The sequence below is a fragment of the Sphingomonas sp. genome (genome assembly GCF_036402235.1).
Taxonomy (GTDB): domain Bacteria; phylum Pseudomonadota; class Alphaproteobacteria; order Sphingomonadales; family Sphingomonadaceae; genus Sphingomonas.
The window spans coordinates 1-56,334 of the sequence record NZ_DASWTG010000019.1 but is presented as its reverse complement, the minus strand read 5'-3'; the positions used below and the strand labels follow the sequence as shown (position 1 = coordinate 56,334).

Annotated in this window: 51 protein-coding genes and 4 tRNA genes (1 of these 55 only partly in view); 19 read left to right on the top strand and 36 right to left on the bottom strand. The window is 67.4% G+C overall.

From position 1 onward, the window contains the following. The 5 genes in view from VGD28_RS03350 to VGD28_RS03330 are tightly spaced (at most 28 nt apart) and all read right to left on the bottom strand, a layout consistent with a single transcriptional unit that may run on beyond the window. Nucleotides 1-711: the 5' portion of an AAA family ATPase gene (locus VGD28_RS03350; protein WP_331026910.1), read on the bottom strand. 273 nt of this gene lie to the left of the window's left edge; the window shows 711 of its 984 coding nt (coding positions 1-711); the start codon lies at nt 709-711; its stop codon lies beyond the left edge, outside the window. After that, the gene (gene tmk, locus VGD28_RS03345; protein ID WP_331026909.1) at nt 708-1,331 is read right to left on the bottom strand and encodes a dTMP kinase; all 624 of its coding nucleotides are present in this window, start codon (nt 1,329-1,331) and stop codon (nt 708-710) included. The genes VGD28_RS03350 and tmk overlap by 4 nt, the downstream gene beginning before the upstream one ends. After that, nucleotides 1,328-2,515 (bottom strand): D-alanyl-D-alanine carboxypeptidase family protein, encoded by a 1,188-nt coding sequence (locus VGD28_RS03340; RefSeq protein ID WP_331026908.1) that lies wholly within the window; start codon nt 2,513-2,515, stop codon nt 1,328-1,330. The genes tmk and VGD28_RS03340 overlap by 4 nt, the downstream gene beginning before the upstream one ends. 28 nt (nt 2,516-2,543) lie before the next feature. Continuing rightward, entirely contained in the window at nt 2,544-3,395 is an 852-nt protein-coding gene (locus VGD28_RS03335) for an SPOR domain-containing protein (protein WP_331026907.1), read from the bottom strand. Continuing rightward, nucleotides 3,379-4,431, bottom strand: coding sequence for a lytic murein transglycosylase (locus tag VGD28_RS03330; protein WP_414714457.1), 1,053 nt, complete (start codon nt 4,429-4,431; stop codon nt 3,379-3,381). The genes VGD28_RS03335 and VGD28_RS03330 overlap by 17 nt, the downstream gene beginning before the upstream one ends. A 106-nt stretch (nt 4,432-4,537) precedes the next feature. Here VGD28_RS03330 and VGD28_RS03325 point away from each other — a divergent pair. Continuing rightward, a tRNA-Ser gene (locus VGD28_RS03325) sits at nt 4,538-4,627 on the top strand. A gap of 23 nt (nt 4,628-4,650) precedes the next feature. Here VGD28_RS03325 and VGD28_RS03320 read toward each other — a convergent pair. The 5 genes from VGD28_RS03320 to VGD28_RS03300 form a co-directional block, all read right to left on the bottom strand. Next, nucleotides 4,651-4,944, bottom strand: coding sequence for a dihydrofolate reductase family protein (locus VGD28_RS03320; protein ID WP_331026906.1), 294 nt, complete (start codon nt 4,942-4,944; stop codon nt 4,651-4,653). A 57-nt stretch (nt 4,945-5,001) separates the two neighbouring features. Further along, nucleotides 5,002-5,205 carry a hypothetical protein gene (locus VGD28_RS03315; protein WP_331026905.1) on the bottom strand — a complete coding sequence of 68 codons (204 nt, stop codon included), beginning with the start codon at nt 5,203-5,205 and terminating at the stop codon, nt 5,002-5,004. A gap of 50 nt (nt 5,206-5,255) precedes the next feature. Continuing rightward, the gene (locus VGD28_RS03310) at nt 5,256-6,308 is read right to left on the bottom strand and encodes a Leu/Phe/Val dehydrogenase (RefSeq protein WP_331026904.1); all 1,053 of its coding nucleotides are present in this window, start codon (nt 6,306-6,308) and stop codon (nt 5,256-5,258) included. A gap of 104 nt (nt 6,309-6,412) precedes the next feature. Next, nucleotides 6,413-6,489, bottom strand: a tRNA-His gene (locus VGD28_RS03305). A 38-nt stretch (nt 6,490-6,527) separates the two neighbouring features. Beyond that, nucleotides 6,528-7,574 (bottom strand): hypothetical protein, encoded by a 1,047-nt coding sequence (locus VGD28_RS03300; RefSeq protein WP_331026903.1) that lies wholly within the window; start codon nt 7,572-7,574, stop codon nt 6,528-6,530. 107 nt (nt 7,575-7,681) lie between these two features. Between VGD28_RS03300 and VGD28_RS03295 the strand changes: the two genes are divergently transcribed. Further along, the gene (locus VGD28_RS03295) at nt 7,682-8,326 is read left to right on the top strand and encodes a 2OG-Fe(II) oxygenase (RefSeq protein ID WP_331026902.1); all 645 of its coding nucleotides are present in this window, start codon (nt 7,682-7,684) and stop codon (nt 8,324-8,326) included. A gap of 76 nt (nt 8,327-8,402) precedes the next feature. On the opposite strand, the gene VGD28_RS03290 is transcribed toward VGD28_RS03295, so the two are convergent. The 5 genes from VGD28_RS03290 to lon all read right to left on the bottom strand — a co-directional run bounded on the left by VGD28_RS03290 (nt 8,403) and on the right by lon (nt 16,105). Continuing rightward, nucleotides 8,403-11,099: a TonB-dependent receptor domain-containing protein gene (locus tag VGD28_RS03290; protein WP_331026901.1), complete on the bottom strand. Its 2,697-nt coding sequence runs from the start codon at nt 11,097-11,099 to the stop codon at nt 8,403-8,405. A gap of 103 nt (nt 11,100-11,202) precedes the next feature. Further along, nucleotides 11,203-12,819: a hypothetical protein gene (locus VGD28_RS03285; protein ID WP_331026900.1), complete on the bottom strand. Its 1,617-nt coding sequence runs from the start codon at nt 12,817-12,819 to the stop codon at nt 11,203-11,205. A gap of 267 nt (nt 12,820-13,086) precedes the next feature. Continuing rightward, nucleotides 13,087-13,161, bottom strand: a tRNA-Val gene (locus tag VGD28_RS03280). A gap of 119 nt (nt 13,162-13,280) precedes the next feature. Next, complete coding sequence (locus tag VGD28_RS03275; RefSeq protein ID WP_066580003.1) at nt 13,281-13,553, bottom strand: HU family DNA-binding protein; 273 nt, start codon at nt 13,551-13,553, stop codon at nt 13,281-13,283. 158 nt (nt 13,554-13,711) lie between these two features. Further along, nucleotides 13,712-16,105, bottom strand: a complete 2,394-nt coding sequence (lon, locus tag VGD28_RS03270; protein WP_331026899.1) for an endopeptidase La — start codon at nt 16,103-16,105, stop codon at nt 13,712-13,714. A 151-nt stretch (nt 16,106-16,256) separates the two neighbouring features. Between lon and VGD28_RS03265 the strand changes: the two genes are divergently transcribed. Continuing rightward, complete coding sequence (locus tag VGD28_RS03265) at nt 16,257-17,849, top strand: M1 family metallopeptidase (RefSeq protein ID WP_331026898.1); 1,593 nt, start codon at nt 16,257-16,259, stop codon at nt 17,847-17,849. 247 nt (nt 17,850-18,096) lie between these two features. Here VGD28_RS03265 and VGD28_RS03260 read toward each other — a convergent pair whose 3' ends face one another. The 8 genes from VGD28_RS03260 to VGD28_RS03225 form a co-directional block, all read right to left on the bottom strand. Further along, the gene (locus VGD28_RS03260; RefSeq protein ID WP_331026897.1) at nt 18,097-18,675 is read right to left on the bottom strand and encodes a GNAT family N-acetyltransferase; all 579 of its coding nucleotides are present in this window, start codon (nt 18,673-18,675) and stop codon (nt 18,097-18,099) included. After that, nucleotides 18,665-19,594 (bottom strand): DUF808 domain-containing protein, encoded by a 930-nt coding sequence (locus VGD28_RS03255; RefSeq protein WP_331026896.1) that lies wholly within the window; start codon nt 19,592-19,594, stop codon nt 18,665-18,667. The genes VGD28_RS03260 and VGD28_RS03255 overlap by 11 nt, the downstream gene beginning before the upstream one ends. A 206-nt stretch (nt 19,595-19,800) precedes the next feature. Continuing rightward, the gene (locus VGD28_RS03250) at nt 19,801-22,191 is read right to left on the bottom strand and encodes an EAL domain-containing protein (RefSeq protein ID WP_331026895.1); all 2,391 of its coding nucleotides are present in this window, start codon (nt 22,189-22,191) and stop codon (nt 19,801-19,803) included. 222 nt (nt 22,192-22,413) lie between these two features. Next, a complete protein-coding gene (clpX, locus tag VGD28_RS03245) occupies nt 22,414-23,685 on the bottom strand; it encodes an ATP-dependent Clp protease ATP-binding subunit ClpX (RefSeq protein ID WP_331026894.1) in 1,272 nt (423 codons plus the stop codon). A gap of 93 nt (nt 23,686-23,778) precedes the next feature. Continuing rightward, nucleotides 23,779-23,973 (bottom strand): hypothetical protein, encoded by a 195-nt coding sequence (locus tag VGD28_RS03240; protein ID WP_331026893.1) that lies wholly within the window; start codon nt 23,971-23,973, stop codon nt 23,779-23,781. Between the two features lie 152 nt (nt 23,974-24,125). Next, nucleotides 24,126-24,800, bottom strand: coding sequence for an ATP-dependent Clp protease proteolytic subunit (locus VGD28_RS03235; protein ID WP_331026892.1), 675 nt, complete (start codon nt 24,798-24,800; stop codon nt 24,126-24,128). Between the two features lie 94 nt (nt 24,801-24,894). After that, nucleotides 24,895-26,358 carry a HAMP domain-containing sensor histidine kinase gene (locus VGD28_RS03230; protein ID WP_331026891.1) on the bottom strand — a complete coding sequence of 488 codons (1,464 nt, stop codon included), beginning with the start codon at nt 26,356-26,358 and terminating at the stop codon, nt 24,895-24,897. Next, complete coding sequence (locus VGD28_RS03225; RefSeq protein ID WP_331026890.1) at nt 26,355-27,089, bottom strand: response regulator; 735 nt, start codon at nt 27,087-27,089, stop codon at nt 26,355-26,357. Before VGD28_RS03225 ends, VGD28_RS03230 begins: the two co-directional genes overlap by 4 nt. A gap of 147 nt (nt 27,090-27,236) precedes the next feature. On the opposite strand from VGD28_RS03225, the gene VGD28_RS03220 reads away from it, so the two are divergent. Further along, nucleotides 27,237-28,067, top strand: a complete 831-nt coding sequence (locus VGD28_RS03220; protein ID WP_331026889.1) for a MipA/OmpV family protein — start codon at nt 27,237-27,239, stop codon at nt 28,065-28,067. Between the two features lie 306 nt (nt 28,068-28,373). On the opposite strand, the gene VGD28_RS03215 is transcribed toward VGD28_RS03220, so the two are convergent. The 3 genes from VGD28_RS03215 to VGD28_RS03205 form a co-directional block, all read right to left on the bottom strand. After that, complete coding sequence (locus VGD28_RS03215) at nt 28,374-29,306, bottom strand: glycosyltransferase family 2 protein (RefSeq protein WP_331026888.1); 933 nt, start codon at nt 29,304-29,306, stop codon at nt 28,374-28,376. Between the two features lie 164 nt (nt 29,307-29,470). Next, nucleotides 29,471-31,090: a trigger factor gene (gene tig, locus VGD28_RS03210; RefSeq protein ID WP_331026887.1), complete on the bottom strand. Its 1,620-nt coding sequence runs from the start codon at nt 31,088-31,090 to the stop codon at nt 29,471-29,473. Between the two features lie 70 nt (nt 31,091-31,160). Further along, nucleotides 31,161-31,245: transfer RNA gene (locus VGD28_RS03205), tRNA-Leu, on the bottom strand. Nucleotides 31,246-31,356: 111 nt separating this feature from the next. Between VGD28_RS03205 and VGD28_RS03200 the strand changes: the two genes are divergently transcribed. Then, nucleotides 31,357-31,557 carry a hypothetical protein gene (locus VGD28_RS03200; RefSeq protein ID WP_331026886.1) on the top strand — a complete coding sequence of 67 codons (201 nt, stop codon included), beginning with the start codon at nt 31,357-31,359 and terminating at the stop codon, nt 31,555-31,557. Nucleotides 31,558-31,560: 3 nt separating this feature from the next. Here the strand turns inward: VGD28_RS03200 and VGD28_RS03195 are convergent, their stop codons facing one another. Together VGD28_RS03195 and VGD28_RS03190 are read right to left on the bottom strand one after the other, a co-directional pair. Further along, nucleotides 31,561-32,442 carry a hypothetical protein gene (locus tag VGD28_RS03195; protein ID WP_331026885.1) on the bottom strand — a complete coding sequence of 294 codons (882 nt, stop codon included), beginning with the start codon at nt 32,440-32,442 and terminating at the stop codon, nt 31,561-31,563. After that, entirely contained in the window at nt 32,439-33,074 is a 636-nt protein-coding gene (locus VGD28_RS03190; protein ID WP_331026884.1) for a hypothetical protein, read from the bottom strand. Before VGD28_RS03190 ends, VGD28_RS03195 begins: the two co-directional genes overlap by 4 nt. Nucleotides 33,075-33,223: 149 nt before the next feature. Here VGD28_RS03190 and VGD28_RS03185 point away from each other — a divergent pair, with 149 nt between their 5' ends. Together VGD28_RS03185 and VGD28_RS03180 are read left to right on the top strand one after the other, a co-directional pair. Continuing rightward, nucleotides 33,224-33,445, top strand: a complete 222-nt coding sequence (locus VGD28_RS03185; RefSeq protein WP_331026883.1) for a hypothetical protein — start codon at nt 33,224-33,226, stop codon at nt 33,443-33,445. Nucleotides 33,446-33,462: 17 nt separating this feature from the next. Beyond that, the gene (locus VGD28_RS03180; protein ID WP_331026882.1) at nt 33,463-33,636 is read left to right on the top strand and encodes a hypothetical protein; all 174 of its coding nucleotides are present in this window, start codon (nt 33,463-33,465) and stop codon (nt 33,634-33,636) included. 147 nt (nt 33,637-33,783) lie between these two features. Here VGD28_RS03180 and gatB read toward each other — a convergent pair whose 3' ends face one another. The 4 genes from gatB to VGD28_RS03160 form a co-directional block, all read right to left on the bottom strand. Beyond that, entirely contained in the window at nt 33,784-35,244 is a 1,461-nt protein-coding gene (gene gatB / locus VGD28_RS03175) for an Asp-tRNA(Asn)/Glu-tRNA(Gln) amidotransferase subunit GatB (protein ID WP_331026881.1), read from the bottom strand. Nucleotides 35,245-35,341: 97 nt separating this feature from the next. Beyond that, nucleotides 35,342-36,826: an Asp-tRNA(Asn)/Glu-tRNA(Gln) amidotransferase subunit GatA gene (gene gatA / locus VGD28_RS03170; protein ID WP_331026880.1), complete on the bottom strand. Its 1,485-nt coding sequence runs from the start codon at nt 36,824-36,826 to the stop codon at nt 35,342-35,344. A 103-nt stretch (nt 36,827-36,929) separates the two neighbouring features. Beyond that, nucleotides 36,930-37,217, bottom strand: coding sequence for an Asp-tRNA(Asn)/Glu-tRNA(Gln) amidotransferase subunit GatC (gatC, locus tag VGD28_RS03165; RefSeq protein ID WP_075151954.1), 288 nt, complete (start codon nt 37,215-37,217; stop codon nt 36,930-36,932). Nucleotides 37,218-37,260: 43 nt separating this feature from the next. Continuing rightward, a complete protein-coding gene (locus tag VGD28_RS03160) occupies nt 37,261-39,021 on the bottom strand; it encodes a DUF4153 domain-containing protein (RefSeq protein ID WP_331026879.1) in 1,761 nt (586 codons plus the stop codon). 112 nt (nt 39,022-39,133) lie between these two features. Between VGD28_RS03160 and VGD28_RS03155 the strand changes: the two genes are divergently transcribed. The 5 genes from VGD28_RS03155 (at nt 39,134) to VGD28_RS03135 (ending at nt 44,706) form a co-directional block, all read left to right on the top strand. Then, nucleotides 39,134-40,252 (top strand): DUF3089 domain-containing protein, encoded by a 1,119-nt coding sequence (locus tag VGD28_RS03155; RefSeq protein WP_331026878.1) that lies wholly within the window; start codon nt 39,134-39,136, stop codon nt 40,250-40,252. Nucleotides 40,253-40,336: 84 nt separating this feature from the next. Continuing rightward, entirely contained in the window at nt 40,337-40,798 is a 462-nt protein-coding gene (ruvX, locus tag VGD28_RS03150) for a Holliday junction resolvase RuvX (protein ID WP_331026877.1), read from the top strand. Between the two features lie 78 nt (nt 40,799-40,876). Then, nucleotides 40,877-42,454, top strand: coding sequence for a S10 family peptidase (locus tag VGD28_RS03145; RefSeq protein WP_331026876.1), 1,578 nt, complete (start codon nt 40,877-40,879; stop codon nt 42,452-42,454). Nucleotides 42,455-42,508: 54 nt separating this feature from the next. Beyond that, nucleotides 42,509-43,501, top strand: coding sequence for an aspartate carbamoyltransferase catalytic subunit (locus tag VGD28_RS03140; RefSeq protein ID WP_331026875.1), 993 nt, complete (start codon nt 42,509-42,511; stop codon nt 43,499-43,501). After that, nucleotides 43,498-44,706: a dihydroorotase gene (locus VGD28_RS03135; protein WP_331026874.1), complete on the top strand. Its 1,209-nt coding sequence runs from the start codon at nt 43,498-43,500 to the stop codon at nt 44,704-44,706. The genes VGD28_RS03140 and VGD28_RS03135 overlap by 4 nt, the downstream gene beginning before the upstream one ends. 54 nt (nt 44,707-44,760) lie before the next feature. On the opposite strand, the gene VGD28_RS03130 is transcribed toward VGD28_RS03135, so the two are convergent. The 3 genes from VGD28_RS03130 to VGD28_RS03120 are packed head-to-tail and all read right to left on the bottom strand — an operon-like array spanning nt 44,761 to nt 47,409. Further along, nucleotides 44,761-46,125, bottom strand: coding sequence for an SPOR domain-containing protein (locus tag VGD28_RS03130; protein ID WP_331026873.1), 1,365 nt, complete (start codon nt 46,123-46,125; stop codon nt 44,761-44,763). Between the two features lie 16 nt (nt 46,126-46,141). Further along, the gene (locus VGD28_RS03125; protein WP_331026872.1) at nt 46,142-46,696 is read right to left on the bottom strand and encodes a hypothetical protein; all 555 of its coding nucleotides are present in this window, start codon (nt 46,694-46,696) and stop codon (nt 46,142-46,144) included. Further along, entirely contained in the window at nt 46,696-47,409 is a 714-nt protein-coding gene (locus VGD28_RS03120) for a ParA family protein (protein ID WP_331026871.1), read from the bottom strand. The genes VGD28_RS03125 and VGD28_RS03120 overlap by 1 nt, the downstream gene beginning before the upstream one ends. A gap of 215 nt (nt 47,410-47,624) precedes the next feature. On the opposite strand from VGD28_RS03120, the gene VGD28_RS03115 reads away from it, so the two are divergent. Further along, nucleotides 47,625-48,563, top strand: a complete 939-nt coding sequence (locus VGD28_RS03115; RefSeq protein WP_331026870.1) for an SPOR domain-containing protein — start codon at nt 47,625-47,627, stop codon at nt 48,561-48,563. Nucleotides 48,564-48,567: 4 nt separating this feature from the next. Here VGD28_RS03115 and serB read toward each other — a convergent pair whose 3' ends face one another. Next, nucleotides 48,568-49,449 (bottom strand): phosphoserine phosphatase SerB, encoded by an 882-nt coding sequence (serB, locus tag VGD28_RS03110; RefSeq protein WP_331026869.1) that lies wholly within the window; start codon nt 49,447-49,449, stop codon nt 48,568-48,570. Between the two features lie 141 nt (nt 49,450-49,590). On the opposite strand from serB, the gene miaA reads away from it, so the two are divergent. The 6 genes from miaA (at nt 49,591) to VGD28_RS03080 (ending at nt 56,196) form a co-directional block, all read left to right on the top strand. Then, nucleotides 49,591-50,502 carry a tRNA (adenosine(37)-N6)-dimethylallyltransferase MiaA gene (gene miaA / locus VGD28_RS03105; protein WP_331027048.1) on the top strand — a complete coding sequence of 304 codons (912 nt, stop codon included), beginning with the start codon at nt 49,591-49,593 and terminating at the stop codon, nt 50,500-50,502. An 89-nt stretch (nt 50,503-50,591) separates the two neighbouring features. Continuing rightward, nucleotides 50,592-52,337, top strand: coding sequence for an acetolactate synthase 3 large subunit (locus VGD28_RS03100; protein WP_331026868.1), 1,746 nt, complete (start codon nt 50,592-50,594; stop codon nt 52,335-52,337). A 100-nt stretch (nt 52,338-52,437) separates the two neighbouring features. Then, nucleotides 52,438-52,953 carry an acetolactate synthase small subunit gene (gene ilvN / locus VGD28_RS03095; protein WP_331027047.1) on the top strand — a complete coding sequence of 172 codons (516 nt, stop codon included), beginning with the start codon at nt 52,438-52,440 and terminating at the stop codon, nt 52,951-52,953. Between the two features lie 115 nt (nt 52,954-53,068). Next, nucleotides 53,069-54,088: a ketol-acid reductoisomerase gene (gene ilvC, locus VGD28_RS03090; protein ID WP_331027046.1), complete on the top strand. Its 1,020-nt coding sequence runs from the start codon at nt 53,069-53,071 to the stop codon at nt 54,086-54,088. 216 nt (nt 54,089-54,304) lie between these two features. Continuing rightward, a complete protein-coding gene (locus VGD28_RS03085; RefSeq protein WP_331026867.1) occupies nt 54,305-55,765 on the top strand; it encodes an ABC transporter substrate-binding protein in 1,461 nt (486 codons plus the stop codon). Nucleotides 55,766-55,776: 11 nt separating this feature from the next. Then, nucleotides 55,777-56,196 (top strand): DUF4112 domain-containing protein, encoded by a 420-nt coding sequence (locus VGD28_RS03080; protein WP_331026866.1) that lies wholly within the window; start codon nt 55,777-55,779, stop codon nt 56,194-56,196. The last annotated feature ends 138 nt before the right edge of the window (nt 56,197-56,334 follow it).

The following is a 56,334-nucleotide window of genomic DNA, read 5'->3' as shown; positions in this document are numbered from 1 at the left end:
TGCGATCGCCGACATCTCGGTATCGAGCGTGGCGAGGTCAAGCCCGGCAAAGCCGAGCGCCTTGCCGGGCGATCCGCCGCCGGCACGGACCAGCGCATCGATCTCGGTCGCGCTGGCTTCGGGCAGTTCGGCCCGGAGGACCGAGGCGACCTCGGCATCGCTCAGCGGATCGAAGCGAAGCAAGCGGCAGCGCGAGCGGATCGTCGGGAGCAACCGACCCGGCGAGTGGCTGACGAGCAGGAAGATCGTTCCCTCGGGCGGCTCCTCGAGATTCTTGAGCAGCGCGTTGGCGGCGCCGGGGCGCTCGACATCATCGATCGCGTCGATCACCACCACACGGCGCGGCGACATGCTCGGCTTGGTCGCGAACATCGGGTTGAGGCCGCGCACCTGCGCGATCGGGATCGATCGGGCGAGGTTCTCGCCGGGCTTGTCGGGATCCTTGGGCAACCGCTCCATCACGCGATAGTCGGGATGCGCCCCCGCCTCGATCATCCGGCGGGTGGGATGATCCTCGGGCACGTCGAAGTCGCCGCCAAACTCGCCCTTCCCGGATGCTTCGGCCAGCATCCGCATCGCCGCCTGTCGCGCGAAACTCGCCTTGCCGACGCCTTCCGGGCCAGCGAACAGCCAGGCATGGTGAAGCTGAGCGCCGGAGAGGGCTGCCCGGAACGCGGCCTTTGCCGCGGCATTCCCGGCAAGTGACGTCATGGCAGCAGGTCGGCGAGCGCATCGAGAAGTGACGCCGTGACGTTACTTTTCTCGCGCGAGGCATCGATCACGCGCACGCGCTCCGGCTCCGCCGCGGCGATGCGGCGGAACTGCGCGGCGACCGCGGCGTGGAAGTCCGGCCCGCGCGCGCCGAACCGGTCGTGCACCCCGCCGTCGCGAGCATGCGCACGCTCGGCCGCTGCCCCTTCGGGCAGGTCGAGGAAGAAGGTGCGATCGGGCAGCAACCCCTTCGACCCGAAGCCGTGCAGCGCGAGGATCGCGGCATCGTCGATGTCCTGCACGCCTTGATAGGCACGGGTCGAGTCGATGTAGCGGTCGCAGATCACCCAGCTGCCGGATTCGACCGCGGGACGGATCAGCTTCTCGACATGGTCGGCGCGCGCGGCGGCGAACAGCAACGCCTCGGCATGCGCGCTCCAGCGGTTGACCGCGCCCTGCATCAGCAGATCGCGGATCGCCTCCGCCCCCTCCGTGCCCCCCGGCTCGCGCGTCAGTACCACATGGATGCCGCGCACCTCCAGCGCCTCCGCCAGCAGGCGCGCCTGGGTCGATTTGCCGGCGCCCTCCCCGCCCTCGAGGCTGAGGAAGCGGCCGCTCACGCGAAGAACGACATGAGGCCAGCCCAGACACGGCCGAAGAAGCCCGCCTCGCCGATATCGCTCTCCGCGACCAGCGGCATGCGCTGCTCGGGCAGGCCCGGCGCGGTGATGACGAGATCGGCGACATGCGCACCGGCCTTGATCGGCGCCTTGATCGGCCCCTGATAGACCACGGTGGCCTTGAACTGCGGGCTGGTGCCGGCGGGGATCGCCACCGAGAGGTCGCGCGGGGCGACCAGGCCGACCTCGGACGCATCGCCGAGCTGGACCTGCGCGGCATCGACCTTGCGGCCCTTGCTCACCACCTTCTGCGACGACCAGGCACGGAAGCCCCAGTCCATGAACTTGACCGATTCCTCGATGCGCTGGTTGAAGCTGGTGAGGCCAGCGACGACCATGACGATGCGGCGGCCATTCTGCTGCGCCGAGCCGGTGAAGCCATAGCCGGCCTCCTCGGTATGCCCGGTCTTGAGGCCATCAGCGCCCTTGACGCGGCCGAGCAGCGGATCGCGGTTGGCCTGGGTGATCGGTGCGCCGCCCATGGTGGTGCCGAAAGTGAAGCTCTCACGCGAGTAGAAGCGCTTGTAGAGATCGGGATGGTTGGAGATCGTCGCCTTGGCGAGATGAGCGAGGTCGCGCGCTGTCACATAGGTGCGGCCCTCGTCCGGCCAGCCGTTCGAGGTGCCGAACCGGCTGTTCTTGAGGCCAAGCTCCGCCGCCTTCTGGTTCATCAGGTTGACGAACGCTTCCTCGGTCCCCGCCACCGCCTCGGCGAGCACGACGCAGGCGTCGTTGCCTGATACGACGACGATGCCGTTGAGCAGATTCTCGACGCTGACCTTCTGACCAGGCGACAGGAACATGGTCGAACCCGCTGCAGGGCCGTGCCATTTCCGCCATGTCTCCGGCCGGACATCGACCATCTGGTCGAGCTTGAGCTTGCCCTGCTTGATCAGATCGAACGCGACATAGGCGGTCATCATCTTCGCCATCGAAGCGGGCGGCATGCGCCGGTCGGCGTCCTTGGCGTAGAGCACCGCGCCCGACGACAGATCCTCCATGAACGCCACCGGCGCCACGGTCTCGAACGTCGGGGTCTGTACGGTCGGCGCACCCGCATTCTGTGCCGAAGTGGGCGCGATGACGATTGCGAGGGCAGCGGCGGAAAGCAGGAACGTCTTCATGGGCTCTTTTGGGTCCGGAGGTTCGAGGTCAGGGATTGGAAAGGATGCGCGCATCGCCATAGCCGCGTTTGGCGGCATCCGCACGCGCGCGTTCGGCGGCGGCCCGGTCGGCAAATGGGCCGAGCTGGACGCGGTGGATGTTGCCGGCGCTGCGCACCGTACCGCCAAGCTGGCTGGCGAGCGAGCGCGCGCGCTGGGCATTGGAGAGCGCGGCGACCTGAACCATCAGGCCGCGGGCAGCGCCGGTGGGCTTGGCGGGAGCGGGTTGACCTCTTGCGGGCAGGGGTTGGGCCTTGGCCGGCTCGGGCCTGGCAGGCTGCGGCTTGGCAGGCGGAGCCTTGACCACGCGCGGCGGCGCGGGCCTTGCCGGTGCCGGAACGGGTGCCTGCTCCGCGAGCATACGCCGGAGGCCGACGAGCAAAGCCTGCGGCGCGTCTGCGCGCGTCGGGGCTGCCTGTCCCCCGGAAAGCAATGCGGAATCCTGGGGAGTGACGGTGACGCGCCGGACGCGCACAGGTGCACTCCCGGCGACCCCGAGCTGGGCCGCAGCGCTGCCCGAAAGCGCGATCAGCCCGTCCCCCTGCCCGCGCACCTGGACCAGGATCGTCTTGCCGCTGTCGAGCGCCGTCACCTCGGCGAAGCTGCCCGCCGCCAGTTCGCCGCTGAGCGCAAAGACGCCCTCCCCTTCGGTCAGCGTCGCGCGGCCGACCCGGTCGAAGCGCGCCTCGCCGGGACGCAACTGCGACGAGCCCTGAGGCGCGGTGCTAGGCGACGGAGCGCCCTGCTCAAGCGTGGCGGGCGGCAGTTCCTCCAGACGCTGCGCCGCACCCGCGCCGGTGGCGGCGAGCAGCAGCAGGACAAGGCTAGTTTGCGACTTCATCGGCGAGCAACCCCACGGACAGCGCATAGAAATTCGAGCAGTTATAGTCGAGGATCACGCGGTAATTGCCGGTGAGCAGATAGGCGGTGCGACCGGGACCGTCGGGCTCGAGCAGAGTCGCCTGGACATGATCGGCCGGCCAGCTTCCCGATTGCGGGACGATGCCCAGCGCGCGCCATTCGGCCATCGTCTTCCAGCCCGAGTGCCGCTCGAACACGCGGCCGCAGCGCGGCGAGCGGGTGCGGTTGGCGATCGCGGCGCGGTTGAAGCCCGAGGGCACGTTGACCGCGACGCCCCAGGGCTGGCCCGGCCGCCAACCGGCATTGACGAAATAGTTGGCGATCGAGGCAAGCGTGTCGGCCTCGTTCGACCAGATGTTCGCCACGCCATCGCCGTCGCCATCGCGCGCGAGGCGCAGATAGACCGAGGGCAGGAACTGCGGATAACCGAACGCGCCGGCCCAGCTGCCCCTGAGCCGATCGCGCGGCACGCCGCGATCGACCATCTTCATCGTCGCGATGAACTCGCCCGCGAACAGCGCGCGGCGGCGTCCTTCATAAGCGAGCGTGGCGAGGCTGCGCGGCAGATCGAAATCGCCGGTGTAGCTGCCGTAGTTGGTCTCATGCCCGAAGATCGCGACCATGATCGATTCGGGAACGCCGGTCTCGCGCTCGACCCGCGCGAGCTGCGGACGCAGGCGGCGATAGGTGGCGCGGCCGCGGTTGATGCGCGCGGCATCGACATGGCGCGCCTTGTAGGGCGCGAAGTTGGGGATCGGGGCATTGGGGTTGGTGCCGCCGGGCTGATCGCGGTCGAGCTCGACCACGCGGGCATTGTAGCTGAGCGAGGGCAGCACCGCGTCGAGCGTGCGGGCGCTGACGCCCTCGCGCAGCGCCTGCTGGCGGAGCGGGCCATGGATATAGGCCTGGAACCCCGCTTCGTCCTGAGCCACCGCCGGGGCGTTCGCGAGCGTACACGCCGCAACCACCGTCCCCAGCACAAAGATACGCCGTACAAGGCCCTGAAAATCCCGCATCCGGCATCTGTGCCACAGCGTTTCGCGGGCATGAACCCCCCAGCGCAACGAAATCGCAGGCCTCTTGCAGAAAACACGCCGAACGCCCAAAGGCGCTGACCAGCGCGGAAGGGTGGCCGAGTGGTTTAAGGCAGCGGTCTTGAAAACCGCCGTGGGTGCAAGCTCACCGTGGGTTCGAATCCCACCCCTTCCGCCAGTTGCGCCTGATCTCCGCGCAAATCAGGCAGGGACGTAAGTCAGCCTGACGGTGTCCTCGTCAACGAGGTCGGTGGAAACGAAGCGGAGGCGCGGCCGAGAGCCGGCGAAGAACGGCTTGCCGTGACCAAGCACGATCGGGCGGAAATAGAGCCGGTACTCGTCGATCAGGCCAAGGTTGGTCAGGGTTGCCGCAAGCTCCGGTCCGGAAACCGCGATCTCCCCGCCGAGCCGGTCCTTCAGATCACGCGCCGTCGCCTCCATGCCGCTCGCAAGCAACGTAGCGTTGGGGCCGACCGACTTCAGCGAGCGGGACACGACCCATTTCGGCTGTCTTCGCCGCGCTGGGCGAACGCGCGGTGCTCCGCGCTCCGCTCAGGATCGTCTTCGTCCCAACAGCATGATCTCGTACATGCGGCGACCGTACACGCTGCCAGTCAAGCCGCGCATATGATCGATCCAGTGGCGGAAGAGCAGAGGATCGGGCGTGAATGCCTCATGGTCATGGTCGACATAGCCGTCGAGGGACAGGTTCATTCCGAAGACGAGCTTCGCCGTGCCGTCAGACCTCGGCACCAAGGCTACCTCGATAGTCGGAAGCTTGGGGCGCGGAAAGTGGAAGGCGCCGGTCAGCCTCGCCCGATCAGCCGCTTCGCGATCGTGTCCGCGACCTCGCTCGCCGGCGCACCCGTGCGCTCGCTCTCGTCCCACACCTCGTTGAGGCGTTCCGGGATCTTCGCGATGCGGGCTTCGACCTCGGCGCGGTTGCCCTGGCCGAGATACTCCAGGCCGACATTGATGATGCCGCCGGCGTTGATCACGTAATCGGGCGCGTAGAGGATGCCGCGGGCGTGGACGCGGTCACCGTCGGCGCGCGTGGCGAGCTGGTTGTTGGCGCCGCCCGCGACGACCTTGCAGTCAAGCGCGGCGATCGATTCCTCGGTCAGGATCGCGCCGAGCGCGTTGGGGCTGACGATGTCGGCCGACACGCGCAGGATCGCGTCGGCCGCGACGGTATCGGCACCCAACTCCTTCGCCAGCGCCGCGGCCCTGTCGGCATTGACGTCTGCCAGCGTCAGCTTGGCGCCATCGGCGGCGAGGCGACGCGCCAGGCCCCCGCCGACGCTGCCGACGCCCTGCACCGCGACATGCACGCCCGCCATCGAATCGGTCCCGAGCGCGCGCCTGGCCGCGGCCTTGACGCCCAGATAGATGCCGAGCGCGGTGAACGGGCCGGGATCGCCGCCCGCCTCGCCGCCCTCGACCGGCAGGCCGGAGACGTGGCGGGTGCGGGTCGCGATGACCTTCATCCGGTCCTCGGACATGCCGACATCCTCGGCGGTGACGTAACGGCCGCCGAGCGATTCGACGGCATCGCCGAACGCAAGCAGTTGCGCCTCGCTGATCGTCGCGCCACGCTCGGGAGCAAGGACGACGCCCTTGCCCCCGCCGAGCGGAAGCCCGGCCATCGCGTTCTTGAACGACATGCCGCGCGACAGGCGGAGGGCGTCGGTGACCGCCGCACCGCTCTCTGCATAGTGCCAGAAGCGAACGCCGCCTGCCGCCGGGCCGAGCTTGGTCGAGTGGATCGCGATCACCGCCTTGAGCCCGCTCTGCGGATCGCAGATCAGGTGCACGCCCTCGTGCTCGTCAAAATCGGGAAGATCCCAGACCGCGCTCATTACGCCTCTCCATCGACGCTAACAAAATTTCCGAAGCGCGTAATATTGTTCCGTGCGCCGGAGCGCCAGCCCTAATGTGAAGCTGCGGTATAACCTTGGAGAAATGGGGCGATCGACGGGACTTGAACCCGCAACCCCCGGCATCACAAGCCGGTGCTCTAACCAATTGAACTACGATCGCCGTGGAGCGGCGCGCTTAGCGGCACGATGGGCCGAACGTCAAGCCAAACTCGGTCTGACTGTCGCGGAAGCCAAGATATGAGGATGGCCGGCGCCCGCGGCAACGCCGATGGCGCTGGCCCGCGCGATGCGAATCGCCTCATCCGCGGTGATGACGCCTTCCCGCGCGAGCGTACGAGCGGAGGCGGCGAGCGTCGGCGCGGCGAGGAAGGCGTGTCGCGCGAGCAGCGCGGCGTCGGCGCCCTTGGCGAGCAACCCGTGGAGCGGGCCGTCCACCGCGACCGCCTCGAATATCTGCGCAACGCCGGCATAGCCCGTGCCGTCGCACGCGCCGCAACCGGCCGGGCGATAGATCACGGTGCCCGGATCAATCCCGAGCAGCGCCGATTCGGACGTGCGGGCCTGCACCGGAAGCCGGCAATCGGGGCACAGTCGCGGCGCGGGGTGCATCGCGACGGCAGCGCGCAGCGCGGCACCGAGCAGGTGCCGCTCGACCTTAAGCGCGCGGAGCTGCTCGATCACGGCCACCGCGCTGATCGCGGCGGCGGTGATGATAATGCGTTGGCCGGAGCGTGCGAGGTCGAGGGCAGACGCTGCGGCTGCGCGGTCCGCCAGATCCTCGATCAGAATCGCATCGCAATCCATCGGCGCCGCCGCCTCAATCGCATGCCGCTCCCCGGTAATCCACGGCGCATAGCCTGCAGGCACGGCGAGTGCTTCGGCGAGGCTGCGGCGATGCGCAGGCGAAGGCGCGACCGCGAGCACCGCTCCGCCCGGCTGGCCGAGTGCGGCACGCAGCTGTTGGCGCATCCCCCCGGGCATGCCGAGCTCTGCGAGCGCATCGCGGGTCACGCCGTGCGCATCGATACGGATGACGATCCGGTCGTCCATCCGCGCCGCGCCCGGATGCGCGTGGGCCCCGTCAAGCCAGGGCGGCGTCACCTCGAACCGGCCGAGCGGCGCGAGCCCCCGCCCCTGCCGCGTCAGGACGGCGACCCGGCTGCCGTCGAGATGAAGGTGCAGCGCCGTCGCGCCGTCGCGCGCCGCGGTGCCGATCAGCTCTTCGAGTGCGGGAACCGTTGTCATGTGTCGCTGCTATGGCGTGCAAATGACAAATGAGCTGCGTTTTGATGACAGTTCGGCGACAACTTCCGCAGCTGGCGGCGTGCTCGTCCTTCTGGCATCTAGCCCGCATGATCGCATCATCAGGCTACCCCATTGAACCGGTCATCGAGCGGCTGTCGGCCCAGCCCGGCATCCAGAAAGTGCCCAGCCCCAAGCTCACGCTGTTCGTGCGCAAGAGCTTCCTGGAGCCGGAGCTGTGCACCGAGCTGATGGCGCTGATCGACGAGAACCGGCGCCCCTCGCTGATTTCCGACTATAATGGCGACCCCGTCTTCCGGACCAGCGAGACCTGCGACCTGTCGAGCGACCTTGCCGCGACGCAGGAAGTGGACCGGCGGATCGCCGCGTTCACCGGGCTCGACCCCGCGCATGGCGAGCCGCTGCAGGGGCAGCGCTACGAGGTCGGGCAGGAGTTCAAGGCGCATACCGACTATTTCGAGCCGACCGGTATCGACTTCGAGAAATTCTGCTCGGTCGCGGGGCAGCGCACCTGGACGGTGATGATCTATCTCAACGAGGTCGAGGCCGGCGGCGCGACGCGCTTCAAGGCGATCGACAAGATCGTCCAGCCCGAGACCGGCAAGCTGCTCGCATGGAGCAATTTGCGGCCCGACGGCACGCCCAACCCCACCACGCTGCACCATGCGATGAAGGTGCGCGCGGGGCTGAAATACGTCATCACCAAATGGTTTCGCGAGCGCCCCTGGGGATGAAAAAGCCCCGGCCGCATCGGTGAGCGACCGGGACTTCCCCCTTTTGTCCTGACCGGAGACCGGCCAGAATCTCGCGTCAGAACTTCGCGCTGGCGCCGATGCTGAACACCCGGCCCAGCCGGTAGCGGTTGATATGGACCAGCCCGTTGTCGCCGAAGTCCTGATACTCGTTGTAGCGCGTGCCGGTGAGGTTGCGGCCCTCGAACTTGAGCTCGAACTCGCCGCCCAGCACCTTGACGCCCTGACGCGCGACGACATCGAGCCGGAAGCCGGGTTTCTCGATGATGTCGGGCAGCAGGTTGGGGCCGCGGTTGGTCACGCGCTCGCTCGCATAGTTGAGCAGAACGGTCAGCTGCGAGAGCGATTCGGTGTCCTCGATGCCGAACTGGAAGTTGACGAGGTGATCCGACTGGCCCGTCAGCGGCGCGCCGTCCCGGAAGATCAGGTTGGCGGGGAGCAGAACCGGGGTGCCGCTGCCGTTCTGGATCGGGCTCGGCACCAGCGTGTCGTCGGCCTGAATCTCCGACTGGGTGTAGGTGTAGTTGAGCGACAGCATCAGGCGGCGGGTCGCAAAGAACCCGTCGCCCAGCGTGTCGAGCGGGATGTACTTCACCGCCTCGAACTCGGCGCCGTAGAGCTTCGCCGAGGGCGCGTAGGAGAAGCCGGTCTGCAGCGGCGATTCGTTGGTCGGGAAGAACGCGACCTGCTCGGTCGGGTTCTTGATGTCCTTGTAGAAGCCCGCGAGCGTGATGCGCTGCCCCTTGGGCATGAACCATTCGTAGCGCGCTTCGAAATTCTTGAGCTCCGAGTCGCGCAGCTGCGGGTTGCCGAAGAACAGGCGGTCCGATTCGAAGTCGCGATAGACCTGCGGCGCCAGCTCGCGGAACTGCGGGCGGGCGATGGTCTTCGATCCGTGCAGACGCAGCTGCATGTCGGGCGCGAAGTTCCACGTCACCGTGGCGGCGGGCAGCCAGTAATCGTTGGCGATGGTGGTGCCGACGAACTGTGCCGAGCTGGTGGTCACCGTCTGCCGGGCGTCTTCGTAGCGGACGCCGACCGTGGCGCGCAGACCGTCGGCAAGCTCGCCCTCGGCCTGCAGATAGCCGGCATGGATGCGCAGCTTGGCGTCATAGGCCGCGGCGCCGTCCGCGCCCGAGACGTTGAACAGCCGGATGCAGCCGTCACCCGCCGGGTTGGCGCAGGCATTCATGATGCCGTCGTAGGAGAGCAGCAGGTCGGGGCGCAGATAGCTCCACGGCGCCGAGATGCTCCCGCCGAGATACGAGCGATAGCGGAAGTCGTAGCGGAACGATTCGCGCTGCGTGTCGCTGTAGAAATAGCCGGCCGAGATGGTGATCGGGCGTGCGGTGGGGAGCTTGTAGGCGACGTCCGCCTGGCCGCTCCACAGCTCCTCGTTGAGCTCGCTGAACGCGATCGTCGCCGCTTCGCCAAGGCCGTTGAGGCTGTTGACCCAGGCGCCCTGCCCGCCCGCGGCGGTCTGGTCGAAGCGATAGCTGAAATAGCGCTCGTACGGGGCGTTGCGCTCCGTCTTGGCGTAGCTGCCGCGCAGGTCGACCGACAGGTCGTCGAACTTGAACTCACCCGCGAGCTGCGTGTTGAGCAGCTGCCGCTCGAACCAGCTGGTGTTCTGCTGGAGCACCTGGTCGCCGTTGCTGTTGGGATAGACCGTCGCCGCGCCCATCCGGGCCTGCTTCAGCGTGTCGTGGATATAGACGTTGGTCCAGCGAACCTTGTGCTCGCCGAACTCGGCGCCGAAGCCGAGCAGGCCGTTCACCACCGCGCGGTTATCGGTCAGCACGGTGCGAAAATCGCTGCGCAGCGCGCCGTTGGTGTCGGTCGTGTCCTGCTGGGTCGCGTCGCGGGTGCGGAAGCTGTTGCTGACGCTGGCCGACGCGATCACGCCGAGACGCACCGAGCCGACATCGACCGTGTGGCCGAGGTTGAGGTCGCCGCTCCAGTTGGGCGGAAGATGGTAATTCGCCTCGACCAGCGTGGTCTGCGCGTTGGTGAGCGTCGCGATCTGCGCCGAGGTGAAGCTCGGCTGAGTGAGGCCGCCGTCGCGGATGAAGCCGGGAACGTCGCGCTCGCCGGTATCGTAGCCCAGCGTATCGAGCCGGCCGCCGTCATAGACATAGCCGAGCTCGCTGGTGCTGACGGTGTCGAACGCCACCGATCCGCCGAACTGGATGAAGCTTTCTTCCGGCACCGCGCGAGTCGTGAGGTTGATCACGCCGCCGCCGAATTCGCCGGGATAGTTCACCGAATAGGTCTTCTGGACCAGCGCCGAGCCGACGATGGTGGTCGGGAAGATGTCGAGCGGAACGGTGCGCTTGAGCGGCTCAGGCGAAGGCAGCGGCGAGCCGTTGAGCATCGAGGAGGAGTAGCGGTCGCCCAGGCCGCGCACGAAGACGAAGCCGTTGCCGACGACGCTGAGGCCGGTGACGCGGGTGAGCGCGCCGGCGATGTCGCCTTCACCCGTGCGGGCGATGTCCTCGGCCGACAGGACCGAGATCACCTGCGGCGTCGCGCGGATCACGTTGGGGATGTTGCGGCCGGTGACGACGATCTCCTGGCCGGCATCGGCATCGAAGCCGGGGGCCGAGACATCGACGGTTTCTTCCGGCTGCGGCTCGGCCTGCGGCTGCTGGGCCGGAGCGGCGGGTGGCGTGGAGGCATCCTGCGCCAGCGCGGCCGGCGAAACCAGCTGGGTCGAGACGAGGAGCAAGGTTCCAAAAGCGAGGCGCTTGGTCATGGTCGCGGGATCCGGAATTTGTGTCTGTTCTTGTTGGATTTGTGCCGGGGCCGCGGATTGAACCGCCGCCCCGGCACGTGTCCGTCGAGTGCTAGGGCGCGGATCAGGCGCCGTTGCAGGCGAAGTAGACCGAGTTGAACTTCGGCGGGCCTTCCTCCTGGATCGCGGCGTTGGCCGCGCGGATGGTCGACTTGCCGCCGTTGGCATCGGTGCCCGCGACGATGTTGAGGCATGGGACCGACGACTTCACGATGCCGTTGACGAAGGTGTAGTCCGCACCGCCGCGCAGGCGGATCGCGGCCGGGGCGGCTGCCGTCTGGATGAAGGTGAAGTTGGCGAGGCGGCCGAACTGGCGCGGCAGGAAGTCCTCGTTGCCGTTCGAGTCGATCTCGGCCGAGAAGGAGTCGCTGGTCGCGCCGATCGTCTTCTGGATCACGATCGCGAACTGGATGAAGCCGCGCCAGCCCACATCGGTATCCAGGCCGTCGTCATCCGCGCCGGTGATCGCGAGATACTTGAGGTTGCTGGTGCCGCCGAAGATCTCGATGCCGTCATCCGAGCTGTTGTGGACCTGGACGTGATCGATCACGGTGCCCGAGCCGACGCCGCCGAGCGTCAGGCCCTGAAGCTCGTTGCCGAGGCTGATCTCGGTGCCCGAATAGCGGATCTGGACGTATTGGACGGTGCCGCTGCTGTCATTCTGGACAGCGCCGCCGTACAGCGCATTGCCGGTGCCCTCGACCACGTTCTCGCAGGTCGTGCTGGTGCCGCCCGCGTCGTTCGAGCCGCTCGAGCAGTTCGAGATCGGCGCGCGGCCGGCGAGGATGATGCCGCCCCACTGGCCCTGGCTCGAATCCGAGGTGCCGGTCGAGGACAGGTTCTGGGTCGAGGTGAAGATGATCGGCGCGCTGGCGGTGCCGATCGCGTTCAGCTTCGAGCCGCGGTTGACGACGAGGAAGTCGTTCGCCGCATCACCATTGTTCGCGACGAAGATCGCGCCGGCGCCGACATTGAACGTCGCCGCCGCACCACCCGCGCCGGTCGCGCCGACATCGGTGCCGACATCGACACGGCCGTTGATCTGATAGGCGACGCCATCGACGCGATCGAGCGTGACCGTGCCCGAGATCAGCGCCGGAAGGCGGCACAGGCGATAGTTGCTGCTGGTGCCCGCGTCGGTGGTGCCTGCCGGGCAGGCGCTGGCCGCCGGTGCCGCGGCGCTGCGCGCGAGCGAGGTGACGCAGTTGTTGGCCGCGGGGATCGTTGCGGTGCCGGTGAAGTTCGCCGTGCTCGAACTGCAGGTCCAGTTCTGGAACGCCGTGTCGCCCGCACCGCCGATCGCGCCGATGAAGCTGGTGTTCACGAAGAAGGGGTTGAGCGTCGAGGCGTTGAACGGCGTCACCGAAGCGGCGGCGCCCTGCGGGATCAGGCCGTTGAGCGGGCTCGAGCCCGCGACGGTGTTGTTGGTGCCCGCGTTGAAGACGGTAAGCTGCTCGTCGAGCGTGACCGTGATCCCGCTCTGCGCGGTCTGGGCGAAGGATGCGGTGGGCGTCGGCGTCGGCGAGGGAGCCGGGGTCGGCGAAGGCGTCGGGGTGGGCGACGGGATCACGATCGTGCCCGGCCCGGGCGAAGCGACGCTCGACGCGCCGTCACAAGCGGCCAATGTGGCGCCGGCGACGCTCGTCATCAGGATGAGGCTGAAACGCTTGAAGTCGGCCATGAAATTCTCCGTTCCGGTGGTCCCGGGCTGTCAGGATTCGGGCATGCGCCCCGGATCGACTCGGACATCCCCCTGCCGACCACGCCGGTCGCGCTAGGGGCGGCGGATGACGCGCGGATGGGATTTCGGAGAAAGTTCGGTGACTCTGATATTACGGATTCGTGACGGTTGTTTCACCGGTGTGAAATCGGGTTGCAGTTGCCGTGGAAGGCGGCGTCGCGCGGGCAAAGAAAAACCCGCCAGGCGAGGCCCGGCGGGTCTTTGGGGTGGTGGGCGCGGCAAGGATTGAACTTGCGACCCCTGCGGTGTGAACACAGTGCTCTACCACTGAGCTACGCGCCCGATACCCGTCGAGACAGGCCGCTCCGGCGAACCGGAACACCCCGGAGTGGCCCGGGGAGCGGTGCCTCTAGAAGGACAGCGCGGGCTTGTCCAGCCCTGCACTGCCTGAAACAGTCAGATCAGTTGACCGCGTCCTTCAGGCCCTTGCCGGCCTTGAACTTGGGCTGCGACGAGGCCTTGATCGGCATCGGCTCGCCCGTACGCGGGTTGCGGCCGGTCGATGCCTTGCGCTTCGAGACCGAGAAGGTGCCGAAACCGACGAGCCGAACCTCGTCCCCCTTCTTGAGCGCCGTAGTGACCGCGTCGAAAACCGCTTCCACGGCCTTGCTCGCATCGCCCTTGCTGAGGCCAGCGGTGTCAGCGACCGTCGCGATCAGTTCCTGCTTGTTCATGCCCTGAGAACCCCTGCTTTTCTGTGGCTATGTGATGAGAAGACTCGCGGCGCCGTAACGCCGGTGGGGCAGCAAACAGGCTCCCGCCCCCGCTGTAAAGGGGAAAGCGTGCCAACGCGCCGAAACGACGCGAGATTCTGCCCTTACGCTGCGTCAACCTAGTGACGCACGGCATCTCCACCGCCGGCCGCTACCGGCGGCTGCGCCGCCAGCTCGTCCGCCTCAGTCCAGTCGATCGCCACGAGCGGCTCGGTCAGCGCAAGCTTGAGCACCGCGTCGACATGCGCGACCGGGACGATCGTCAGCCCTTCGCGGATATTGGCCGGGATCTCGGCGAGATCCTTCTCATTCTCCTGCGGGATCAACACCGTGGTGATGCCGCCACGCAGCGCCGCGAGCAGCTTCTCCTTGAGCCCGCCGATCGGCAGCACGCGGCCGCGCAGCGTGACCTCACCGGTCATCGCCACGTCCTTGCGCACCGGCACGCCGGTGAGGGTCGAGACGATCGCGGTGACGATGCCGATGCCGGCCGAGGGGCCGTCCTTGGGAACCGCGCCTTCGGGCAAGTGGATATGGACATCCTTGCGCGCGAACAAGCTGGGCTTGATGCCGTAGCTGGGGCTGCGCGCCTTGATGAAGCTGAACGCGGCGTCGACCGACTCCTTCATCACGTCGCCGAGCTTGCCGGTGGTCTTGACCGCGCCCTTGCCGGGCACGGTCACGCTCTCGATCGTCAGCAGCTCGCCGCCCACCTCGGTCCAGGCGAGCCCGGTGACCGCGCCGATCTGATGCTCCTCCTCGCCGATGCCGAAGCGGTATTTCCGCACGCCGGCGAATTCGTGGAGGTTGTCGGGCGTGACCACGACGCTCTCCGCCTTCCCTTCCAGGATGCGGCGCAGCGCCTTGCGGGCGAGCTTGGCGATTTCGCGCTCAAGCGTGCGGACGCCGGCCTCGCGGGTATAGTAGCGGATGAGATCGCGCAGGCCTGCCTGGGTCAGCTCGAACTCCTCGGGCTTGAGTCCGTGCGCCTCGATCTGCTTCTCGATCAGATGGCGGGTCGCGATCTCGACCTTCTCGTCCTCGGTATAGCCTTCGAGCCGGATGATCTCCATGCGGTCGAGCAAAGGTTGCGGTAAATTCAACGAGTTGGCGGTCGTAACGAACATCACGTCTGAAAGATCGACGTCAATCTCCAGATAATGATCGTTGAACTTGCTGTTCTGCTCGGGGTCGAGCACCTCGAGCAGCGCCGAGGCGGGATCGCCGCGGAAATCCTGGCCGAGCTTGTCGATCTCGTCGAGCAGGAATAGCGGGTTGCTGGTGCCGGCCTTCTTCAGGTTGGACACGACCTTGCCCGGCAGTGAGCCGATATAGGTGCGGCGGTGGCCGCGGATCTCGGCTTCGTCGCGCACGCCGCCGAGCGACTGGCGGATGAACTCGCGTCCGGTCGCCTTGGCGATCGACTTGCCGAGCGAGGTCTTGCCGACGCCCGGCGGGCCGACGAGGCACAGGATCGGGCCTTTCAGCTTGTTGGTGCGCGCCTGCACCGCGAGATATTCGACGATGCGGTCCTTGACCTTCTCGAGGCCATAATGGTCAGCGTCGAGCACCGCCTCGGCCTCGACCAGGTCCTTCTTGAGCTTCGACTTCTTGCCCCAGGGCAGGCCGAGCAGCACGTCGAGATAGTTGCGCACGACGGTCGCCTCGGCGCTCATCGGCGCCATGGTCTTCAATTTCTTGAGCTCGCCCTGCGCCTTGGCGCGCGCTTCCTTGCTGAGCTTGAGCGTGGCGATCTTCTGGGTCAGCTCGGCGATCTCGTCGCCCTCGCCTTCCTCGCCCTCATTGCCCAGCTCGCGCTGGATCGCCTTCAATTGCTCGTTGAGATAATATTCGCGCTGGGTCTTCTCCATCTGGCGCTTGACGCGCGAGCGGATCTTCTTCTCGACCTGAAGCACGCCGAGCTCGCCCTCCATGAAGGCGAACACCATCTCGAGCCGCTTCTGCGGATCGGTCTCGACCAGCAGCGACTGCTTGTCCGCGACCTTCACGGCAATGTTGCCCGCGACGGCGTCGGCGAGGCGCGAAGCCTCCTCGAGCTCGCCGAGCTGGACCGCGGTCTCGGCGGGCAGCTTGCGGTTGAGCTTGGCGTAATTCTCGAACTGGTCGACGACCGACCGCATCAGCGCCTGGACCTCGGTGCCCTCGACAGCCTTCTCCTCGACCGGCGATACGGTCGCGGTGAGGAAGCCGCCGGTCTCCTCCATCGCCTCGAGCTTGCCGCGCTCCTTGCCCGCGACCAGCACGCGCACGGTGCCGTCCGGGAGCTTGAGCAGCTGCATCACCTCGGCCGAGACGCCGATGTCGTAGAGATCGTCGCGGCCGGGATCATCCTGGGCGGGATCGAGCTGGGCGACGAGGAAGATCTCCTTGTCGTCGTTCATCGCCGCTTCGAGCGCGGCGACCGACTTGTCGCGGCCGACGAACAGCGGCACGATCATGTGCGGAAAGACGACGATGTCGCGGAGCGGAAGGACGGGATAGGTGGACTTCATGTGTACTCCAGGGTCCGCCACAGGGGGCGGAGTCGCCTATCTATATGGGGTGTGGGGGCGCGGCATCAATCGGGGGCTGTGGATAGCCGCATTTCTACTTTGTTCACAGGCACTTGCACAGAAGGGCGAGCCGCCGATCACGCCCCTCACGATGCGCTCCGGCGGCGAGCTGGAGCCTGAGCGCGCGGCGCTGAAAGTGGAACATGTCGTGGTCGATGTTCGGATTCAGCCCGAAAAGCGATTCCTCTCCGGGGTGGCGGAACTGACACTCTCGACACGCATCGCGCAGAGCCGGCTGCCGATCGATCTCGACAAGAACTTCGCGGTCTCGGCAATCGAGATCGACGGAACTTCGCTCAAGGCCGGAAGCTGGCGCAACCCTGAGGGGCGACTGATCATCGACCTGCCCAGGCCCGTCCCCGCCGGCGGCAAGGTGGTGGCGAAGATCACCTACGCGGGAACGCCGCACGAGGCAGTCAACGCGCCGTGGGACGACGGCATCGTGTGGTCGAGCTGGCAGGGCAAGCCCTGGGTCGCAACCACCGCGCAGGGCTATGGCTGCGACCTGTTCTGGCCGTGCCTCGACTTCCCCGCAGGCGAGGTGCCCGAGATCAGGCTCGCGATCACCGCCCCTGCGGGCACCCAGGCGATCGCCAACGGCAAGCTCGTCTCGGTCGAGCCGGCCTCGGGCGGCACGTCGCGCTGGACCTGGCTGGCCAAGAACATCAACCCCTATCTCGTCGCGATCAACATCGGCCCCTATGGCGAGATCAAGGGGACGTACGACAGCAAGTTCGGCAACAAGGTGCCGCTGCACCTGTGGCACCTCAAGGGCAAGGAGAAGCAGGCCGCGGGCCTGTTCGCCGAGTTCGCGCCGACGCTCGACTTCTTCGAGAGCGTGATCGGCCCCTACCCCTTCGCCGGCGAGAAGCTGGGCGTGGTCGAGACGCCGCACATGGGCATGGAGCACCAGACGGTGAACGCCTATGGCAACGACTACAGGAAGGACGAGACCGGGTTCGACTGGCTGTTCCAGCACGAGCTGGCGCATGAATGGTTCGGCAACCAGATGACCGCGGCCAACTGGGACGATTTCTGGCTGCACGAGGGCTATGGCCAGTACATGCAGCCGCTCTACGGCCAGTGGCGCGAGGGCGAGGCGCGCTATGCCGCGATGATGGCGCACCAGCGCAAATATGTGCTGAACGGCAAGCCGCTGGTCTCGGGCAAGGTCAGAACCGCCGACGAGGTCTATCAGGCGGAACAGGGCGGGCCGGGGCAGGATATCTATTACAAGGGCGCGTGGGTGCTGCACACGCTGCGCTACCTGATCGGCGACAGGGCGTTCTTCGATGCGACGCGGCGGCTGGTCTATGGGCGGCCCGACCCGAAACCGGGCAATTTCAAGCCTCGCTTCACCTCGACGCCGGAGTTCGAGCAGTTGATGAACGCAGCTGCGGGGCGTGACCTGACGTGGTTCTTCGACGTCTATCTGCGCGAGGCGGCACTGCCCGAGCTGATCGAGACGCGGGCGGGCGGCAAGCTGACGCTGCGCTGGAAGACCGCGAAGGGCGCGCCCTTCCCGCTCCCGATCGAGGTCGCAGTGAACGGCGAGACCCGCAAGCTGGCGATGACCACCGGCGGCGAGACGATCGACCTGCCCGCGGGCGCGCATGTGGTGATCGACCCGATGGCGCGCGTGCTGCGGCGGAGCGAGGCGATCGAGGCGATGCAGCGGCGTTAGGGCCGGCGGTTCTCTGCCCCTCCCCCGCCAGGGTAGGTGGCGCCGAAGGCGACGGAGGGGGAGGAAGCGCAGCATCAGCGTTCTGGCTTCCTCCCCCTCCGTCAGTCCTCGTCTGCGCGAGGCCTGACACCTCCCCCTGGCGGGGGAGGATCAGGCAATTTAATCCGCCTTCGCCCGAGCGGCGCGATCTTCCGGGCTGGCTGCAGGCCAGACTCGATTCGCCAAACTTGCCCAGACCAATGAAACCCTAATGCGATGGACGGAGCATCGACCAGAAATGCGGGCCGCCACCGGGCACGTCCCATTCGCCGCAGACATGGAAGCCGAGGCTCTCGTAGAAGCCGAGGTTCCTCTGCCTGGCGGTCTCGAGATAGGCGGGCGCATTGCCGATGCGATCAAGGCCCGCCTGCACCACCGCGCGTCCAAGCCCCTTGCCCTGGTGCGCCGGGTCGGCGCCGGCGATGTGGAGATACCAGAAGGGCTGCGGCGGGAAATGCGCCTCGACCGCGTCGCCGACGCGCTTGAAGCGGAACAGCGCGCTGCCGGTCGCGCGCCACAATTGCCACATCGCGCGCAAGCCGCCCTGCCCGGGCGGGTTCGGCGCATGCCACAGGGTCACCGCGGCACAATCGGGCGTGACGAGGCGCATTCCCGCCGGTTCGATCCCGGCGAAGAACATGTCGAAGATCTTCGGGCCGGACCGCGCGCGGGCCGCAGGGTCGGGCAGCACCCAATCGAATACCGGATCCTCCGCGAACGCCCGGGTCAGCGTCCGCACCACCCGCGGCGCATCGGCCGCGGTGGCGTCACGGACTTCAGGGGGCATCGGCCTTTCCATGAAAGAGCTTCCCGACAACGAATGCGATTCCCGCACCCAGGACCAGGCCGATGATGCCCGACCCGATTGCGGTAACGACCCATTCGACGAAGCCGTTCCCATGCCCGACCGCCTCGGCGGCGTGGTGGATCACCGCCTCGGGCGCGTGCCAGCCGAGCTGCGCGGCGCCGTGGACGAGGATGCCGCCGCCGACCCAGATCATCGCCGCGGTGCCGATGATCGACAGCGCGCGCATCACCACCGGCATCCCCTTGACCAGCCCGCGGCCGACCGCCTGGGCGAGTTGCGCGGGACGCCGGGCGAGGTGAAGGCCGAAATCGTCCATCTTCACGATCAGCGCGACCACGCCATAGACCGCGGCGGTGATCGCCAGGCCCACGACCGCGAGCACCGCGGCGCGGGTGGCGAACGGCTCGTCCGCGACCTCGGCCAGCGCGATCGCCATGATCTCGGCCGAGAGGATCAGGTCGGTGCGGATCGCGCCGGAGACCTTGGCCGCCTCGAGATGCGCGGGATCTCCCGTAGCCTCCTCCTCCGCACCGTGCTCGCCCCCGCCCACGGCCTCCAGCACCTTTTCGGCGCCCTCGAAGCACAGGAACGCGCCGCCGAGCATCAGCAGCGGGGTGATCGCCCAGGGCAGAAGCCAGCTGAGCAGCAACGCGCCGGGGAGCAGCAGCAACAGCTTGTTGCGCAGCGATCCCATCGCGATCTTCCAGATGATCGGCAGCTCACGGTCGGGCGACAGGCCAGTGACGTAGCGCGGCGTGACCGCGGTATCGTCGATCACCACGCCGGCGGCCTTGGTTCCCGCCTTGCCCGCGGCGGCACCGACATCGTCGAGCGAGGCGGCGGCAAGCTTGGTGATGGCGGCAACGTCGTCGAGCAGCGCGGCGAGACCGGATGGCATGCGAATCCTTTCAGGAACGGGCGTGAGTGGCGAATGGCTACGCGGCGCGTCCGGAAATGTCACATGCCAAGGCGCGGATTGAGCCTCAACGGCAGGAAGAATGGATCCCCGCCTTCGGCCTTTGGCCGAAGTTTATCCTGAGCGCCTGCCTTGCAGGCAGTCGAAGGGCGGGGATGACGAGCAGCGAGCCGGATTGGACACCCAACTCACGCCGCCTGCGGGATCGCCTTGCTCGGCGCCCCGGCCGGAGCGCCGAGATAGAAGCCCTGCACCTCGTCGCACCCCTCGCTCTCCAGCATCTGGAGCTGGGCGGCGGATTCGACGCCCTCGGCCAGCACCGGCACGTTGAGGCTCTGCCCCAGCGCCAGCACCGCGCGGATGATCGCGCGCGCCTGCGGGCTCTCGCCCGAGCCGAGGACGAACGACTTGTCGATCTTGATCTTGTCGAACGGGAAGGAATGGAGCGTGTCGAGCGAGGAATAGCCGGTGCCGAAATCGTCCATTGCGATGCTGATGCCCAGCGCCTTGATCCGGCGCAGCACCTGGAGCGCGCGGACCTTGTCGCCGATGATCGCGCTTTCGGTGATCTCGAGCTCGAGCCGGGAGGGCGAGAGGCCGGTCTCGAGCAGGATCTCGGTCACCCGCTCGGCGAGATCGGGCTGCATGAGCTGCACCGGCGAGAGGTTCACCGCGATCTTGGTGTCGCCCGGCCAGCGCCGCGCCTCGGCACAGGCCTCGCGCAGCACCCACTGGCCGATGCGGAAGATCTCGCCGGTCTCTTCCGCGACGGGGATGAATTCGGTCGGGGAGATCCACCCGCGCGCCGAATGATTCCAGCGGAGCAGGGCTTCATAACCGCTGAGCGCGCCGTCGCGCAGCGAGTGCTGCGGCTGATAGGCGAGCGAGAATTCATCGCGGTCGATCGCCTGCCGCAGATCGTTGGCAAGCTGACGCCGGCCGCGCGCGGCCTCGTCCATGCCGGGCTGGTAGTAGCAGGTCGCCGCCTTGCCGATGCTGGCCTTGGCGCGGTACATTGCGAGATCGGCATTGTTGAGGATCGTCTCGCGATCGCCGCCATCGGCGGGCCATGCGGCGACGCCGATGCTCGCGCCGACCAGGAAGCTCGAATCGCGGCTGGCGAAGGGATCGGCGAAGCAGGATTCGAGGCGCGTGACGAAGGCTTCGAGCTCGGCATCGCTGGTGAAGGTCTTGGCCGCGGCGAACTCGTCGCCGCCCAGGCGGGCGATCACCTCGCCCTCGCCGAGCGCCGTGCCGAGCCGGGCGGCGAGCGCCGCCAGCAGGGCGTCGCCCGCGGCATGGCCGTGGGTGTCGTTGATCTCCTTGAACCCATCCAGGTCCATGACGATGACCGCGAGCCGCTGCCCGCCGCGTTCGGCGCGCTCCAGCTCGAAATCGAGCCAGAGATTGAAGCGCGCGCGGTTGGGCAGGCCGGTGAGGCTGTCGTGCATGGCGAGGAAGGCGATCTTTTCCTCGGACCGGCGGCGCTCGGTGATGTCGTCGAAGGTGCTCACCCACCCGCCATCGGGCAGCGCGCGGCTGGCGATGGACAGGACGAGCTGCTCGCCGATCTCGGCGATGACCGGCCCGGAATCGGGGCTGGCGAGGCTGCCGGACAGCATGCCGTGCATCCGGGCATACCAATCGTCGCCTCGGGGCGTCGCGCCGCGGCCGCGCATCGCGATGAAGGCGACATCGCGCAGCGTCAGGCCAGGCGCGCAATCGTCGGCGGCGAGATTCCACAGGTCGAGGAATCGCTGGTTGCGCAGGATCAGCCGCTCGTTGCGGTCGAACAGGCACAGGCCCTGATGCATGTTCGACAGCGCGAGATCGAGCTGGACGCGCAATGCGGCCTGGGTGCGCCGCGTGACCAGCACCGCCGCGCAAGTCAGCAGCAGGATGCCGATCGCGCCGGCTGCGAGCGAGACGGACATGGTGCCCGAGGAGAGCAGCATGCCGGGCACGTCGTCACCCGGAATGGGGACGACCTGAAGCGCGGTCATCGCGGTGAAGTGGAGCAGCACGATCGCGAGCGTCATCAGCCCCGCGGCAGCCGCGCCGCGCCAGAACCGGCCGCCATCCAGCGTAAGCGCCAGCGCCGGATAGATGGGCAGGACCGCGAACAGCAGCGACAGCGCGACATAGCCGGTGCGCCACGAGAAGGTGCCGGGGAACTCGACCGCCGACATCCCGACATAGTGCATGGTGGCGATGCCGCCGCCGACCATCACCGCGGCCGCCGCCCGGCGGAACCGGCTGCGGCGCTGGACCGCGGCGAAGAATCCCGCGGTCGTCAGCGCCATCGCGATCACCAGCGACACGACCGTGCGCGCAAGATCGTAGCCGACCACGATCCCCGGATCGTAACCGAGCATCGCGACGAAATGGGTGGTCCAGATGCCGAGCCCGGTGGTGACCCCGGCGACGATCGTCCAGTGCGCGCGGCCCCGCAGGCCCGACAGCCGCGCCTGCCGCAGCAGCAGCACGGCCGAAGCGGTCGAGACGAGGCAGACGAGTGCTGCCAGCGCAACCAGCCGGATATCGTGATCGCCGGTGATGCAATAGTAGAGATCGAACATGAACGCCCCCGGAACCCGGGCGCGCTCAGACAGCATCCGCGGTAAAGATTTCGTCAACTAACCGGAATGGACCGGACAAAATCCGCTATTCCATTAGGAGTTGGCCCTGTTTGGCGGGTGGGACTCCTAAACCACGTCCATTCCGGACGTTCGGGAGCTGCCAAACGAAACGGGCGCCGGTTCGACCCGGCGCCCGTTCGCTTTGCTTCGATCCCGGCGGGATCAGGCGGCGTCGCCGGTCCCGGCCTTCTTCTTCTCGGCATAGACGCGGATCGGCTCCTTGCGGCCCTCGACCACGTCCTTGTCGATCATCACCTCATCGACGCCGTCCATCGACGGCAGGTCGAACATCGTGTCGAGCAGGATCCCCTCGAGGATCGAGCGCAGGCCGCGCGCGCCGGTCTTGCGCTCGATCGCCTTCTTGGAGACCGAAACCAGCGCGTCGTCGGTGAAGCCGAGCTTGACGTTCTCCATCTCGAACAGCTTCTGATACTGCTTGACCAGCGCGTTCTTCGGCTCGGTCAGGATCTTGACCAGCGCGGCGATGTCGAGGTCCTCGAGCGTCGCGACTACGGGCAAACGACCGACGAATTCGGGGATCAGGCCGAACTTGAGCAGATCCTCCGGCTCGGTCTGGCGCAGCACCTCGCCGGTGCGGCGCTCCTCGGGCGCGGCGACATAGGCGCCGAAGCCGATCGACTTGCCCTGGAGGCGGTCGCCGATGATCTTCTCGAGGCCGCTGAACGCGCCGCCGCAGATGAACAGGATGTTGGTCGTGTCGACCTGCAAGAACTCCTGCTGCGGATGCTTGCGGCCGCCCTGCGGCGGGACCGAGGCGGTGGTGCCTTCCATCAGCTTGAGCAGCGCCTGCTGCACGCCCTCGCCCGACACGTCGCGCGTGATCGAGGGATTCTCGGCCTTGCGGCTGATCTTGTCGATCTCGTCGATATAGACGATGCCGCGCTGCGCCCGCTCGACATTATAGTCGGAGGCCTGGAGCAATTTCAGGATGATGTTCTCGACATCCTCGCCGACATAGCCGGCTTCGGTCAGCGTGGTCGCATCGGCCATGGTGAAGGGCACGTCGAGGATGCGCGCCAGCGTCTGCGCCAGCAGCGTCTTGCCGCAGCCGGTGGGGCCGACGAGCAGGATGTTCGACTTGGCGAGCTCGACCTCGGCGCCCTTCGCGCCGTGGTTGAGGCGCTTGTAGTGGTTGTGCACCGCCACCGAGAGGACGCGCTTGGCCTGCTTCTGGCCGATCACATAATCGTCCAGGACGTCGCAGATCTCCTGCGGCGTGGGCACGCCGCCGTCCTTCTTGCTGACGAGCGCCGACTTGGTCTCTTCGCGAATGATGTCGTTGCAGAGCTCGACGCATTCGTCGCAGATGAACACGGTCGGCCCGGCGATGAGCTTGCGCACCTCGTGCTGCGACTTGCCGCAGAACGAGCAGTAGAGCGTGCTCTTCGAATCGCCGCCACTCAATTTGGTCATTCAATCACCTTTCGCACCAGAAGGGGCGCGTTCCTTTTCCGGGCACGCATCCTAGCGCACCGCGGTAAACCCACAATAAAAATCCGGCAGCGCTTAGCGAAGCGTCACGTCGTTCTGCCGCATCCCCTCGATATAGTCATGGGCTTCCTTAAGCCCAAGCCCCGTCCGATCGCGCACCAGCTTGATCGCCATGATCGGGTTGCCGGTGTGGATGAGGTTCCACAATTCCTGCCGCAGCTCCTCCGGAACCTCGGTCGGCGCCGCACGGACCGGGGCCGGTGCGGGCACGGCCGGACGCGGCGAATCGAGGCGTGACGGCGGGGCGATCAGGTCGTTCCGCTCCCCTGCCCTCCGGCGCAGCGCCCAAAAGAACGCCGCCAGCACGACCAGCGCACCGGGGATCAGCAGGGGAAGCGGAATGTAGATCGCCCGGTCTCCGGTCAGGCCGCGCTGCCGCCTTCGCCCTCGGCGGGCTGCGGGCGCTTCTCATAGACCTCGTCCACCAGGCCGAAGGCCTTGGCCTCGTCCGCCTCGAGGAAGGTGTCGCGGTCCATCGCGGCCTCGATCTTGTCGAGCGGCTGGCCGGTATACTTGACGTACAGGTCGTTCATCCGGCGCTTGATGCGCAGGATTTCCTTGGCCTGGATCTCGATGTCCGACGCCATGCCCTGCGCACCGCCCGAGGGCTGGTGGACCATGATGCGGGCATTGGTGAGCGCGACGCGCAAACCCGGCTCGCCCGCGGCGAGCAGGAAGCTGCCCATCGACGCGGCCTGGCCGATGCACACCGTGCCGACGCGCGGGCGGATATACTGCATGGTGTCGTGGATCGCCATGCCGGCGGTGACCACGCCGCCCGGCGAGTTGATGTACATCCAGATGTCCTTCTTCGGATTCTCGGACTCGAGGAAGAGCAGCTGGGCGGTGATCAGCGAAGCCATATGGTCCTCGATCGGCCCCGTGATGAACACGATCCGCTCGCGCAGCAGGCGCGAATAGATGTCGAAGCTGCGCTCGCCGCGGCTCGACTGTTCGATGACGATGGGAACCAGCGCGCCGGTGACGGGATCGTGGGTAAAGCCTTCGGGGGTCATCTGACCGGAAAGGGGATGCATGTGCGGGAATCTCGTGCGTTTGTTTTTGCCCGGGGACTACATCGGCGCTCGGATTGCGCGGCGCAAGGGGGGAAGACGGTGAACCGACCGCCGGTCAGGCGCCGCCGCGCGGCAGGCGGACGCAGACGGTGAAGTCGCCCGCCCCGCCCTCGAAGCCGATCTCGCCGCCATGGCTGCGGATCACGTCGCGGCTGATGGTGAGGCCGAGGCCGGTTCCGCCGGTCTCGCGGCCGCGCGAGGTTTCGAGGCGGACGAAGGGCGCGAAGGCGCGTTCGGCATCCTCCGGGGCGATGCCGGGGCCGCGATCGCGGAAGGCGACCGAGACCCGGCCATCCTCCGCCGCCAGCACGATATGCACCGCCTCGCCATATTTGCAGCCATTGGCGATGAGGTTGGCGAAGGCGCGGCGGATCGCGACCGGACGGCAGCGGATGTCGAGGTGGTCGGGCCCCTCGTAGAGCACCTCCTCCCCGAGATCGTGATGCGTGTCGGCGAGGCTGATCAGCAGCGCTGCCAGGTCGACCGTCCCGAGCGGCTCATGGCTCGCCTCCTCGCGCATGAAGGCGAGCGCGTCGGCGACCATCGTCTCCATCTCGGCGACATTGGAGCGGAGCTGCGCGCGCTGGTCCGCGTCCTCGATATATTCGGCGAGCAGCCGCAGCCGTGTGAGCGGGGTGCGCAGGTCGTGCGATATCGCGGCGAGCATCTGGATGCGCTCGTCGACGAAGCGCTTGAGGCGCAGCTGCATCGCGTTGAAGGTGCCGGCGATTGCGGCGAATTCGGGCAGGCGCATGTCGCCGATCAAGGTCGGCTCGCGATCGCGCCCGAGCCGCTCTGCCGCATTGGCGAGGCGGGTGAGCGGCGCGACGATGCTGCGCGCCATCCAGAAGGAGAAGACCGCGAGGATGAGCAGATTGCCCGCGACCGCCAGCAGGTTGCGCATATAGTGCCAGCGCGCATCCCCGGTCTGATGCGGGTTCATCACGAGCCAGCTGCCGTCGCTGCGGCGCACCGCGATGTCGAGACGGCCGAGCACGCTGGTGCGGCCCGCCGCGATCTCCTTCATGGCGATCGGGCCTCGCGCGCGCTCCCATTGATCGCTGGCCGCTTCGCGCGGGGTCAGCAGCATCGGCAGGCGGGGGATGACCACGACCGAGGTGGTCGCCGAGCGCTCCCAGAAATTGTCGCTGAACGTGTCCGCGCGGACGCGCACATCGGCAGCCGGCTTTCCGAGCGCCTCGGCAAGCGAGGCCTGCAGGCCGCGGGCGAAGTCGGCGGACCCGCCGCCTTGCACGAAGTCCGGCTCCGACTGCACCTCGAGATCGAGAAATGGCCCGACCGCCTGCTTCCCGGTTCCGTCCCAGCCGGTACGGGCAGCGTGCACGATCGTCTCCACCAGCCAGGAGCGCTGCGTCACCAGGAAGGGCGGCGGCGGGATCAGCGTGCGCAATAGCTGGTCGAGCAGGAAGGACGAGACCACGGCGAGCACGATCGCGATCGCCAGCCGTGCGGCAAGCCTAGGCCGCGGCAGCTTGAAGCGGGGCTGGCGCGATTTCATCCCGCGATCACCGGTTCGACCGGGGCGGAGAAAAAGTAGCCGCCGTTGCGCACCGTCTTGATCAGCTCGGGCGCGTGCGGATCGGCCTCGACCTTGCGGCGCAGGCGGCTGACCTGAACGTCGATGCTGCGATCGATGTTCAGGCTGGAGCGGCCGTGGACATAATCGAGCAGCTGATCGCGGCTGAGCACCTGTTGCGGGTGCTGGACGAGCGCGACGAGCAGGTCGAACTCGCCGGTGGTCAGCTCGACCAGCGATCCCGAAGGCGAGACGAGCGTGCGCTTGCCGATGTCGAGCGTCCAGCCGGCAAAGCGGAAGCGGTCTGCGACGATCTCCGGCGGGGCAGCCGGGATCATCGCCGCGCGGCGCAGCGCGGCGCGGATGCGGGCGAGCAGCTCGCGCGGGTTGAACGGCTTGGGCACATAGTCGTCGGCGCCGAGCTCGAGCCCGATCACGCGATCGGTCTCGTCGCCGCGCGCGGTGAGCAGGATGATCGGGACGGTGCTGCGCGCGCGCAGGCGCTGGCAGAGCGTGAACCCGTCCTCGCCCGGCATCATCACGTCGAGCACGACCACGTCGAAATGGAACTTGCCGACCAGATCGGTCATCTGCCGCCCGTCCTCTGCCACGGTCACGCGCAGGCCGTTGTCGCTGAGATAGCGCGCGAGCATCGTGCGGATCTGCCGGTCGTCGTCGACGACGAGGATATGCGCGCCTTCCTGCCTTGCCATGGCCGCCAGATAGCGCCCGGCAGAAGCCGAGTCTGCACCCGTAACAGTCTGCAACAATCCGAAACCGGCGTGAAATCGGCGGCGGCGGGGTGCGGCCTATAGCGCAGCTACCCCAATCCCCGTCCCTACCCCGATGGAGTATTTCCCATGCCGGTCATGCTTGCATTCCGTTGCCGCGTCAGCCTTCGCAGCACGCTCCCCCTCCTGATCGTCCCGGTGGTCTGCCTGATCGCCACGCAGGCGCGCGCGCAGTCCCGCGAGGGCGAGAGCGACGACTGGCAGGTGATGCTGGGCGCCGGCGCGATCTACACGCCGGATTACGAAGGATCGGACGAGTTCGAGCTCCAGCCCTTCCCCTTCATCTCCGTCGCCTATCGCGACATCGCCTATATCCGCGGGCCGGAGATCGGCGTGAACCTGATCCGCCTGCAGGTATCCGACGATTTCAGCATCAAGGCGGGGCCGTTCGCGCGCTTTCGCCGCGACCGGCCCGAGAAGCGCAATGCCGACCTGCGCGGGCTCGGCGACGTCGACTTCGCGGTCGAGCTGGGCGGCGCGGTCGCGCTCGAGTACAAGCAGGCCTTCGTCCGCGTCTCGCTGGCGAAGGACGTTGCCGGCGGGCATGACGGGCTGGTCGGCGAAGGCGAGGCGGGCGTGCGCTTCAACCTCAGCGACACGCTGATCGCGTCGGCGAGCGCCAGCGCGAGCTGGGCCGACAAGGACTATATGGGCACCTATTTCAGCGTGACCGCGGCGCAGGCGGCGCGGAGCGGCCTGCCGGTATATCGCGCCGAAGCCGGGCTCAAGGATGTCGGCGCGGGACTCAACCTCAGCTACATGCTTGGCCGGAACTGGATGGTCACCGCGATCGGCGGCTATTCGCGCCTGATGGGCGATGCCGCCGATGCGCCGCTGGTGGTGCAGCGCGGATCGCCCGACCAATGGCGTGGCGGGCTGTTCCTGGCGTACCGGTTCTAGGAAGCTCTAAAGTCGGTCCTGTTCTGGTTGAAGCAAATCCGTTCGTGTCGAGCCCCGGGTATCGGCTTCGCCGATCCCGAGGACAGGCTGCGTCGAGATACCGAGGGCAGCCCTTGCCTCCTGTCCCTCGACTTCGCTCGGGACGAACGGTTCAATCTAATCTGAACAAGCTCCAATCCTCCCCCGCCAGGGGGAGGTGGCATGCCGCAGGCATGACGGAGGGGGCGGACGGACACGCGCTGACGGCTCGCTTCCGCCCCCTCCGTCGCTGCGCGACACCTCCCCCTGGCGGGGGAGGATCAAGGATCAGGGCGCGGGCAGCGGCCCCGGGACCGCGAGATAGGCGAGGCGGCGCATCTCGCGCCGCCCGCGCACCACCGTATCGAGGATCAGCCCGGCGAACAGGCTGAGCGCGGACAGGATGACAAGCCCGGTTGCGAGGACCGCCGTGGGGAAGCGCGGGACGAGGCCGGTCTGCGCATAGGTGATCGCCAGCGGCATCGCGAGGATCAGCGCGAGCAGCGCGAGCAGCCCCGCGACCCAGCCGAAGAACAGCATCGGCTTCTCGATCCGGTAGAGCGTCAGGATGGTGCGCGCGATGCGCAGGCCGTCGCGCCAGGTGGAGAGCTTCGAGGCGGAGCCTTCGGGACGGGCGAGATAGCGGGTCTCCACCTCCCCCACCGGCATCTTGAGCTCGAGCGCGTGGACGCTGATCTCGGTCTCGATCTCGAACCCGGCCGAAAGCACCGGGAAGCTTTTCACGAAGCGGCGCGAGAAGACGCGATAGCCCGAGAAGATATCAGTGAAGCTGCGCCCGAACAGTCGCGCGAGCAGCCCGGTCATTGCGCGGTTGCCGAGGACATGGCCGCGGCGATAGGCATCCGCCGCCTCGTGCACGCGCGTGCCGACGACCATGTCGAGGCCGTCGCTCAGAACCTTCTCGATCATCGCGGGGGCGGCGGCGGCGTCATAGGTCGCGTCGCCATCGGCCATGACGTAGATGTCGGCATCGACATCGGCGAACATGCGGCGGACGACATTGCCCTTGCCCTGCATCCGCTCGCTGCGGACGATCGCGCCGGCCGCGCGCGCGACCTCGACGGTGCGGTCGCGGCTGTTGTTGTCGTAGACATAGATCGCCGCGCCGGGGAGCGATGCGCGAAAGGCCGCGACGGTCTGGGCGATCGCGGCTTCCTCGTTGTAGCAGGGCAGGATCACTGCGATGCGCGGTTCGGTCAACTTCGCCCCCTCAAACCTTCTCCCGGTGGGAGAAGGATAGCGTAGCTTCCCCAGCGTAAGCTGGGGTTAGCGAAGCTTGGATGAGGGTCCGCGGACTTGCAACCGCGCTGCCCTCACCCTTCCGCCGCTCCGCGGCTCCCTCCCTCTCCCGGTGGGAGAGGGATTTAGTCCGCCTTCTTCTTGGCCGGTGCCTTCTTCTTCGGCGCTTCCGCAGTCGCGTCGTCGGCCTTGGCCGCGGCCTTCTTGGCCGGCACCTTCTTGGCGGGAGCCTCGGCCTTCTCGGCGGCCGGAGCCTCATCGGCCTTGGCTTCCTTCTTCGGCGCAGCCTTCTTGGCCGGCTTCACGTCCTCGGCGGCAGGCGCTTCGTCCTTCTTGGCCTTGGCCTTCTTCGCCGGCTTGTGGTCGTGGTCATGGTCGTGACCGCAGCCCGGGCCGTGGACGTGGGGGACGGCGCCCTCCTCGCTCTCGATCGCGGCTTCCAGCTCCTCGCGGGTCACTTCGCGCTCGGTGATCTCCGCCTTCTCGAACAAGAAGTCGACGACCTTGTCCTCGTACAGCGGCGCGCGCAGCTGGGCCGCGGCCATCGGCTCCTGCTGGATATACTGGACGAAGCGCTGCTGATCCTCGGGGCGATATTGCTGCGCGGCCTGGGCGATCAGGCGGTTCATCTCCGCCTGGGTCACCTCGACACCGTTGGCCTGGCCGATCTCGGACAGGAGCAGGCCGAGGCGCACGCGGCGCTCGGCGATCGCGCGGTAATCGTCCTTCTCGGCTTCCAGCTCCTTCTTGGCAGCCTCGGGGTCTTCCTCGTGGCTCGCCTCATGCTCGAGCTGCGCCCAGATCTGGTTGAACTCGGCCTCGACCATCGACGGCGGGACCGGGAAGTCATGGCCCGCGGCGAGCTGGTCGAGCAGCTTGCGCTTCATATAGGTGCGGGTGAGGCCGCCAGTCTCGCTCTCGAGCTGGCCCTTGAGGATGGTGCGCAGCTGGTCGAGGCTCTCGAGGCCGAGATTCTTGGCGAAATCCTCGTCGATCCTGGTCTCGCCGGCGGTCTTCACCGCGGTGATCTTGAGATCGAAGGTCGCGGGCTTGCCGGCGAGCGTGTCGACGCCGTAATCCTCGGGGAAGGTCACCTCGATCTGCTTCTCGTCGCCCGCCTTGACGCCGACGAGCTGGTCCTCGAAGCCCGGGATCAGGCGGCCGGTGCCGATCTCGATCGCCATCGCCTCACCGGTGCCGCCCTCGAACGCGACGCCATCGACCTTGCCGACGAAGTCCATCGTGACCTGATCGCCCTGCTTCGCCTTGTAGCTGGGCTTGGCGTCTTCCCACGCCTTCTGCTGGCCGGCGATCTGCGCGAGCTGCGCGTCGATCGCGCTCTCGTCGACGGGGACGAGCAGGCGCTCGAGCTTCAGGCCGTCGATTGACGGAGTGGGAACGTCCGGGAGCACTTCGAGCTCGACCTTGACCTCGGCGTCCTTGCCGGGAGCGAAATCGCCCTCAAGGCTGACCGTGGGCTGCATCGCGGGGCGCAGCTTGTGGTCCGCGAGCAGCTGCTGCACGCCCTGCTGGATCGTGGTGTTGAGCGCATCCTGGGTCAGCGCCTCGCCGTGCATCTTGCGGACGAGGTTGGCGGGAACCTTGCCGGGGCGGAAGCCGGGCATGCGGATCTGGGGGGCGACGCGCTTCACCTCGGCATCGACGCGCGAGTCGATGTCCTTCGCGGTGATCTTCAGGGTGTAGGCGCGTTTCAGGCCCTCGTTCAACGTCTCGACAGTCTGCATTTCTTTCAGGCTTCCTGCTCTGGAAGTGGAATCGGTTCAGCGGCGTCCGCCCGAGCGCCGGGCGGCGGACTGGTGCGGGCGAAGGGACTCGAACCCCCACATCTTGCGATACTGGAACCTAAATCCAGCGCGTCTACCAGTTCCGCCACGCCCGCATTCAGGGACACCGCAGGTCGGCGCGCTCTATAGCAAGGCGGGTGGCGGGGGCAAGCGCGAAGCAACCGGGCGCCGGGACGGCGCGTTGAGACGGCAAAAGGAGACCCAACATGCCCGTCGAGCCGCCCATCCCCGGCCAGCCCGAGCCAGCCAAGCCGAGCGTGCCGCCGCCCGAGGCGCCGCCCGCCCCGCAGCCCGGCCAGCCGACGCCGGGCGGGCCGGAGATCCAGCCCCCGGCGCCCGATATCGACGTACCGGCGCCGCAGCCGGACGGCGATCCGCCTTCGACGCCGGTGCAGCCGGTGGCCTAGCGGCTATTGCGCGGCGGTCAGATCGACGATCCGGTCGCGCTCGTAGCGCATCACGCCCGCCAGCGGCGGCATGCGCCCCACCGACACGCCGTAATAATTGGGCATCTTGCCCACCGGCCAGAATTTGGCCGGCACGACCGTCGCCCCGGCCAGCCGCGGATCGAGCGCCCATGCGGCGGGTGCGGGCTGAAGCAGCTGATAGCCCTCCACCTTCTCGGAATCGAACAGGCGGGTCGCATCGCCCTCCGCCACCTTGACCTCGTTTGGCATCAGCGAGCGGACATAGCCCAGATCGGTGATCTGCCCGGCCTTCACCTCGAACCCGACACTGCCCATGCAGAAGCAGCCGCCCGTCGCGGCGCCGTTGGGCAGGACCGACAGCAAGCCATAGATGCGATACCGTCCGGGCGTGATCTCCTGCAGGTAGGTCGAGGCACCGCCATCGCCCTTGGCGAAGCGGAAGAGCGGGCCGATCGACACGCCCGTCATCAAGCCGAAGGGGGTGAATTCGAAATTGGCCTCTGTCGGCTCGACCGGCTTATCGGGCAGCACAGGCCTCGCCGCGCCCTTGGGCGTCTGGTCGTAAGCAGCCTTGGCCTTGTCGTACGACTTCTTCTTCTTCGCATATTTCTCGCGCGCTTCGGCAAGGGCTTCCGCTTTCAGCGCATCATATTTCACCTGGTCTTCGGGACTCGGGATGCGCATCAGGTGAAGCGGCGTCGCGATGTTGGAGCGGACGAGGATATATGCGCGCGCCGGATCGAGCGCGACGGCCGGCTTGTCCTTCACCGCGCTGCTCTCGACGAAGACCACTTTCTCCTTCTTGGCAAATGCGGGCGAGGCGCAAACCGCGAGCGCAGCGGTGGCGATCAGGAAGCGCTTCACAGCCCCAGCTCCTTTCCTTCAGGCTTCGCGGTCGAGGCGACCAGCGCCTGACGCTTGAGATAATCGAAGCGGCGGGTTTCCGGCATTTCGGACAGGCCCTCCTCGAAGTGGAACTCCTCCCACAGGTCCTTCTTGAGGCCGTAGCGCTGATAGCCCTTGTAATACATGCAGCCGCGCATGTTCACGCGGCGCATCCGGCGCTTCTCGGCCGACCCGAAGATGGCGGCCGCCATGGCATTGCCGATCGCCCCGCCGATCGCGCCGCCCAGCGTGCCGGCATAGGGATAGGGAACTTGCGTATAGGTCACCCCGCTCTGCAACCCGCGCGCATATCCGTCGCACTCGACGATGTCGCGATAGGCATCGGCATAGGACACGCCCGGGCGGACGAAGTAATAATATTTGTCGAAATCCTTCTCTTCCGCCGGCGTCACGGCGAAGGCGAGCTTCGGCATCTCGAGCTTCGCCGCATCCTCGTCGGAGACCTCGACCGGGCCGAAGGGCGAGCCGCTGTCCTCGAGATAGACCGGAGCGGCCGCGGCCTGCTCCTGCGCCGCGGCGATGCCGGGCAATGTCAGCGATGCGACGACCAGCATGGCGCACGCGCTGCGCGCCAGACCAACGGATGGCATGGAAACCCCCTCCCCCAATTCAAAGGCTTCACCGCGATTCGCGGGAAAGCCGCCCCGTCCGCGAGACTATCGCGGGCGCGTGCCTGCGCAAGTGGGGAACGACGGAGCCGCGCGCGCCGCCATTCGTTGACCGGGGGAGGAGAAGCAAGATGACCGACCGCAACCGCGACCCCCATCCCGACAGCCCGCCCGAGGCCGATCACGACCGCCGCAGCGACCTGGAGCAGGCGACCACTGGCACGAACCGTGACATCGAGGATGTCGAAGAGGCTGAGAGCGGCATCAGCGCGCCGGACCCGGCCGAAGGCGCGGACGGCGCCGTCGGCGGCACCGGCGGGGTGACCAAGAACCAGGACGATACGGCGCAATGACGCCCGCGGAGGATGCCATGAGCGGCAAGGAACGCACGCAACCCAACAAGCCGGGTGGCGACATCGACAATCGCGGCGAAGCGCGCGACGCCGGGGATCGTCAGGCCGTGAAGAACCAGGGCGAGGTATCGCCCGACGATTATCCGGACGACGCCGACGGCAAGCCCGACATCCCTCCACCGCCCGATTGAGGTGGTTAATCCTCCCCCCGCTAGGGGGAGGTGGTGCGCAAAGCGCGACGGAGGGGGAGGAAGCACGCCCTTGGCGTTCTGGCATCCGCCCCCTCCGTCAGCTGCGCTGACACCTCCCCCTGGCGGGGGAGGATTTCAGGAAATTTGCTAGCCGTCGAGCGCCTTCTTCAGCAGCTCGTTGACCACGCCCGGGTTGGCCTTGCCTCCCATCGCCTTCATCGTCTGCCCCACGAAGAAGCCGAACAGCTGTTCCTTGCCGCCACGATATTGCTCCAGCTGGCCGGGGTTCTTCGCCAGCACCTCGGCGATCACCGCCTCGATCGCGCCCGTGTCCGACGTCTGCTTGAGGCCGCGCTCCTCGACGATCGCCGCCGGGCTGCCGCCGGTTTCGAGCATGATCTCGAACACTTGCTTGGCGAGCGTGTTGGAGAGCGTGCCCTCGGCGACGAGGCCGAGCAGCTCGGCCGCCTGCTGGGGCGAGACCGGGCTGTGCTCGATGTCCTTGCCAAGGCGGTTGAGCGCGCCGAACAGCTCCGAGGTGACCCAGTTGGCGGCGGCGGGGCCCTTGGCGCCGGCTTCGAGCAGTGCGTCGAAATAGCGCGCGGATTCGACCTCGGCGGTCAGCACGCCGGCATTGTAGGGCGTGATGCCGAGCGCGAGGTAGCGCGCGCGCTTGGCGTCGGGCAGCTCGGGCAGCGAGGCGCGGCATTCGTCGAGGAACGCGTCGTCCAGCTCGAGCGGTAGCAGGTCGGGGTCGGGGAAGTAGCGATAGTCGTGCGCGTCCTCCTTGGAGCGCATCGACCGCGTCTCGCCCTTGTCTGGATCGAACAGGCGAGTCTCCTGGACGATCTTGCCACCGCTCTCGATCACGTCGATCTGGCGCAGCGCCTCGATCTCCACCGTCTGCATGACGAAGCGGACCGAGTTGACGTTCTTGGTCTCGGTGCGCGTGCCGAACGGCTCACCCGGCTTGCGGACCGAGACGTTGACGTCGGCGCGCATCGAGCCCTGGTCCATGTTGCCGTCGCACGAGCCGACATAGCGCAGGATCGACCTGAGCTTCGAGAGGTAAGCCCCTGCTTCGGCGGGCGAACGCATGTCGGGCTTCGACACGATCTCCATCAGCGCGACGCCCGAGCGGTTGAGGTCGACATAGGACAGGCGCGGATGCTGGTCGTGCATCAGCTTGCCGGCATCCTGCTCGACATGGATGCGCTCGACGCCGATCGTCTTGGTGGCGCCTTCGACCTCGATCTCAATCTCGCCCTCGCCCACCAGCGGGTGGTAAAGCTGGCTGATCTGGTAGCCCTGCGGCAGATCGGCGTAGAAATAATTCTTGCGATCGAAGCGCGACCATTTGTTGATCTGCGCGTCGATCGCCATGCCGGTGCGGACGGCCTGGCGGATGCACTCGCGGTTGGGCACCGGGAGCATGCCGGGCATCGCGGCGTCGACCAGCGACACCTGCGTGTTCGGCTCGGCGCCGAACTCGGTCGCGGCGCCCGAGAAGAGCTTGGCGTTGGACGTGACCTGGGCGTGGACCTCGAGGCCGATCACGACCTCCCACTCACCGGTTGCGCCTTTGATGCGGTAGGTTGATTCAGTCATTTGCCTACACCGTCATCCCAGCGAAAGCTGGGATCTTTCTCGATTGTCGTTCCAAGCCGCCCGAGACCCCAGCTTTCGCTGGGGTGACGGAGGAAGTTCACCACCACTGCTCCGGCTTCGCCGTGAATCCCGCCCGCTGCTCGATCGCGAGGCTGGCATCCAGCACGCCCTGCTCGTCGAACGGCTTGCCGATGATCTGGAGGCCGAGCGGGAGCCCGTCCTTGTCGAGTCCGCCGGGGACCGACATCGCCGGGATGCCCGCGAGCGAGGACGGCACGGTGAATACGTCGTTCAGATACATCGCCAGCGGATCGGCCGACTTCTCGCCCAGCGCGAACGCCGCCGAGGGCGCCGTCGGGGTGAGCAGCAGGTCGCAGTCAAGCCAGGCACGCTCGAAATCGCGCGCAATCAGCGTGCGGACCTTCTGCGCCTGAGTGTAATAGGCGTCGTAGAAACCCGCCGAGAGCACATAGGTGCCGATCAGGATACGGCGCTGCACTTCCGGGCCGAATCCCGCGGCGCGGGTCGCGGCGTACATTTCCTGCAGGTTCGCGCCTTCGGGCAGGTCGCGCTGGCCGTAGCGCACGCCGTCATAGCGCGCGAGATTCGACGAGGCCTCTGCGGGCGCGATGATGTAATAGGCCGGGAGCGCGTATTTGGTGTGCGGCAGCGAGACCTCGACGATCTCCGCGCCCGCGTCCTTGAGCCAGTCGATGCCCTGCTGCCACAGCGCCTCGATCTCGGCCGGCATGCCGTCGACGCGATACTCCTTCGGGATGCCGACTTTCTTGCCGCGCAGGTCGGCGGAGAGCGCCGCTTCCCAATCAGGCACGGCCATGTCGAGCGAGGTCGCGTCCTTGGGATCGAAGCCGGCCATCGCCTCGAGCATGATCGCGCAGTCACGCACGTCGCGCGCCATCGGCCCGGCCTGGTCGAGCGACGAAGCGAAGGCGACCACCCCCCAGCGCGAGCAACGGCCATAGGTCGGCTTGATGCCCGAGATGCCCGTAAAGGCCGCGGGCTGGCGGATCGAGCCGCCAGTGTCGGTGCCGGTCGCCGCGGGCACGAGCCGCGCGCTGATCGCCGCCGAGCTGCCGCCCGAAGAGCCGCCCGGCGCGAGCGCGGCGTTGCCGCCGTCCTTGCGCCGCCACGGCGAAATGACGTTGCCGAAATAGCTGGTCTCGTTCGACGAGCCCATCGCGAACTGGTCGAGGTTGAGCTTGCCGAGCATGCCCGCGCCCGCGTCCCACAATTTCTGGGAGACGGTCGATTCATAGACCGGCTTGAACCCCTCCAGCATGTGGCTGGCGGCGGTGGTCTGCACGCCCCTGGTGCAGAACAGATCCTTCATGCCGATCGGCACGCCGGCAAGCGGCTTGAGCGTCTCGCCCGCGGCGCGCGCGGCGTCGGCGGCCTTGGCGGCGGCGATCGCGTGATCGGGCGTTTCAACGATGAAGGCGTTGAGCTGCTTGGCGGCGCTCACCTTGGCGACGAAGGCGTCGGCGACCTCGACCGCGGAGAATTCGCCCGAACGGACGCCGTCGCGCAGCGCGGCGACGCCGAGGGTGGTGACATCGGTCATGCATGTTCTCCTGCGAAAGCAGGAGCCCAGGACCACACGCGGCCCGCCTGCGACTCTGGATCCCGGGTCAAGCCCGGGATGATCGAATGATGCCGTGCCGCCATCATTCGATCACCTTCGGCACGGTGAAGAAGCCATGCTCGGCGAGCGGCGCATTGGCGAGAACCTCGTCGCGGATGCCGCCGTCGGTGACGACGTCGTCGCGCAGGCGCAGCGTGTTGGGGATGACGGCGGTCATCGGCTCGACGGCCGAAGTATCGACCTCGCCCAGCTGCTCGATCCAGCCGAGGATGTTGTTGAGCTCGGGCACGAGGCGCTCGGCAGCGGCATCGTCGATCGCGATGCGCGCGAGGCTCGCGACCTTCTTCACGGTTGCGGTATCTACGGACATGAGGGCGCGCCTAGCAGCGACGCCCCCATTCCATCAAGCGCGGTTATTCGAAGGGGTCGCCGACCGGCTCACCGCCGACAAAGACCTGACGGCGCTCGACCTTGCGGATCTCGACCGCGCCGGCCTTGAGACCCGCGACGGCACGGGCTTGGGCGCCGGCACCCGGGGGAGGCGCCTTCACCATATTCGAGTTGATCCATTTGTTTTCGGAGCGAATAAAACGTTGCGGCTCGTTCGCGGCACAATAGATGCCCTTCCGCGCACCAATGGTGTTTGGCGCGTCGGCGGGAAGCGCGAAGCAAGAATCGACGAGCAGCACCGCACTTTGATTCGAGTCCAGAAATGTGAGCGTGCATTGCTCGCGTTGGCATTCCCACCGCTCCGCGATCGCCGCACGCAGATCGGGGGGAAGCGAGGTTCCAACGGGCAGGATGCGCAGCGTCTTGTCGAGCGCTTCCGCGTTGATCGCCTGCATGCCGTCGGACGCCGCCCATCGATCCTTGGCGGAGAAAGCCTCGGCCGCCCTGGTGCGAATTGCCGAGATGGCCGACTTCTTGAGCCGTTCGAGTGCGCGGCGGCCCGGCTCGCCGAAGTCGAAGGCCAGGGCGCGCCAGTCAAACTTCTCTGGGCTGACCCTGCCCGATTCGAGCCGCGCGACCTGATCACGGGTCGAGATCGCATTGAAGCTGACGATCGGGGTCGCCAGCACCAGCGCGACGCCGCAGGTGAGAATGGCGAGGTTGAGGTTGACCGCGCGCACCCGCTCCGCCCAGCGCCCGCGGCCACGGATGACGCTGACGAGATAGGCCACCGCCACGACGCTGGCGAGGATCACGAAGGTGAGTGCCCACAGGCGCTCGGGCGTGTAGCCATATTGGCCGATCCGCAGCCCCGTCGCGATCTGGGCGATGACCGCGAGCGGGAAGATGACCAGCGACAGAATCAGCGCTGCCCAGCGCAGCACACGGGCGCGCGGGGCGTCGTCGGCGCCATTGCCCAGCACGGCGTTGACCAGCAGCAGTGCGCCGACGACGCAGCCGAGCAGGATCGGCGTAGTCGATTTGGTCGCGTCCCAAAGCGGCTGAAGCCCGGTGAAGGGCAGGAACAGAAGGAACAGGCCGAGACCGATCGCCAGCACCGGCGCGAGCACGCCCAGCACCAACATCGCGACATTCTGAAGCAGCGACACGATCCGGCTATGCTCGCGGAGCAGAGCCAGGCCGAGGCCGAAGGCGAGGCCAATCAGCGGCCGCCAGAACCATTCCTTCTGGAGGATATCGCTCAGGAACTCGATTCCGATGAGCTGGAACAACGCCGCGAGCAGAAACGACAGCAGCATCGTCACGCCGACGAACGCCCAGCTGAGGCACCAGAGGATCGCGTTGGTCCAGGCATGATCATAGGCGGCGGGATAGGAGATCGGCCGGAAGCCCGATTCGCGGCCCGCCTGGAACAACGGCGCGGCGATGCCGATGGCGAGCGCGAGGCTGAACATGCGCCACCCCTCGGTACTGCTCCAGCCGGATGTCGCGCCGTTGAAATAGAGGATCAGCGCCGCGACCACGCCGCATCCGAGCGCGAAGATCGCCGAGCGGCGCAGGTCTTCACGGATGACGACGAAGCCGAACACCAGCGCCGAGACGCTGACGAAGCTCAGCAGCGCAAGGCGGATCGCGCTGATCTGGGGCTGATAGTCCGAACCGATGATCCAGTGCGCGATCAGTCCGGTGGCAAGGCCCAGCCCCGCCAGCAGAAACGGCAGCAGCGGCCAGCGGTCGTCCTGATCCTCGATACGAATCGCCATGCTCGTGCCCTCCCCCGTCCGGTCATCCAAGGTTGCATCCTTCGCAACCATCGCGCAACGGAACGCGATTGCCCGGCAGCAAGATATGCTGCATTGCACAATAGGAGCCGGAGTGGCGCGCAAGTTCCTCTATATCGTGGCGGTGTTGATCGTGCTCGCGCTTGCAGCAACCTTTGCCTATCGAATCTGGGGTGCCGAGCTGCTGCGGCAGGCGATGGTGCCAGGCGGACGGTTCGAGTCGCACGCGGCGCTGCCCTCGGACAGCTACAAGCGCGCGGAGATGTGGCTCGCGCGGCCCGACAAGCCGGGCAATCCGGCATTGTGGGCACCCACGGGCTATGAAGCGGCGAAGGCGCCGGAAGCCGCGGTGTTCTTCATCCATCCGACCTCCTACCTCAACCGCGCGCACTGGAATGCCCCGCTGGAGGACAAGGAGGCGAACGATCGCGCGGCGCTGTTCCTGCGTGGGCAGGCGAGCGCGTTCAACGGGGCGGGCGCAGTGTGGGCGCCGCGTTATCGCCAGGCGACCTTCGGCGCGTTCCTGACCAGCAAGGCTGATGCGCAGCAGGCGCTCGACCTCGCCTATCGCGACGTGTCTGCGGCGTTCGACCAGTTCCTCGCCGAGGCGGGCGACCGGCCGATCATCCTTGCGGGGCACAGCCAGGGTGCGCTTCACCTGACCCGGCTGCTGCACGACCGCATCGCGGGCAAGCCGCTCGCTAAACGGGTGGTCGCGGCCTATGTCGTCGGCTGGCCCGTGTCGAAGACCGCGGATCTGCCGAAGCTGGGCCTCGCGGAATGCACCGCCGCCGACCAGACCGGCTGCATCCTCTCGTGGCAGAGCTTCGCCGAGCCGGCCGATCCCTCGCTGCTGCTCGATACCTTCGATGCATCGAACGGGTTCACCGGCGCGGCGCGCGCGGGAACGCCGATGATCTGCACCAATCCGATCACCGGCACGCCGGGAACGGCGGCCGAAGCGACGGCCAATCTCGGCACGCTCGTCCCCTCCGCCGATTTCTCCAGCGCCGTGCTCCACAAGAACGCGGTGGCGGCGCGGTGCGAGGGGCGTGGCGTGCTGATGATCGGCAGCCCGCCCGAAGGGATCGGCGGGCAGTATGTGCTGCCCGGCAACAACTATCACGTATTCGACTATTCGCTGTTCTGGGCGAATGTCCGCGCCGATGCCGAGCGGCGGCTGAAGGCGTTCAAGGCGGCCCGTCCGGGCTAAGCTTGTCGAAGCGCTGCACATTGTTACGTCGGCCGCCGACAGAAGAACCAGCCCTTCGACAGCTCAGGGCGAACGGAGAGTAGGATGATCACCACCGATCGCAATGCGTTCCGCGAGGCGCTGCCGCAAGGCGGGCGGCTGCTGGGGCTGGACGTCGGAACCAAGACGATCGGCACGGCTTTGTGCGACGCGGGCTGGTCGTTCGCCAGCCCCGCGCTGCTGATCAAGCGAACCAAGTTCACCGCGGACAAGGCGGCGCTGGCAGCGCTGATCGGGGAGCAGCAGGTGAAGGGGCTGGTCATCGGCCTGCCTCTCAACCTCGACGGGACCGACAGCCCGCGTACGCAGTCGACCCGCGCCTTTGCCCGCAATGTCGAGGACATGGGGCTGCCGGTGCTGCTGTGGGACGAGCGCTGGTCGACCGCGGCGGTCGAGCGACAGATGATCGCCGAGGACCTCTCCCGCGCCAAGCGCGCCGAGCGGGTCGACAAGCTCGCCGCCAGCTACATCCTGCAAGGGGCGATCGACGCGCTGGCCACCGGTTGAAGCGGTTTCCCGCGAGACGATGTTGCACTGACACCCCGGAGCGGGCAGCGTCGCGCAACTTCAAGACTCGGGGGTTCCATGCGCCAGTTGCTTCTCGCCGCCACCTTCCTCGCTCTGCCTGCGCTCGCGCAGGACAAGCCCGCCAAGGAAGCGCCTCTCTCCGCCAAGGCCGAAGCCGAGGCCGCGCAGGTGCGCGCGCCGGTCGAGGAGCAGAGCGCGGTGAGCAAGGGCAGCGTCACCGTGGCCGGGCAGCGCATCGCCTATACCGCCACCGCGGGCACGCTGACGATCCGCGACGACGAGGCGAAGCCCTCCGCCAGCTATTTCTACACGGCCTATACGAAGGACGGCGGCGGCGCGGACCGCCCCGTGACCTTCTTCTACAATGGCGGGCCGGGATCGCCGACGATCTGGCTGCACATGGGCAGCTTCGCGCCGGTGCGCGTTACCACCGCCAATCCCGAATATATCCGCCCCGCCCCCTACGGCTTCGGCCCCAACCCTTATTCGCTGATCGACAAGAGCGACCTGGTCTTCATCGACATGATCGGCGCGGGCTGGTCGCGGCCGCTGGGCGAGAAGGCCGGCAAGGACTTCTGGGGCGTCGACCAGGATGCCGAAGGATTTGCGCGGGCGATCACACGCTATATCGCCAAGAATAACCGCTGGCGCAGCCCGAAGGTGCTGTTCGGGGAGAGCTACGGCACGCTGCGCAACCCGGTGGTCGCGGCGAAGCTGGAGCAGGCGGGGATCAGCCTCAACGGCATGGTCCAGTTCTCGACGATCATGAACTATGGCGTGCGCCAGTCGGGCTACGACCAGAATTACCTGACGCTGTTCCCGACGATGGCGGCGACGGCCTGGTATCATAACCGGCTGCCCAACCGCCCCGCCGACCTGCGCGCCTTCCTCGACGAGGTGCGCGGCTTCACCACAGGCGCGCTCGCCACGGCGCTCGCCAAGGGATCGAACATCCCGGCGGAGGAGAAGGCGGCGGTGGCGAAGCAGATGGCTGCCTATATCGGCCTCAGCGAAGCCTTCATCCTGCGCGCGGACCTGCGCATCGACCTGTCGCACTTCCAGACCGAGCTGCTGCGCGACCGGCGGCTCGCCATCGGCCGGCTCGATTCGCGCTACACGCTCAACATGACCGATGCGAACGCCGACAGCCCGGGGGACGACCCGTCATCGACCGCGATCTCGGGCGCGTTCGTGGCGACGTTCCAGGATTATGCGACGCGGGTGCTCGGCTACAAGACCGAGCTGCCCTACCGCATGACCGCGCGGGGGCCGGGCTTCAACTGGGACTGGAGCCACCGCCCGCCTAATGCGACGCAGCCGCAGACCACGCCCAATTCGGGGCTGGACCTTGCCTGGACGATGCGCACCAACCCCTATCTCAAGGTGATGTTCGTGAACGGCTATTACGATTTCGCCACCGCATTCTTCGGTGCGGAGTTCGACGCTTCACACATGCTGTTGGATGAGGCGCTGCAGCGGAACATCGACTTCACCTATTATGAGGCCGGGCACATGGTGTATTTGAACCCTGACGAGCTGGCGAAGATGCACGCCGACCTCGGCCGCTGGTATGACAAGGTGCTGGCCGCCCCCACCCGCCCCGCGCCCCGACCGGCTACCCAGCCGGGCGGGTAATTGCCTGCGGGAGCGCTTGCGCCCCCGTCTTTCCGGCGCTAACCGCAGGCTTTAATGCAGCCGCCGATCGATCATCGCCCCGGCGCCCAGATTCAGGGGCGCGCCGTGTTTCCGCACGCGCACCTGACGGGTATTTCGGGGCTTCAGCCGCACGAGATATTGTTCCTCCTCGACGAGGCGGAACAATGGATCGAAGCCAATCGCAGCCGCGCCAAGAGCGACCACCGGCTCGACGGCCTCACCCAGATCAACGCCTTTTTCGAGAATTCGACCCGCACGCTGCTGTCGTTCGAGATCGCGGGGAAGCGGCTGGGCGCTGACGTGGTCAACATGCACGCCGCACAATCGAGCGTGAAGAAGGGCGAGACGCTGATCGACACGGCGATGACGCTCAACGCAATGCGCGCCGACGTGATCGTGATCCGGCATATGAGCTCGGGCGCGGTGCAACTGATCGCCGACAAGGTCGATTGCCCGGTGCTCAACGCCGGTGACGGCAGTCATGAACATCCGACGCAGGCGCTGCTCGACGCGCTGACGATCCGGCGGCGGCGCGGGAGCATCGCCCACCAGCGCGTGGTGATCTGTGGCGATATCCTGCACAGCCGCGTCGCGCGATCGAACATCCTGGCGCTCACCGCGCTGGCGGCGGAGGTCCGCGTTGTCGCGCCCTCGACGCTGATGCCCGCCGCGATCGAGAAGATGGGCGTCACCTCTTACACCGATTTCGATGCGGCGCTCGAGGGCGCGGACGTGGTGATGATGCTGCGCCTGCAGAACGAGCGGATGTCGGGGGCGTACATTCCTTCGACGCGCGAATATCATCTCAACTACGGCCTCACCGAAGAGCGGCTGAAGCGGGCCAAGCCCGATGCGCTGGTGATGCACCCCGGCCCGATGAACCGCGGGGTCGAGATCGATTCCTCCGTCGCCGACATGCCGGGACGCTCGGCGATCACCGAGCAGGTCGAGATGGGCGTCGCGGTGCGCATGGCCTGCCTCGACGTGCTGACCCGGCGCGCGCGCGGCGTGGAGGGCTGGGCATGAACCTGATCTTCAAGAACGCCCGGCTGGTCTGCCCTGAGGGCGGCGAATATGCGGGCGAGCTTTACGTCGCCAATCACGAAATTGCCGCCAAGGCGCCCGACGACGCGCAGGTGATCGATTGTGGCGACAAGCTGCTCGCCCCTGCCCTGATCGACCTCGGCGCCTTCGCCATGGACAAGGCGGCGTGCCGTGCGGGCGGGATCGCGCGCATCGGGCTGATGCCCGATCAGTCGCCGGTGCTCGACGGCCCCGGCATCGTCCAGCGCGCCGCCGACATGGGCAAGCCCGAGCTGTGGGTCCATCCGATCGCCGCGGCGACGCGCGGGCTGGAGGGCACCGACCTCGCCGAGTTCGCGATCAACGCCGACGCCGGTGCGCGCGCCGTCTCCACCGGCCGCCGCTGGATCGCGGATTCGGGTGTGATGCGCCGCGTGCTCGCCTATGCGCGCGACTGCGGACTGACCGTGATCGCGCATGCCGAGGATGCCGGGCTTGCCGGGCAGGCCGTCGCGACCGAGGGCGAGACCGCAACCCGACTCGGCCTTCCTTCAGCACCGGCAATCGCCGAAGCGCTGGCGATCGCGCGCGACCTGATGCTGGTCGAGCAGACCGGCGCGGCGATCCATTTCCGCCAGGTGACCACCGCGGCGGGATTCGATCTGATCCGCCGCGCCAAGGATCGCGCGCTGCCCGTCACCTGCGGCATCACGCCGGCACACCTGCTGCTGTCGGACATCAACGTCACCGATTTCCGCACCTTCGCCCGCCTCTCCCCGCCGCTGCGCGACGAGAGCGACCGACTGGCGGCGCTGGCGGCGCTGGCGGACGGGACGATCGACATCCTCTGCTCGAGCCACGATCCGCGCGGGCCGGAGGAGAAGCGCCTGCCCTTCGCTGACGCGACCCCCGGCATGGCGGGCGCGGAGACGCTGCTGACGCTGGGCCTGGGCTTGGTCCGCGACGACCGCATTTCGCTCGATCGCCTGTTCGCACTGGTTGCGAGCAACCCTGCGAAACTGCTTGGGATCGAAGCCGGAGCGCTCGCCCCCGGCATGCCGGCGGATCTCGTGCTGATCGACCCCGAGGCTCCCTGGCAGATCGATTCCGACCGCGTGGCCGGTAAAGCGGGCAACACCCCTTTCGACGGCCTGCCCGTCCAGGGCAAGGCGGTACGGCTGTTCAAGGGCGGCACCGAGATCGGCTGAAACGGAAAAGGCCGGGCGTGAACCCGGCCTTCCCCCTTTTTTCTTGATGCGTGCTTAGCGCGAAGCAACCTGCGTGCGAGCTGGCTTGACCCAACTCGCCGTCCTGTCGCCCGCACCCGAGCGGACGAAGCAATTGCCCCCGCCCGCGCGCACCTTGCGGCACAGCGTATCGGCACCGGCGCGGTCGAATCCGCCCACCGCGAGCCGCTGGAAGCTGCCTGCACCGGTGGTGACGCTGGCGCTGGACGGTGTCAGCCCCTTAAGGGCAGGCGTGCGGCGGACCGCACGGCCCCACGCATCCTGCGCGACGCCCGCATTGTCATAGGCGCCAAGCTGGACGAACCAGCTGCCCTTGCCGGGCTTGAACGCGTCAGCGGGCGCCTTGACCGCGATCTCCAGCGGCTTGCGCGCGCCGGTTTCGACCCGGGCCATGGCAGGCTTTACTGCTGCCGCGACCGGGATCGCCTGGACGATTTCCTGCCGCGGCGCGAACACGATCTGCTGGCCGCTGGGCGCGGTGATCGCCGGGGCAACTTCCACGCCCTTCATCGCGGTATCGACGGCGGTGGCTGCCGGCGCGGCGACCGCGGCCGCAGTGGCAACGCCGGTGTCGGGCATGTAGGCGTCGACCGGCTCGGCGACCTGCTGGGCCGCGACCGCGGTGGTCATCGAGCGGGCCAGCGCGAGCTGCTCGGGCTGGCCGCGATCGGCAGCCGGCGTGACGCCGAGCAGCGAGGCGACCTGATCATAGGCGTTCTGCGGGCGCGAGAAGCTGACCCACTGCAGCATGCGCGCATCGAGCTGGCTGGGCGAGACATCGACCCCGGCGACCGCGCGCGCCTGCTGCCACTGGCCGGCAAGGGCGAGGCTGAGCGCGAGGTTCTGGCGGGTCTTGGCATTGGCGTCGGGCTGCCGCGCGGCCGCGGACAGGACCTGAACCGCCGTGGCAGGGTCACCCGCCAGCGCGAGCGCGAGACCGCGATCGCTGGCGGGAATGCTGCCGGCATGGGTTTCGAGCGTCTGGCGCGCGGTGCTCCACTCGCCCACCGCGATCTGCGCGAGCGCGAGATTGAGCGCGGTGCGGCCATTGGCGGGATCGAGCGAGAGCGCCTCGCCCAGCGCCTGCGAGGCCGAAACGAAGCGACCGGCAAAGAGATAGGCTTCACCCAGAAGCTGGCGATACTCGCCGTTCCTGGGATCGAACGCGACGGCCGCTTCGGCATGCGTCACGGCCTTTTGCGCATTGTCGGCCTTGAGCGCCCTACGCGCCGCCCTGGCCTGCTTCGCGGCTTCCTTCGCATCCTGCGCGACGGCATCGCTGGCGACGGCAAGACCGCCGATCAGCGACGGCCCGCCGACGACCGGTGCACCAAGCACCAGGGCCGAGACCCCGATGGTGATAAAACGACGTGCGTTCATGGCTCCAATCCCCAGGTCAGCGAGCCTTGCCCGCGGGGAGCCGGTCAGCCAGCGCCCCCACTTCGGGCAATGTGTCGAGAAACGCGTCGAGCGCTTCGGTGACGAGCTGCTGGGCCGAACGGCCCGACAGCGCCGAGGCAAGACGCAGCTTGAGATGGCGATCGGTGTCGAGCCGCAGCGTGAACGCGGCCTTGCCCTTCTTCGAGGCGACCTCACGCCCGATGCGGGCGGCGGTGGCGGTCGAGACGGGCCGCGGCGCGGGCGCGGCCTCGACGACCGGCACGGGCTGCGCGATCGGTTGCGGTTGCACGGCGACCGGCTGCGGCTCGGGCTGAGCCTGCGACACGGGCGCGAACTCCTCGGCGAGCGCGTTGCGCTGGGCGAGAACCGGCGGCATCTCGTGGCTCACGGGCGCGGACTCGAAGCCCATGTCGTTCCAGCCCAGATCGTCGAGCGAAGTGCCCGGATTGAGGCCGACAAAGCCCTGCGGGCGCATCGCGGGGCGGGCCTGCCCCTTGCGGGCCAGCAGGCCCGAGGAGAGCGAGGCGGTGGGTTTGGCCGAACCGAACATCAGCTCACCACCCGGCGGCCGAAGCCACCCTGCGGACGCCCGGCGAACGCGACATGCGTCGCGGCGGGCGCGGTGAACACGGTACGGCGGAAATTCTTCTCGAGCCGGTCGCCGATATACGACCAGAGCGCGGTGACCTCGAGCGCCGACTTGCCGTTCGGATCGATCTCCATCACCGTCCGGCCATCGATCATCGACGAGGCGAAGTCGGTGCGCTGGTGGAGCGTGACCGGTGCGACGGTGCCGTGCTGCGACAGCGCGACCGCGGCCTCGCTGGTGATCTTGGCCTTGGGCGTGGCGGCGTTGACCACGAAGATCAGCGGCTTGCCCGCGCGATCGCACAGATCGACCGTGGCGCCGACCGCGCGCAGATCGTGCGGCGACGGGCGGGTGGGAATGACGATCAGCTCGGCGACCTGGATGACGCTCTGGATCGCCATGGTGATGGCGGGGGGCGTGTCGATCACCGCCAGCCGGAAGCCCTGCTGGCGCAGCACTTCGAGGTCGGCGGCGAGCCGGGCGACGGTGGTCTGCGCGAAGGCGGGGAAATCCGTCTCGCGCTCGTTCCACCAGTCCGACAGCGAGCCCTGGGGATCGATGTCGATCAGCACGACCGGGCCGTGGCCCGCGCGCTGCGCCTGCACCGCAAGGTGCCCGCTGAGCGTGGTCTTACCCGATCCGCCCTTTTGTGATGCCATCGCGAGTACGCGCATCTACCCCTCTGAAAATCCCGGTTGCCCGACACTGGGATGCCAGTGGGAAACTAAGAAGCGGTTAATGGCGCGGCAGCGACGCGCCGCTCGTTTCGGGGCCGGTTTAACGCTTGCTCAAGCATTGCTTGGCCACAGCATGGTTAACTGGCATTATTCACGCGATGCCGATGCGAGCGGGGACTGGCGGTATGCGTACGATTTCCTTGGCGATTTCCTTGACGACCCTGCTGGCGGCGGCGCTGCCGGCCGCGCCTGCCCTGGCCGATGTGAAGGCCGGTGTCGATGCCTGGCAGCGCGGCGACTACAAGAAGGCGCTCGCCGAATGGCGCGGCCCGGCGGCGGCGGGCGATCCCGACGCGCAGTTCAACATGGGCCAGGCGTACAAGCTGGGCCGCGGCGTGCCCGTCGATCTGGCGATGGCGGAGGAATGGTATCGCAAGGCCGCGCTGCAAGGGCACCCGCAGGCCGAAGAAAGCTATGGCCTGACCCTGTTCGAGAACAACAAGCGCGCGCAGGCCGCCGAATGGCTGAACAAGGCCGCGGGCCGGGGCGAGCAGCGCGCGCAATATGTGCTGGGCACGATGTACTTCAACGGCGACGGCGTGGAGCGCGACTGGATCCGCGGCTATGCGCTGACGGTGCGCGCCGCGGCGCAGGGGATGCGGCAAGCCTCGACCGCGCAGGCGCAGATGGATCGCCACATCCCGCTGGCGGACCGGCAGAAGGCACTCGAACTCGCCCGGCAATATGAGCGCGACGCCGGACGGCCGCAGGTCGCGGCGGTCGTGCAATCCCCCGCCAGCACGCCCGCCTCGCGGGTCGAAACCCCTGCTCCGCGCCCATCCCAAACCGCGCAGACCCGCCCCGCGCCGCCGATCGTCAAGCCCGCGCCGCGCCAGAGCGCACCCGCGGCCCAGCCGCCCAAGCCTGCGCCGGTGCGCGACGGCGGCTGGAAGCTTCAGCTCGGCGCGTTCGGCGATCCGGGCAACGCCCGCCGCCTCGGCGCGCAGATGGGCGGGCGATTTCCGGGGCGGCAGGTCTCGTATGTGAAGGCCGGCAAGCTCACCCGGGTGCTGGTCGGCCCGTTCGCTTCCAGCGGCGAGGCGAGCGGCGCCTGCCGCGGGGTCAGCCCCTGCGTGCCGGTACGGAACTAGGCGATCAGTTCACCCACTCGGTGCGCGGGATGCCCTGCGCGTAGAGCAATGCCGTCAGGTCGTTATGGTCGATCCGCGCGCCCGCGGCTGCGGCGACGATCGGCTTGGCGTGATAGGCGACGCCGAGGCCTGCCTTCCTGATCATCGCAAGGTCGTTGGCGCCGTCGCCCACCGCCATCGTCGCGCCGGCGTTGAGGCCCAGCTCAGCCATCGCATTGAGCAGGGTCGTCTCCTTGGTCGATGAATCGACGATCGGTTTGGTCACCGCGCCCGTCAGCGCCGAGGCTTCGACCAGCAACTCGTTGGCGATCACGCGGTCGAAGCCGATCTGCTCGCCCACCGGCTGCGCGAAACGGGTGAAGCCGCCGGAGACGAGAATTGCGGTTGCGCCATTGGCCTTCATCGTCTGCACCAGCGCGCGCGCGCCGGGCATCAGTTGCACCCGCTCGGCCAGGCAGCGGTCGATCGCATCGGCACCGAGTCCCTTGAGCAATGCCACCCGGGCGTCGAGCGCGGCGGCGAAGTCCAGCTCACCGCGCATGGCCGCTTCGGTGACTTCGGCGATCTGCGGCTTGATCCCGGCATAGTCGGCGAGCTCGTCGATGCACTCGACGGTGATCATGGTGGAGTCCATGTCGGCGACCAGCAGGCGCTTGCGGCGGTTGGCCGCTGGCTGGACGACCACGTCCACGCGATCGAACCCGCCCTCCAGCACGGCGCGGGCCTGATCCGGATGCTCGGCGAAGGCGATGTCTGCCGCCCTGCCCGTCTCAAGCTCGGCGATGGTGCCCGGAAGGCAGCCGACATCGTGCAGCTTGTCCTGCGCGGAGGAAATATCGCCCGCGGAAAGCGTATCCGCTGCTATCAGGGTTGCGATGTATGCCATGGCTCTCTCTTGGACCGGTCGGGGCAAGCGCCCCTTTCCCGTTCGTGCTGAGCTTGTCGAAGCACTGTTCTTTCTTCACGGCAAAGAAAAGGACAGCCCTTCGACAAGCTCAGGGCGAACGGAGGGTTGGTGTTGAGCGCGATGCGCCCGCGGGTCGCGCTCATTGCAGGCCCGACCGCCAGCGGCAAGTCCGCGTTGGCGATCGCGCTCGCGCGGCGAACCGGCGGGACGGTGATCAATGCGGATTCGGCGCAGGTCTATGCCGAGCTGAGGGTACTCAGCGCACGGCCCTCGCCCGAGGAGGAAGCCCAGGCAGCCCACCGACTGTTCGGCCATGTCACCGGGACCGAGGATTACTCCGCCGCGCGTTGGGCAGAGGAAGCGAAGGCGGAGATCGCAGCGGCGCACCTGCGCGGCAGCCTGCCCATCCTCGCGGGCGGGACGGGCATGTATATCCGAACCCTGCTCGACGGGATCGCACCGGTGCCCGAAATCGATCCGGCGGTCCGTGTCGAAGTGCGCGCTATGCCGGTGGCGGAGGCGCACCGCCTTCTCGAACAGGCCGATCCCGAAGCCGCCGGCCGTCTCAACCCGCACGACACGACACGGGTCGCCCGCGCGCTGGAAGTGGTGCGCTCGACCGGCCGTACGCTTGCCGCGTGGCAGGCCGAGCGTGTTGGCGGGATCGGCAACTCGATCGATCTCGCCCCGCTGATCCTGCTCCCGGACCGCGCCTGGCTCGCGGAGCGCTGCGACCGCCGCCTGAACGCGATGTTCGGCGACGGCGCGATCGACGAGGTCCACGCCTTGCTGCAACGCAGCGACATCCCGGCAAACGCGCCGGTCCGGCGCGCGATCGGCGTAACACAAATCGCAGCATTTCTAGAGGGCTCACTCACCCGCGACGAAGCGTTGGAGCGCGCGCTGGCGGCGACGCGGCAATATGCCAAGCGTCAGTATACTTGGCTGCGGCACCAGCCCCCGGCCGACTGGCCGCGTGCGATTTCGACAGATATTTCCAAACAGATCGCCAATTTTGCACGATTCTTATAATCTTTACGCTTGACACGTAGTTTTCATACGCATAGCAGCGCCCTTCCCCAACTGCTACTGCAGCGCGGAAAAACCAGAGGAGACGTACAGTGACCGAGAAAAGCGGAGCAGACATCCTGATCGAGGCGTTCAACGACCTCGGTGTGGAAGTCATCTTCGGCTATCCCGGAGGCGCCGTACTTCCCATTTACGATGCGATCTTCCAGCAGAAGAAGATTCGCCACATCCTGGTCCGCCACGAGCAGGCGGCGACCCATGCGGCGGAGGGCTATGCCCGCGCCACGGGGAAGCCGGGCGTGGTGCTCGTCACCTCCGGCCCGGGCGCGACCAATGCCGTCACCGGCATCACCGATGCGCTGATGGATTCGATCCCGATGGTCGTCATCACCGGCCAGGTGCCCTCGCACCTGATCGGATCGGACGCGTTCCAGGAGGCAGACACGGTCGGCATCACGCGCCACTGCACCAAGCATAATTATCTGGTGAAGGATCCGGCGCATCTGGGCAGCATCGTCCATGAGGCGTTCCATATCGCCACATCGGGCCGCCCCGGCCCAGTCGTGATCGACATCCCCAAGGACGTCCAGATCGCCACCGCGCGCTATCAGAAGCCCGGCCCGATCCAGCACAAGACCTACCGTCCCCAGGTCAAGGCGGACAAGGCGCTGATCGAGTCCGCGGTCGAGATGCTGGCGGCGGCGGAGCGGCCGGTGTTCTATACCGGCGGCGGGGTCATCAACTCGGGTCCGCAGGCGTCGCAGCTGCTGCGCGAACTCGCGCGGATCACGGGCGCGCCGGTCACCTCGACCCTGATGGGCCTTGGCGCCTTCCCGGCCTCGTCCGACCAGTGGCTGGGCATGCTCGGCATGCACGGCACCTACGAAGCCAATTATGCGATGAACCAGGCCGACCTGATCGTTGCGATCGGCGCGCGGTTCGACGATCGCGTGACCGGCCGGCTCGACGCCTTCGCGCCGCATGCGCGCAAGATCCATATCGATATCGACCGCTCGTCGATGAACAAGACGGTGCGCGTCGATCTGCCGATCGTCGCCGATGTCGGCCATGCGCTGGAGGACATGATCCGCATCTGGAAGGCGCGGCAGCATCCCAAGCCTGATCTGTCGGAGTGGTGGAGCCGCATCGAGGGCTGGCGCGCGGTGCGCTGCCTCGATTTCCCCGAGGACAGCAACGAGATCATGCCGCAGCGCGCGATCCGTGCCCTGTGGGAAGCGACCAAGGATCAGGCGCCTATCATCACCACCGAGGTCGGCCAGCACCAGATGTGGGCGGCGCAGCATTTCGACTTTGAAAGCCCCAACAAGTGGCTGACGAGCGGCGGGCTGGGCACGATGGGCTATGGCCTGCCCGCGGCGATCGGCGCGCAACTCGGCAATCCGGGCGCGCTGGTGATCGACATTGCCGGCGAGGCAAGTATCCAGATGAATATCCAGGAGCTGGCGACCGCGACCCAGTACCGCCTGCCGGTCAAGATCTTCATCCTCAACAACGAATATATGGGGATGGTCCGCCAGTGGCAGGAACTGACCTATTCCAGCCGCTATTCCGAGAGTTACAGCGACGCCTTGCCGGACTTTGTGAAGCTCGGCGAAGCCTATGGCTGGAAGGGCATCCGCATCGAGGGCAAGGATCAGCTCGACGACGGCATCGCCGCGATGCTGGCCCATGACGGGCCGGTGATCGTCGATTGCCGCGTGGCGAAGCTCGCCAACTGCTTCCCGATGATCCCATCGGGCGCCGCCCATACCGACATGCTGCTCCAGGCCGCCGAAGTCTCCGGCGAAATGGACGACGAAGCCAAGGCGCTGGTGTGATGGGCGCCTCTTCGTCGCCCCAGCGGAAGCCGGGGCCTGGTGCGGCAAGCGCACGCTCTAAATCGGGGAGACCCCAGCTTTCGCTGGGGTGACGGACAAGATGCACATCAAGGAAGAGAAAGCCGAACGGCATACGCTTGCCGTGATCGTCGACAACGAGCCGGGCATTCTCGCCCGGATCGCGGGCCTGTTCACCGCGCGCGGATACAATATCGAGAGCCTGACCGTGTCCGAGATCACATCGGACAAGGCGGTGAGCCGGATCACTATCGTCACCTCGGCCAGCCCCGCGACGCTCGAACAGATCGTCGCGCAGCTCGACCGGCTGGTGCCGGTGCACAAGGTGCACGACCTGACCGCCGAGGGCGAGCATGTCGAGCGAGAGCTGGCGCTGGTCAAGGTCGCCGGCACCGGCGATCACCGGATCGAGGCGCTGCGCCTCGCCGATGTGTATCGCGCCCGGGTGGTGGATGCGACCACGTCGAGCTTCGTGTTCGAGGTGACCGGCTCGACCGAGAAGATCGACAAGTTCATCGAGCTGATGGGCGAGGTCGGCCTGATCGAGGTCGCCCGGACCGGGATCGTCGCGATCTCGCGGGGCAAAGAGGCGGCCTGAGAATTTCACCGTCGCCCCAGCGAAAGCTGGGGCCTCATGCGGCAAGCGTGCGCTTGCAGCGAGAGATCCCAGCTTTCGCTGGGATGACGAGCTACTACGAAAGGGAATGAAGAAAATGCGTGTCTATTACGATCGTGATGCCGACCTGAACCTGATCACCGGCAAGAAGATCGCCATCGTCGGCTATGGTTCGCAGGGCCATGCCCATGCGCAGAACCTGCGCGACAGCGGCGTCAAGGAAGTCGCGATCGCGCTGCGCGCCGGTTCGGCCACGGCCAAGAAAGCCGAAGGCGCCGGCTTCAAGGTGATGTCGACCACCGAAGCCGCGCAATGGGCCGATATCCTGATGATCCTCGCCCCCGACGAGCATCAGGCCGCGATCTGGGAGAACGACATCAAGGGCCATATGAAGCCCGGCGCGGCGCTCGCCTTCGCCCACGGCCTCAACATCCATTTCGGCCTAATCGAGGCGCCCGCCGACATCGACGTGATCATGATCGCGCCGAAGGGCCCGGGCCACACGGTGCGCAGCGAATATGTCCGCGGCGGCGGCGTCCCTTGCCTGATCGCGATCCATCAGGACGCATCGGGCAATGCGCATGACGTGGCGCTGGCCTATGCCTCGGGCGTGGGCGGCGGCCGTTCGGGCATCATCGAGACCAACTTCCGCGAGGAGTGCGAGACCGACCTGTTCGGCGAGCAGGCCGTGCTGTGCGGCGGCGCCACCGCGCTGGTCCAGGCCGGGTTCGAGACGCTGGTCGAGGCCGGCTATGCCCCCGAAATGGCCTATTTCGAGTGCCTGCACGAGCTCAAGCTGATCGTCGACCTGATGTATGAGGGCGGCATCGCCAACATGCGCTACTCGATCTCGAACACCGCCGAATATGGCGACATCAAGACCGGCCCGCGCATCATCACCGAAGAGACCAAGAAGGAAATGAAGCGCGTCCTCGCCGACATCCAGTCGGGCCGCTTCGTCAAGGACTTCGTGCTCGACAACCGCGCCGGCCAGCCCGAGCTCAAGGCTTCGCGCATCGCCGCCAAGCGCCACCAGATCGAAACGGTCGGCAGCGAACTGCGCGCGATGATGCCCTGGATCGGCGCGAACAAGCTGGTGGACAAGGAAAAGAACTAAGCCGGTCTGGACGCAAATCCTCCCCCGCCAGGGGGAGGTGTCAGCTGGAAGCTGACGGAGGGGGCAGATGCCAGAACACTGGCGACGTGCTTCCTCCCCCTCCGTCGCGCTGCGCGCGCCACCTCCCCCTGGCGGGGGAGGATTGAGGCTAGAAAGATCGGAGAGGATGCTGGGGCGGGGTTGGATTCCCCGCCCCAGCCACATAGACCGGAACACATGCTCCGCGCCGCCATGCCCCTCGCTCTCGCACTGGCGTTTTTTGCGAGCGGGTGCGACCGGCGGCCCGACGACGTCGCAGTGGTGGCGAGCGCGATCGGTGGCGACACCAAGCTCGCCGATCCCGCCCGCAGCGAGCTGGGCTTCGCTACCCGGCTCATGCTCGATTCCACCGCGCAAGGCCTGGTCCGGTTCGACGCGAGCGGAGGGATCGAGCCGGGGCTGGCCGAACGCTGGATCGTCATCGACGGCGGCCGCAGCTACATCTTTCGCCTGCGCTCGGCCGAGTGGCCGGATGGCAAGCAGGTCACGGCGGCGGATGTCGTCAGCAGCCTCAAGCGTGCGATCGACACGCGCAGCCGCATCGCCATTGCCCCCTTCGTCGCGGTGATCGACGAGGTCGTCGAGATGACACCCCAGATCGTGGAGGTGCGGCTGAAACGGCCCCGCCCCGATCTGCTCAAGCTGTTCGCCCAGCCCGAGCTTGCGATCCTGCGCCGCCCGGCGCTCGCCGGAACCGGGCCGTTCCGTGTCGAATCCGGCACGGGGCCGGTGCTGCTCCGCCCGGGCTTCGATCCGTCGCGGGCGCGCGAGGAGGCGGAGGAACCCGATCCGGCTGACAATGTCCGGCTGCGCAGCGAGCGTGCGGCGAAGGCGATCGTGCGCTTCGCCGCGCGCGAATCCGATCTGGTGCTCGGCGGCAGCTATCGCGACTGGCCGCTGCTCGCCCATGCCGAGATCGCCCCGGCGAACATCCGGATCGATCCCGCTGCCGGCCTGTTTGGTCTCGCGATCGTGTCGCGCGACGGATTCCTGGCCAAGGCCGAGAATCGCGCTGCGATCGCGATGGCGATCGACCGCGCGGCGCTGACCGCCCTGTTCCGCCCCGAATGGCAGCCGGTCGAGACGCTGCTTCCCGCCAGGCTCGATTCGGCGGGTGATCCGGCGATCCCTGAATGGGCCGCGCTGCCGCTCGACGCGCGCAAGACGACCGCACGCAACCGCGTCGCCGCGTGGCGCGCACTAAATCCCGAGGGTTCGCTCGCGATCCGCGTGGCCCTGCCGCACAATCCCGGCGCGACGCTGTTGTGGAGCCGGATCGCGCGCGATCTGATCGATATGGGGCTGCGTCCCGCACAGGTCGATGAGGACGCCGACGCCGATCTGCGGCTGATCGATGCGGTGGCGCCCTATGACAGCGGCCGCTGGTATCTGGTCACGGCGTGCCGCCTGTGCCCCGCACCGCTCAAGGAGGCGATCGAGGCGGCGCGCGATGCGCCGACCCTGACCGACCGCAGCCAGCGCATCGCCGACGCCGACATGGCGCTGACCACGGACGCCGCCTATATTCCGATCGCACAGCCGCTGCGCTGGTCGCTGGTCGCGCTGCGCCTGCGCGCCTTCCAGCCCAACGCCCGCGCCTGGCACCCGCTGACGCATCTACGCGAGACGGGGCAGTGAAGGACGAGCCGATGACCGAAGCGACGCGCATGGACCAGGGACCGGAAAGGGTGTCGTACACCGGCAGCGATCCGGTCTCAGTACGCTACCGGATCGAGATGATGGAGAAGCTGCTCGAGCGCACACTGACCATTCCGGGCACGCGCCAGACGGTCGGGTTCGACGCGTTGCTCGGCCTGATCCCGGTGGCGGGCGACGTCGTGGCGGCGGCGATGGGTGCCTATATGATCTGGGAAGCGCGCAACCTGAACATGCCGAGGAGCGCGATGGTGCGGATGGCGGGCAATGTCGGCTTCGACTGGCTGATCGGCCTGATCCCCGGCGTGGGCGACGCGGCGGACTTCTTCTTCCGCTCGAACACCCGCAACCTCAGGATCATCAAGAAGCATCTCGACCGGCACCACCCGGGCACCGCGACCATCGACAGCTAGAGTCTGTCCTGATTATGCTGAATCGATTGGGGATTCCCAAGAGGGTGTGATTGTGATTCAAGCTGCTGGCTGGCAGGAGGCCAGCAGGGATGGCACGAGCCTATTCTGACGATTTGCGAGAGCGTGTTGCGGCAGCGG

Coding starts and splice junctions, on each gene's coding strand:
- VGD28_RS03260 (WP_331026897.1), bottom strand. CDS start 18,675: ATGCCCCCTGAAGTCCGTGACGCCACCGCGGCCGATGCGCCGCGGGTG.
- gatC (WP_075151954.1), bottom strand. CDS start 37,217: ATGTCCGTAGATACCGCAACCGTGAAGAAGGTCGCGAGCCTCGCGCGC.
- VGD28_RS03125 (WP_331026872.1), bottom strand. CDS start 46,696: ATGTTCGGTTCGGCCAAACCCACCGCCTCGCTCTCCTCGGGCCTGCTG.
- VGD28_RS03265 (WP_331026898.1), top strand. CDS start 16,257: ATGCGCTCCGGCGGCGAGCTGGAGCCTGAGCGCGCGGCGCTGAAAGTG.
- gatA (WP_331026880.1), bottom strand. CDS start 36,826: ATGACCGATGTCACCACCCTCGGCGTCGCCGCGCTGCGCGACGGCGTC.
- VGD28_RS03120 (WP_331026871.1), bottom strand. CDS start 47,409: ATGCGCGTACTCGCGATGGCATCACAAAAGGGCGGATCGGGTAAGACC.
- ruvX (WP_331026877.1), top strand. CDS start 40,337: ATGATCACCACCGATCGCAATGCGTTCCGCGAGGCGCTGCCGCAAGGC.
- VGD28_RS03200 (WP_331026886.1), top strand. CDS start 31,357: ATGCCCGTCGAGCCGCCCATCCCCGGCCAGCCCGAGCCAGCCAAGCCG.
- VGD28_RS03255 (WP_331026896.1), bottom strand. CDS start 19,594: ATGCCATCCGGTCTCGCCGCGCTGCTCGACGACGTTGCCGCCATCACC.
- VGD28_RS03290 (WP_331026901.1), bottom strand. CDS start 11,099: ATGACCAAGCGCCTCGCTTTTGGAACCTTGCTCCTCGTCTCGACCCAG.
- VGD28_RS03285 (WP_331026900.1), bottom strand. CDS start 12,819: ATGGCCGACTTCAAGCGTTTCAGCCTCATCCTGATGACGAGCGTCGCC.
- VGD28_RS03180 (WP_331026882.1), top strand. CDS start 33,463: ATGAGCGGCAAGGAACGCACGCAACCCAACAAGCCGGGTGGCGACATC.
- serB (WP_331026869.1), bottom strand. CDS start 49,449: ATGGCATACATCGCAACCCTGATAGCAGCGGATACGCTTTCCGCGGGC.
- VGD28_RS03080 (WP_331026866.1), top strand. CDS start 55,777: ATGACCGAAGCGACGCGCATGGACCAGGGACCGGAAAGGGTGTCGTAC.
- lon (WP_331026899.1), bottom strand. CDS start 16,105: ATGAAGTCCACCTATCCCGTCCTTCCGCTCCGCGACATCGTCGTCTTT.
- VGD28_RS03235 (WP_331026892.1), bottom strand. CDS start 24,800: ATGCATCCCCTTTCCGGTCAGATGACCCCCGAAGGCTTTACCCACGAT.
- VGD28_RS03160 (WP_331026879.1), bottom strand. CDS start 39,021: ATGGCGATTCGTATCGAGGATCAGGACGACCGCTGGCCGCTGCTGCCG.
- VGD28_RS03130 (WP_331026873.1), bottom strand. CDS start 46,125: ATGAACGCACGTCGTTTTATCACCATCGGGGTCTCGGCCCTGGTGCTT.
- VGD28_RS03340 (WP_331026908.1), bottom strand. CDS start 2,515: ATGAAGACGTTCCTGCTTTCCGCCGCTGCCCTCGCAATCGTCATCGCG.
- VGD28_RS03135 (WP_331026874.1), top strand. CDS start 43,498: ATGAACCTGATCTTCAAGAACGCCCGGCTGGTCTGCCCTGAGGGCGGC.
- VGD28_RS03330 (WP_414714457.1), bottom strand. CDS start 4,431: ATGCGGGATTTTCAGGGCCTTGTACGGCGTATCTTTGTGCTGGGGACG.
- miaA (WP_331027048.1), top strand. CDS start 49,591: ATGCGCCCGCGGGTCGCGCTCATTGCAGGCCCGACCGCCAGCGGCAAG.
- VGD28_RS03185 (WP_331026883.1), top strand. CDS start 33,224: ATGACCGACCGCAACCGCGACCCCCATCCCGACAGCCCGCCCGAGGCC.
- VGD28_RS03250 (WP_331026895.1), bottom strand. CDS start 22,191: ATGTTCGATCTCTACTATTGCATCACCGGCGATCACGATATCCGGCTG.
- clpX (WP_331026894.1), bottom strand. CDS start 23,685: ATGACCAAATTGAGTGGCGGCGATTCGAAGAGCACGCTCTACTGCTCG.
- VGD28_RS03335 (WP_331026907.1), bottom strand. CDS start 3,395: ATGAAGTCGCAAACTAGCCTTGTCCTGCTGCTGCTCGCCGCCACCGGC.
- VGD28_RS03300 (WP_331026903.1), bottom strand. CDS start 7,574: ATGACAACGGTTCCCGCACTCGAAGAGCTGATCGGCACCGCGGCGCGC.
- VGD28_RS03085 (WP_331026867.1), top strand. CDS start 54,305: ATGCTCCGCGCCGCCATGCCCCTCGCTCTCGCACTGGCGTTTTTTGCG.
- ilvC (WP_331027046.1), top strand. CDS start 53,069: ATGCGTGTCTATTACGATCGTGATGCCGACCTGAACCTGATCACCGGC.
- ilvN (WP_331027047.1), top strand. CDS start 52,438: ATGCACATCAAGGAAGAGAAAGCCGAACGGCATACGCTTGCCGTGATC.
- VGD28_RS03140 (WP_331026875.1), top strand. CDS start 42,509: ATGCAGCCGCCGATCGATCATCGCCCCGGCGCCCAGATTCAGGGGCGC.
- VGD28_RS03220 (WP_331026889.1), top strand. CDS start 27,237: ATGCCGGTCATGCTTGCATTCCGTTGCCGCGTCAGCCTTCGCAGCACG.
- gatB (WP_331026881.1), bottom strand. CDS start 35,244: ATGACTGAATCAACCTACCGCATCAAAGGCGCAACCGGTGAGTGGGAG.
- VGD28_RS03310 (WP_331026904.1), bottom strand. CDS start 6,308: ATGAGCGCGGTCTGGGATCTTCCCGATTTTGACGAGCACGAGGGCGTG.
- VGD28_RS03145 (WP_331026876.1), top strand. CDS start 40,877: ATGCGCCAGTTGCTTCTCGCCGCCACCTTCCTCGCTCTGCCTGCGCTC.
- VGD28_RS03225 (WP_331026890.1), bottom strand. CDS start 27,089: ATGGCAAGGCAGGAAGGCGCGCATATCCTCGTCGTCGACGACGACCGG.
- tig (WP_331026887.1), bottom strand. CDS start 31,090: ATGCAGACTGTCGAGACGTTGAACGAGGGCCTGAAACGCGCCTACACC.
- VGD28_RS03190 (WP_331026884.1), bottom strand. CDS start 33,074: ATGCCATCCGTTGGTCTGGCGCGCAGCGCGTGCGCCATGCTGGTCGTC.
- VGD28_RS03230 (WP_331026891.1), bottom strand. CDS start 26,358: ATGAAATCGCGCCAGCCCCGCTTCAAGCTGCCGCGGCCTAGGCTTGCC.
- VGD28_RS03275 (WP_066580003.1), bottom strand. CDS start 13,553: ATGAACAAGCAGGAACTGATCGCGACGGTCGCTGACACCGCTGGCCTC.
- VGD28_RS03295 (WP_331026902.1), top strand. CDS start 7,682: ATGATCGCATCATCAGGCTACCCCATTGAACCGGTCATCGAGCGGCTG.